Here is a 57,671-nt window from a genome sequence, read left to right as displayed (position 1 = left end):
GGCGCTTGTTGGGCTTCGGCGGCTGGTTGACATAGGGCTCGCCGCGGAACCGGATCTCGCCACCGTCCGGTCGGTAGATCCCGGCAAGCGTCTTGATCAGCGTCGATTTGCCGGCGCCGTTCTCGCCGAGAAGTGCCAGAATTTCACCGGCCTCGAGGTCGAGCGAGACTTGCGACAGGGCCCGCGTGCCGCCGAACTCCTTGGTAATGGAGCGGAACTCCAAGAGCTTTTGACCATCCATGCGCTCCTCCCAAAGCCGGCGGTTGAGGAGAAACTTATGTTATCGATAACATGATGGTCAAGAGGGTATCGACGGAACCCCGGATTTACAGGCTCGCGCCGATACTACCCCACACTTTCCGACCTCACCCTTAAATTGTTTTGCACATGGGAAACGCCGGAAACGGTGTCCGCGCAATCCTCCGCGCGCCGCTTGTCTCGCCGATTCGCAACAAAGCCGGCCGGCGTAACCTCCCCTCCTGCTAACGAGACCTCGATGTCGGAAGCGTCCAGCCACGGGTCTTCGGTCAGCCGATCGTTGACGTCCTCGGCGATCCGCGCGTCCGATCGTTGGTAACCGCGCGGTCCTTTGCCGCGGAAGCGGCCCGCCTCGCCGCGGTTCTTCCGACCGCCCGCCAATCTTCCTGGCCGGACCGGCTTCGGAAGGGCGGCACATTCTCGTAAGGGTCGAAGGAACCGAGATCCGCGATGCGGCGCGCCAGATAGCGGCTCCCGCCGCCATGAAAATCGCCTCTGCCGCGAGACGAATGTCGCAGCGCGTCTGCAACCCATGCGTCTTCGCGTTCCTCGTCGTCGCGGCGACCCCACCGCTCCTCGTCGCGGCCCCTGTCACGGAACGGTCCACTCTGTCTTCCGTAGTCACGGTAGCGCCGCGGCTCCGCGCGCGTCGAGTGCCGCCTGTGATTGCCCTGCCAATCGTCTTTCATCCACCCTCCTCCATCTTGTGTTCGAAAAGCGGCCCGCCGGGCGATCCGGCGAGCCTCGGTTCAGGCGCAAATCGCTACGCCAGGATGATCACGATCTTCAGCGACGAAGGCTCGACGATGACGATCCGGCCGTCCGCCAAGACGAAGAATAGATATCCCTCGTATCTCGGCACGATCCTGATGATGCGGGCCGGAACCGGCCTCAGCTTGACCTTGACGGTTTCGGGGACGGCAACGCCAACAGAAACGTCGAAGTCAACGTCGATTGGCTCGACCTTTTCTTCCTTGATGATCTGAGTGATCTCGGTCTTCTGTTCCACCGTCACGTCGACATCCGTGGACGAGCCGGAGGCCTGACCCTCCTGGGTCTGTTGCGATTCGCCTTCGCCCGACTGCTGCTCGGTCTCGCCCTGGGCAGGTTTCTGTTCCGTCCCGGACTGGGAAGCATCACCATCGGTCTGTTGCTGTTGGCCGGAGCTATCCTGGCCTTGCTGTTGTTCCTGCGTGTCAGATTGCTGCTGCTGTTCGGTGCCGCCCTGCTCGGCCTTCGGCTGTTGCTCGCCCGACTGGCCCTGCTGGCCCTGGCCGGTTGCCTCACCACCCTGTTGGGTTGCTCCTTCGTGTGCCTCAGGTTGCTGGCCCTGTTCGGCGCCGCCTTGCGGACATTCCGTGCCCGCCGGGCATTCTGTGGACTGACCTTGCGCTGGTTGCTCCGTCTGCGCGAGCGCCGGCCCATAGGCGACGCCCAGGCTCAAGGCAAGGGCACTCTTGATAAGAATACCTTTCATCGACTGTTCTCCAACCTAACAGTCCCTTCCGGTCGCCAACCACGATGCAAAACGTTTGTTCCCTAGAGGTTCCGCACCTGCCGTAATCCGTAGTGAGTAGGGCAGAGCATTCGTTCCCGAACCGTTGCTCCGCTGTTCGTACTTATTTTAGCCATTCATTGTGGAGGCGGCGAACCGCATCGAAGAGTCAGTTTCGACCGGTTGGAACGTACTCAGACCGAGTTGGGACGCCAGGCTGAGGCGATCGCTTCGGCATTGAAACGACGGCATGCGGGACTGTTCGTGTGCGCACTTTGCTCGGAGGCTGGCCGCTGGCAAAGCCCGCGCCGACTCGTGCGCGGGCCTTGCGCGAAGATGATTGGTCCTACACCGAGCGGGTCAGCCCGCCGTCCACCCGGATGTTCTGGCCGGTGATGTAGCCGGCGCCCTCCGAGGCGAGGAAGGCGACAGTGGCGGCGATCTCCTCGCTTGTTCCGTAACGCTTCATCGGCACGCTGTCGCGGCGGGTTTCGGTGGCCGGCAGGCTGTCGATCCAGCCCGGCAGGACGTTGTTCATGCGGATATTGTCCTTCGCGTAGCCGTCCGCATAGATCTTGGTGTAGGCGGCGAGCCCGGCGCGGAACACCGCGGAGGTCGGGAACATCTCCGAGGGTTCGAAGGCCCAGGCGGTCGAAATGTTGATGATCGCGCCCGAGCCCTGGCTCTGCATGATCGGCGTAACCAGCCGTACGGCGCGGATGACGTTCATCAGATAGGTGTCGAGACCCCTATGCCAATCGTCGTCGCTGACCTCAATGATCGGCGCGCGCGGTCCATGACCGGCGCTGTTGACGAGCACGTCGATCCGCCCCCAGGTGGAAACGGCGAGGTCGACGAGCTTCTTCAGGTCCTCGTTCGACTGGTTCGAGCCGGTAACGCCGACGCCGCCGAGTTCCTTGGCCAGCGCCTCACCCTTGCCGGAAGAGGAGAGCACCGCAAGCCTGTAGCCGTCCGCAGCGAGCCGGCGCGCCGCCGCAGCGCCCATGCCGCTGCCGCCGGCGGTGACGATCGCTACTCTTTCCTTTGCCATGTCCTCAACCTTTCTCGGGATTCCGTTCTGATTTCCGGTCGAGTTTGACATGCCGCGCTGTCCGGGTCTAAGCAGAAATACACTCTCGTGCCTGTAGGAAAACTACTGGATGGCTGGCGGACAAGGTCCCTACACATTTCCCCCACTGAACGCACTCAGGATGTTCGAGAGCTCGGCGCGGCACCTGAACTTCCGCATCGCATCAGAGGAGCTGGGCGTCACGCAAGGGGCCGTCGCCCAGCAGGTGCGGGCGCTGGAGGAACATCTGAACACCAGGCTCTTCGACCGCCGCTCGCGGGGTCTCGAACTGACCGAGGCGGGTCGGCGCTATCTGAAGCCGCTCCAGAGTGCCCTGTCGCTGATCTCGGACGCCACTGCGGAGCTGAAACCGGCAAAGACAGTCGTGACGATCAGCGTGACGCCGTCCTTTGCCGCGAAATGGCTGATCTCCCGCCTCGGCAAATTCTCCGATTCGAACGCCGAGACGGAGGTGCAGGTGCTTGCCACCAACGGGCTTGCGAATTTCCAAGGCGACGGGGTCGATCTCGCCGTCCGCCAGACGAAACCGCCCTTCGGGTCCGGGCTCACCGGCGATCTGCTGTTCCCGATGCGTTTCATCGCGGTCTGCAGCCCCGCCATCGCCGCCGCCGGTCCGATCCGGACCGCCGAGGATCTGCCGCGCCACGTGCTGCTGCACGACGCGCACGGCATGTGGCCGGTGTTCCTGGAGCGCGCCGGCATTGCGGCGGACGTCAGGTCCCTGAAGTCGCTCCGCTTTTCGCACAGCTCCCTGGCAATCGACGCGGCGATTGCCGGCCAGGGCATCGCGCTCGCCACCGAGGCGCTCGTCGCGGCCGACCTCGCCGCCGGGCGCCTTTGCCGTCCCCTCGACTTTGCCGTGACCGACGAGCTCGGCTTCTACATCGTCCATCCGCGCAGCCCGCGCAAGGCCGAGCATGTCAGATCGATGCGGGACTGGCTCCTCGCGCAAAGTCATGGCAGCCGCTACTGCATGTCTCCCTAAATCGACATCGATTTAAGGACAAAGACATGCAGCAAGCCAAAGTGCTACAGCGACCTTTGTGCGCCTGATAAGAGGCGCGGCGCTGTAGCCGTCAGGAAGTCGGACTGGGTCATTTCCGGGGTGGCACTCGCGACATTTGCGCAATTTGGATATTCCAGCGCGATCGGGCTATCAACGGGGGCGCATTATTTACCGAAGCCTAATGTTTTCAATGAAACATAGGCCCTGGTTTGATCTTGCGCGCATTGCTGACGCATTGGCGACAGATCGCTTCGGCGCCTGCCGCAGGGCCGAGATCGGACCGAAGAATGGTGGGGCCGCAGGTGAACCCTCGCGTCGGCCTGTCGGTGCGGTGTGGTCCTGGGCATTTAGATGAATACGCATTCGGTCGAGAGCCGCTTCATATTGATCGTTTCCAGCGCTCTCCTGCTGCTGATCGCGCCGCTCTTCGTGCTTTTCTTCTATCTCTCGAACGAGCGTGCCTATCGCGACGTCATCGATCACGGCCAGGTCCTGCTCAAGGCGAATTCGCTGGCGCTTGGCAAGCCGCTTTGGGATTTCGACGAGGAGAGCGTCCGGCAGATCGCCAGCACGATCCTCGCGGACCGTTCGGTGGTTTCCGTCCGTGTCTACGAGGTCGCCGGCGGGCTCGATGTCAGGCTGCCGGAGCGCTCTCGCGACAAGGACCCGCCCGGACAGGTCCTCTCCACCCCCGTCCATTATCGCTCGGTCGATGGGACCAAAACGGTCGGCAGCCTGGAGATCGCACTGCGTCAGCGCGATCTCCTCTCCGATTTCGAGTTCGACGACGCCGTCTATATCGGCATCTTTCTGTTTGCGATCGTGATCATCACGGCGGCGGCAATTCTCGGCAACCGGATGATGGTGACGCGGCCGCTGCTCCGCCTGACGCACGCCATCGAGGCGACGCGCCGGCTCGGGTCGCGCCATATGGTGGACTGGGTATCCTCTGACGAAATGGGAATGCTGGCCGCCAACTTCAACGAGATGCAGGGGCGTCTCGCCCAGGAGGAAAACGATCTCAAGCGCGCCCACCAGAAGACGACGCGCATCTACAACCTCACACCGGCGAAGCTCTACTCCATCGACGACGACGATCGTCTGACGGCGGTCAGCGACTATTGGCTGCTCGCCACCGGCTACGACCGCCAAACCGTTCTCGGCCGCCCCTTGGCCGACTTTCTCGACCCGGCGACGCGCGCCGCCTACGAAAACCGCAAGCGGCAGGCCACCGATGACGTGGAAGCCGCCACCGTCACCGTCAAGTTCAGATGCGCCGACGGGCGCCTGATCGACGTTCTGATCAAGGAGGTGCAGGCGCTGGAAGCCGGGGAAACCCTGTCGCTGGCCGTTATGACCGACGTCACAGAATTGAAGACCGCGGAAGAGCGCAACCATGTGCAGGCGATCACCGATCACCTGACAGGGCTCCTCAACCGCCCCGGCTTCGAAATGGCGCTCGACGCGGCGATCCGGCAGACGGCCGCGGACGGCGGAGAACTCGCCTGCCTGCTCATCGACCTCGACCGCTTCAAGCCGATCAACGACAATCTCGGCCACGCCGCCGGCGACGAAGTGCTGCGCCAGATCGCCGGCCGCATCCGCGCGCAGCTGCGCGGCGAGGACAAGGTCGGGCGTCTCGGCGGCGACGAATTCGTCGTGCTCATTCCCGCAGCCAAGGCGCGGAACGCCGCGCTGCAGATTTCCGAGCGCATCGCCGCCGCCTGCGCAGAGCCGGTCATCGTCGACGGCAACGCGTTGTCGCTGAGCGCCAGCATCGGCATCGCGCTCTATCCCGCCCAGGCAAGAACCGCCGCCGAACTGCTGCAGAAGTCGGACATGGCAATGTATGCGCGCAAGCACAACGGCAAGAACGGCGCGAAGCTCTTCGACCCGCTGATCGCAAGCCTGGCTCAGGAAAAGCTGAAGATCGAAACCTATATCGAAGAAGGGCTGCGGCAGGACTGGTTCGACGTCCATCTCCAGCCGATCGTCGATCTCAAAGGCGGCCAGGTCGCCGGCTTCGAGGCGCTGATGCGCCTCAATCATCCCGAGCACGGCGTCCTGCCGCCGGCCGATATCATTCGGGTCGCCGAAGAAACCGGTGCGATCCTCAGGATCGGCGAGCGCATTTTCGAAAAGGCGGTGGCCCATCTTGCCCGCCTCTCATCCGTGCCGGGCCTCGAAAACGCCTATCTGGCCGTCAACTTCTCGCCGCTGCAATTTTGTCCGAAACTGCCGGCCAGCACCTTTGCCACCTTGATGAAATGGGGGATAACCCCAACCCGCATCGTCATCGAAATCACCGAGGCGGTGCTGATGCACCACAGCCCCGACATTCGCGACGTGCTGAGCGCGCTGAACGGCGCCGGGATGAAAATTGCCCTCGACGATTTCGGCACGGGCTATTCGTCGCTCAGCTACCTCGTCCATTTCCCGGTCAACATCATCAAGATCGACCAGGCCTTCACCCGGTCGCTGACCGACGAGAGCGAAACGGTCCGCCGACGGGGCCGCAAACTCATCGCCGGCATCCACATGGTGGCGAAGGAAATGAATTGCCAGGTCGTCGCCGAGGGGATCGAGACCGACGCGCAGTTGCGCGCGCTCCTCTCCCTCAAGATCGGCTGCGGGCAAGGTTATTTCCTCGGGCGACCCCAGCCCGTCGGCGACATTTTATCCGGACTAGAACGCGAGCATCGGCCGTTGCTGGCGGTGCCAAGGACCTGACGATGAAACACCTCTTCTTCCTGATCACACTTCTCTTTCCGCTGGCCGCCCAATCGGCGGACGTGAAATTGGTGACCGAATCCTATCCGCCCTTCAACTTTCGCGAGGGCGAGGTCTACAAGGGCGCTTCCGTCGAACAGGTCAGGCTTCTCATGCAGGATGCGGGTCTCCAATACACGATGGAGATGATGCCCTGGGCCCGGGCGCTGTTCCTGGCCGAGAACCACGAGATGCACTGCGTCTTCACCACCGTCCACAACAAGGAGCGCCATGCCCGCTTCAAATGGGTGGAGCCTCTCTTGAAGAGCCGCACGGTGCTGATCCGCAAGGTCGGCTCGCCCGCCAATCCGAAGACCCTCGACGAGGCGAAAGTCTTCAAGGTCGGCACGCAGCGGGACGACTTCACCCAGACCATCCTCGAGGAAAACGGCTTTCCGCGGATCGATCTCGCCACCGACCTGGAACTGACGCTCAAGAAGCTTTTTACCGGTCGCATCGACCTGATGCCGATCTCGGAGAAATATTTCGACAAGCTGAAACGCGAGGGAGCACCCATCGAGTCGACGGTGGTGCTTGCCGAAGACATCTACTCGATCGCCTGCAACCCCTCCGTTCCGGACGAACTGATCGGCCGCATGCAGAAGGGCCTCGACAAGGTCATCGCCGATGGAACGCAGGCGCGTCTCTTCGAGAAATACGGCCTCGCGACCGACGGGCAGCAGTGAGCGGCTATCGCAGTCCACAACCCTGAGCCTGGGCCGCCGGCGACGAGGCCCTATATGATCCCCCTACAGCGCCGCGCGTCTTATCAGACGCGCCAAGGACGCTGTAGCACTTTGAAACACTGCATGTTTCCCTAAATCGTCGCCGACTTTAAGGAAACATGCAGTAGAGTCGATGCTTTCGCGGGGCCGGCAGGCACAGATGTCGCGCATTCTGATCATCATCGGCCTCATCATCGTCGCAGTCGGGGTTTTCTGGCCCTGGCTGGCGCGCATCGGCTTCGGCAGGCTGCCGGGCGATATCATGATCGTGCGCGAGAGTTTCACCATCTACATCCCGATCACCAGCGGCGTCGTCCTCAGCGTCCTGCTGACCGTGGTCCTGTGGCTCGTCAATCGGTAGTGCGGTGGCACGATCCGCCGTGGCAAAAAGGGAACGAATCCCACTTGGCCCGGTTATCTGATGGAAGTTAAGATCCTGAATCCCAAGGGAGCTTTCGATGAGCGACCCGGGCCATACGAGTCCTGTTACACCCCCTTCCGAGCCTCTAGTAGCGATTTCGTCCGGCAATCTCTCCTGGGCAGCGGTGTTGGCCGGCGTTGCCTTGGCACTGGCGCTCCAATTTCTACTCAATCTGCTCGGCGTCGGCATCGGCGCGGCAGCGTTCGATCCCGGCAGCGGTGACACACCGGGGCCTGGCACCTTCTCGATTGCGAGCGGCATCTGGTTCGCAGTTTCGGGCATCGTCTCGTCCTTTGCCGGCGGATACTTGGCCAGCCGGCTTTCGGGCGGCAGGGGCACGACGACGGGCGCCTGTCATGGGCTGACGTCCTGGGCCGTTACCACGCTGATCGTCGTTTATCTGCTGACCACCTCGGCCGGGGCGCTGCTGGGCGGGGCGTTGAGCGGCCTCTCCTCCGTCGTAGGCAGCGCAGGGGACACTGCCCCGACTGCAGCGACGACGGCAGCCCCGCCGCTAGCGACGGCAGACGACCCGCTAGCGAATATCGAACACCAGATCCGCGCGACCATCGGCGGCAATGACCCTGCGGCGAGGCGGGATGCAGCCGTCGCGTCGATCCGCGCCCTGGTCACCGGCAACGTGGCGGAGGCTGAAGACGCGCGTACCCGTGCTGCCGATGCCTTGGCGCAGGCCCAGAACATCCCCCGGGATCAGGCGCGCGCCCGCGTCGAGGACTACGAGCAGACCTACCGCACGGCCGTGGTTGATGCACGGCGGAAGGCCGCCGATGCAACGCATACTGCCGCGACCGTCGTCTCCAGCGGCGCGTTTCTCGGTTTCTTCTCGCTGCTGCTGGGTGCCGCTGCCGCCTGGGTTGGCGGCTGGTACGGGACGCGCCGCCTCGATGGGTTGTCGGACATCTCGTAATCCAAGGCGAATCGGCGCAACGTCAGACGATCGCCCGATCCCAGCCACCATAATGCTCCTCGCTGCGCGTCCCGCGTGGCAGGCTGAGGGCAATGAGGGCCAGTCCGAGCCCGGCATCCGCGAAGTTTGCAACCGCGCCGCCGCCGGAGAGCACGAACGGCGACGCCGCGACCCATGCGCCGAGCGCCCCATTGAGGAAGCGCACCGGACGCGCCACCTCCGCCATCGCGGTGACGGCGATCATGATGACGAGGCAGCCGACGACATGGTCGCTGTAATAGAGCGGCGGCGAGCTGCCGAAGATCAACGGCGTCGCCATCAGAGCCGCCCCGAGAAACACGCTCGTCACCAGCGTCCACGGAAAATTCACGCCGCTCGTGAGGAATTCCTTGATGAACTCGGATGCCGGCCGGTCGAGATCCGGCTCCGGCGACTGGTTTTCCGAAAGGGCAGGCCCGCCCATCCAGAACGTCCGCCAGAACGGTTCGCCAGCCTTTGTCGCCCGCCAGAGATACTGGACGGCCGCCAGCACCTCGTCGATCGAATAGGGGATCAGCACGACCGTAACGGCCGCCTGGACGATGCAGAGCGTGCAGAGCGCGCCGATCAGCGGGGGCTGGATGATGATGAAGGAAACGCTGACCACGCCGAGCGGGATGATCAAGAGTCCGAAGAGCAGCACCATCCACGGCATAGTGCGCCAGCGGCGCCGATCGCCGATCGCGCCCGCTAGGATGTCGAGCCCATAGGCAAAGGCGCCGAATCCGGCATCGGCGATCGGGAAGCCCTTCGAGACCCAGGATGTCACCACCGCTTCGCTGCCATTGCGGACAGAAGCCCCGCCCGGGCCGAAGAAGGGGTCCCAGAGGCTGTCGATATGCCCCATCTGATAGGCGGCGAGGTAGCGCGAGACGAACAGGCCGACAAAGGCGAGCGCCACGATCGGAATGCGTTGCGTGAAGGCGGAAGGCGAATAGCTCCAGCCAAGAGGCCGGTCGTCGTCCGCCGCCAACGCCCGCCTGCTGATGCCGGGCGTTGGCGGGATCATGACGGCGAAGACCGGAATCAGCAGGCCGGCAAGCGTGTCTATGGAGTAGGCTGCAGCACTGGTCGTCCAGAAGACCAGCGGCGCAAGCATGACCCATACGCCGAGCGCTGCCGTGATCCATTGCGCCCAGGTCCAGCGGCGATACATGCCTAGAAGCGCAAACACCACGACGAGCAAGCCCGAGACGATCTCGCTGATGCCGAGACGCGCATTGCGGATGTCGGCCGCCGCGATCTCGTGCCCGAGGGCGGGCGGTGGCGCGGCGACGACAGGATCGAAAAGGCCGAGCGTCATCGGCGAGGCGACGAGCCACAGACCCAGCGCGACATTCACCATCGGCGCCCAGAGCGTGCGCAGCCGCTGGCGCTCCACGGCGGCCTCGACCTGGCTGCTGCTGCGCTCCAGCGGCGCATCGAGCCGCCTTTTTGCCTGCTCGATCTCCGGTTCCGAAGCTGCCACGACCGATGGTTCGAGCTTGTTCTTCTCGTACCAGTCGGTCGGATCCTGCTTGAGGCGCCGGATCATCTCCGGCAAGGTGCGGGAGAGGCTGTGTTTCGGCTCCCAGCCGATCAGGTTCCGGGCGCGGGATATATCGATCTCGACATGGTCGTCGGAATTCTCGATCATCCACGGTTTGATGTCGCTCTCCTGATCGAGCACCTCCGTCTGCATCCACGACCCGGTCTTGGCGAGCCCCTTGGGCAGGACGAAGGTGCGCCAGTCCTCGCCGTGGAGAAGCCTGCCGATGCGCTTCTGCATTTCCCCGTAGGAAAGCGTTTCCTCCTCCCCGATCAGCATCACGCTCTCTGCCGGCAATTCGGCGCGGCGGTCGACGGAGCGCACGAAGGCGTCGACCAGATCGTCCTTGTGTAGATAGGGTTGGCCGGCCGCGAGATCGCCGGTGAACAGATAGGCGGTCGGCAGCCGCTCGAAGATGCGGGCGATCTGCTGGGCGATGAAGGCCGCACGGCAATCCTCGTCATAGACGCCGGCGAGCCGCAGGATCACCGTGTTGATCTGGCCGTGCTCCTTGGCGATCACCGCTTCGGTTTCCGCCTTCGACCGTGGATAGGCCCAGGCCGGTTCGAGCGGCGAGTCCTCGTTGATCCGCACGCCCTTTTGCGGGCTCGGCGCATGCACCAGCAAAGTGCTGGAAAAGATGAACTGCTCGGTCTCCAGGCCTTTGAGTGCAGTGAGAAGCCGGCGCGTGCCCTGGACATTGACTGCGTCATATTTCGGGTCGTCCTTGCCGGTCGTGTCGTAGTAAGCGGCGAGATGGATCACCGAGGCGACGCGGCCGCCGCTTCGCTTGCCCACTTCCGCCACCGCCCACCCGACGCTGTCGTCGGAGGTCAAGTCGATCTCGATCGTCTCAAGGCGGTCCGACGAGCCTTTCGGTGCAGCCACGTCCAAGCCGATGACGTGGTAGCGGTCCTTGAGGCCGCCGGCGATCGCCTGTCCGAGAAACCCGCTCGAGCCGGTGATGAGGACGGTCGGTCGATCTGTATCGTTCGGCATTCTTGAAACCTTCGCGGGAGTTTTGCTGCAAACGTCCCTTTGAAGGGGAAGGTTCCGAAGGGCCGCACTGCGCACTGCGGGAACAACAGCGGCTATCGGGTCTTTGTTGCCGGTGAATTCCGCCCTGCCTTCCCGAGCCAACGCCTCCCGCAGCAGTTCGCTCGACCACGCAGTACTATCAATGAAATTGCCCAGATCGGCTGGCAAGACGTGTTCTGCCGCAGCTTTACGGCGGAACGAAAAGGATCGTTCACTACCTTGCCAAAGTACTCGTCTGGCTCGGCCATGACGTAACGCTGTTTGCACGGAGGTGACTGGCTGACCCGCGCCGTGCCGATATCCTGCTGCAAGGTCGTACCCGTCACCGACTTCCTTCCCCCATCACAGCTCGAGGAAATCCGACGCGGTGCGCAGGCGTTCGACACCCGCATTTCCACTTCGCGGCTCGTGACCCACAGTACGAGCCGAGGGGCATCCCGACAGTCCTGGACGGACCCAAGACCATCGGGGCGGCCCCGGCGGGCGTTCCGATCAGTAGGACTTCTGCAGGTGCGACGACGAGCCCACCTGTTGGCCGCTCTTCTCCGCCTGCCGCAGCGCCCGGTACTCGGCCATCGCCGCGAGCCCGGCGTCGCGCAGCAGCGCCACGTCGTGCGGGCCGGCGATGACGCGATAGCCGCTGTCGATCAGTTCGGCGACGGAGGCGCCGGCATTCGGCACGGTGCCCATGATCTTGCCTGAAGCGAGGATCGCCTTCTCGGCGCGTTGAACCAGTTCGCGCACCTCCGGATGGCCGGTCTGCTCGAGGCGGCCGATCGAACCGGCGAGATCGTTGACGCCGATGAAGATGATGTCGGCGCCCTCGGTTGCCGCGATCGCCTCGGCATTGTCGACGGCCGTAAAGGACTCGATCTGCACGGCGATCAGCATGTTCTCATTGGCCTTGTGAATATAGCCGGGCTCAAGCCCGAAGGTCGAAGCGCGCACGACCCCCGCCGCATAGCCGCGGATGCCGTCCGGCGGGTAGCGGCAGGCCCTGACTGCGGCGAGCGCCGCTTCCGCCGTATCGACCGAGGGGATCATCACCGATTGCACGCCGGCGTCCAGCACCCGCTTCAGAAAGACATGGTCGTTCCAAGGGACCCGCACCAGCGCCGGCGAGGGCGTCGTCTCGATGGCGCGCAACGTGTCGATGATCTCGCTGGTCTCGCCGACACCATGCTCATGGTCGACGAGCAGGAAGTCGAAGCCGGCATGGCCGAGAATTTCCGCATTGGTCGGCGAGCCGCCGCCGACCCAGCATCCGAACGCGACGTGACCGGCGGCAAGGTGAGCCTTCAGGCGGTTTTGTGTGTACATGGACAGTCAGCCTCGAATTTGACGGGGAAAGGGGCCGGGAGCGCCTTCACGCTCCCGGCCGGTGTGGATGGCCTCAATTTGCGGCGCGGACCTTTTCGATCGTCTCGTTGAGCGCCTTGACGAGCTCCGGGTTGGCGGAAGCCGCGAATTTATCGGCAACCGGCTTGGTCTTCTCGCGGAAGCGGGCGATTTCCTCGGGCGGCAGCTTGGTGACCGTCATGCCGGAGGCGGCAAGCGCGTCGACCGCCTTCTGGTCGGCATCGCGCGACAGCTGGCGCTGGAAGGTGGCCGCCTCGGTTGCGGCGGCCTGCAGCAGGTCCTTCTCCTCCTGGTCGAGCTTCTCCCAGAGTGGCTTCGAGAACAGCAGCACCATCGGATTATAGGTGTGGCGCGTCAGCGTGATGTATTTCTGCACCTCGTTGAGCTTGGCGGTCAGGATGCTCGGGGCCGGGTTTTCCTGGCCGTCGACCGTGCCGGTTTCGAGCGCCGTATAGACCTCCGGGAACGGCATCGGCACCGCATTGGCGCCGAGCGCCTGGAACATTTCCAGGTAGATCGGCGACTGGACGACGCGGATCTTCAGGCCCTCGATGTCGTCGACCTTCTCGACGGGGCGGCGGCTGTTGGTGAGGTTGCGGAAGCCGAGCTCCCAATAGGCGAGCACGACGAGATTCTTGTCGTCGAGTTGCTTGGCGAAGGTCTTGCCGACCTCGCCGTCCATCACCGCGTCGGCTTCCTTGGTCGATTCGAACAGGAACGGCAGGTCGAGCACGGCGAAGTCGGGCGCAAGGCTCGCCATCAGGCCGGCATTCATGACGGACATCTGCAGGAGGCCGCCCTGCAGCGCTGTCACCGACTGAAGGTCGCCGCCGAGCATGCCGGCCGGGAACACCTTGACGTCGATCTTGCCGCCGCTCTTTTCCTTGACGATCTCGGCGAACTTGCGCTGGCCGATGACGAGCGGCGAGCCTTCGGCGCCGGCGCTGGCGAAGCGGATCGTCTGCTCGTTGATCTCGGCGCTTGCCGAGAGCGGCGCGACGGTTGCCAGCATCAGACCGGTTATCACTGCCATCAAAGTCTTACGCATGTCGTTTCCTCCTTGATACGATGCGATTTTTTCTAAAATCAGCGCCCCAGCCAGGCGGCTGGCCAGGTGACGAGTTCGGGAATGGCGATCATCAGCCCCAGCACGATGAGCTGGGCGACCATGAAGGGCGTGACGCCGCGGATCACCGTTTCCATGTTGAGACGGGAGACGCCGGCGACGACGTTCAGCACGGTGCCGACCGGCGGCGTGATGAGACCGATGGAATTGTTGATGATGAACAGCACGCCGAAATAGATCGGGTCGATGCCGGCTGCCTGCACCACCGGCACCAGCACCGGCGCGAGGATCAGGATGGTCGGCGCCATGTCCATCGCCGTACCGACGATGACGACGAGGATCATGATCGCCAGCATCAGGAGCTTCGGGCTGTCCATGAAGGGCGACAGGAGTTCGATCACCTGCCCCGGCAGGTCGGCGATGGTGATCAGCCAGGCGGAGACGAGCGCGGCCGCGACCAGGAAGATGACGACGCTCGTTACCTTGGCGGAAGAGACGAAGACAGCGTAGAGCTGGGAAAGGCTCAATTCGCGGTAGACGCAGGTGGCGACGAGGATCGAATAGACCGCGGCAACGACGGCGGCCTCGGTCGGCGTGAACAGGCCGAATTTCAGCCCGAAGATAATGATCACCGGCAGTCCCAGCGCCCAGAGGCTTTCGCGCAGCGCCTTCAGCCGCTCCGCCCTGGTTGCGCGCGGCCTGAGTTCGATCTCTTCCTTGCGCACCATCAGCCACCAGGCGACGGCAAGCCCCATGCCGATCATTAGGCCCGGCGCAATGCCGGCCATGAAGAGCTTCGAGATCGACAGGTTGGCGGTGACGCCGAAGAGGATGAAGGCGATCGACGGCGGGATGATCGGGCCGATGACCGAGGCCGAGGCGACGAGGCCGGCGGAGCGCGCCTTGTCATGACCGGCCTTGACCATCATCGGCACCAGCAGTGCGCCGAGGGCTGCCGCGTCGGCGACCGCAGAGCCGGAAAGCGCCGAGAGAACGCAAGCCGCGATGATTGCCACGTAGCCGAGCCCGCCGCGCACATGTCCGACGAGCGTCAGCGCCAGCGACACGATCCGCTTCGACAGCCCGCCGGCATTCATCACCTCGCCCGCCAGCATGAAGAAGGGAACGGCGAGCAGCGTGAAGCTGTCGGTACCGCCGACGAGGTTCTGCGCCAGGATCTGCGGATCGAACATGGCGAGCTGCACCATCAGCGCCACGCCGCAGATCAGCAGCGCATAGGCGATGGGCATGCCGATCGCCATGGCGGCGAGAAGGGCTGTGATGAAGACCAGAATTGTCATCGCGGACCAACCTTTGCCACTGTGCTCAAGGGAGAACTCACCCCACGGTCGCGGCTGCAATTTTCGGAAGCGCCGGTGCGGCGTATTGAGACGGCTCGGGCAACAAACTCAGCGCGGCGGCGCGCTGCCGGGTGGCATCTGCTGGATATCGAAATCCTCTTCCGACTCCCTGACGCCGATCAGCTCTTCGTCGCTGATCCGCCCACTCAGCGACCGCAGCAGCGAGATACAGAACCACGCGGCCGCGAAACCCGTGAAGATCAGCACCGGCGCGAAGAACCAGGCCTGGGAAATGCCCATGACCGGCGTCGTCATGCCGAGATTGATGCCGAACTGCTGCCAGGTGCCGGAGAAGATCAGCCAGGTCGTGTAGAGCATCAGCAGGTTGGAGAGGACGAAGCAGAAGAGCCGGCCCTTGCGCGACAGGCGCCGGATGAGCGTATCGACGCCGAGATGCGCCTGCTCGAACAACGTCACCGCGGCGCCGAGAAAGACCACCCACACGAACAGCAGGCGCGACAGCTCCTCCGACACGGAAATGCCGGTGTTGAAGGCATAGCGCAGCACGACATTGCCGAAGACCAGAACCAGCATGGCCGCAAGGCAAGCGGCAAGCAGGAACTGCATGGGGCTCAGCAGGAATTTGCGGATCGCGATCAAGATAGCTCCTCCTCCGATAAAGACTATCCCGGTCCTGCGCCTCGGCACATGACCGCCTCCGGAAAGCCAATCAGAATGTAAGCGCTTACATAGCACTTTCATGCGGTGTGTCAAACGGAAAGTAAAAGGGTTGGAAAAGCGCATGTAACCGTATACATATCTAATCGATTGAGGAGAGATCGATTCCAAATGGGACGTGGAGGAAGAGAGCGGAACGGACAGGCGGGGGCCCGCGCCCTCGACGTGGCGGCGCTCGCCGGCGTTTCGACCGCCACGGTGTCGCGCGCCTTCAATGCGCCGGAAAAAGTTGCCCCGGAAATTCGCGAAAAGGTGCTGAAGGCCGCGGCCGAACTGGGCTGGATGCCGCACCCGGCCGGCGCGGCGCTCGCCAGCCGCCGCACCTGGCTTGCCGGCGCCCTCATTCCGACGCTCGACAACGACGTCTTCGCTTCGCAGGTCGGCGCCTTGCAGACGCGTTTGTCCGCGGAAGGCGTCACGGTGCTGATTGGCTGTTCGAACTACGATGCCGATCAGGCCGCCAACCAGGTCCGCACGATGCTGGCGCGCGGCGTCGAAGCGCTGGCGGTCGTCGGCGAGTCACACCGTCCCGGCCTGTTCGAGACGATCGCGGCGCGTGGTGTCCCCTATGTCGTCACCTATTCGCACCGGCCCGGCTCCCCTCACCCGAGCGTCGGCTTCGACAATGCCGCCGCCTTTCGCCGGATCGCCCGCCACCTGCTTGATCTCGGCCATCGCGATTTCGGGCTGATCCACCAGCCGTCGATCGACAACGATCGCGTCGTGGCGCGGATCGAAGGCCTGCGCGCAACTCTTGCTGAAGAAGGCGTGGCGTTGAGGCCGCAGCATGTGCGCGAGGGGCCGGCGAGCATCGCCTTCGGCCGGCAAAGCCTGCGCTCGATCATGGAAGCCCCAGGGCCGCGCCCGACGGCGGTCGTCTGTGGCAACGACGCGCTGGCGATCGGCGCGCTCATCGAGGCGCGGGCGCTCGGCATTCGCGTGCCGGAAGACCTCTCCATCACCGGTTTCGATGATGTGGCGATGGCGGAACAGACCGACCCGCCGCTGACCACCATGCGCGTCGACAATGCCGAAATCGGACAACGGGCCGCCGACTATCTGCTGGCCTGCCTTGCCGGACGGCAGCCCCCACCGCCGCCGCCGCTCGAAAGCCGCCTGATCCTCAGGGCATCGACCGGTGCGGCCGCCCGTTCCGCCGCCTGACCCTTTCCTCGCAACACGGATGATCGCCATGACCGACGCTACACGCTATTTCGATGCCGTCGATGTCGCCCGACGCTTTGCGACTGCAAAGGATCGCATCGCTGCCGCCGAATTGCCGTTACCCGAGACCATTGCCGAGGCGACCGCCGTGCAGGCCGCATTCGTCGCGCCCCAAGACGCGACTGCGGCGGGATACAAGGTGGCCCGCTCGCCCGAAGGCGTCGGCGTCGCCGGGCGCCTCTCCCCGATCGCGATCGCCGCGTCGGATGCGCCGCCTGCCGTCTTTCACTGGCGCGAGGGCCTGCGCGTCGAGGCGGAGATCGGCGTCCGTCTCGCCTCGAGCCTGCCGCCGCGTCAAAACGGCTACAGCCGCGACGCGGTGATCGCCGCCATCGGCGCCGTCCACCTCGGGGTCGAGGTTCTCGACAGCCGCGTCGCGGAAGGCGGCAAGGCACCGTTCCTTCTCTTCCTCGCCGACCGTCTCGGCAATGCCGGTTATGCGCTCGGGCCTGAACTGCCGCGCGACCTTCTCCATGGCGCGGAGGGACGGCCCCTCGACGTGAGCCTCGGCGGAGCCACTCTCTTTTCAGGCGAAGCCCATCACCCGGCGGGTGACGTGCTCGCCTGGCTGGTCGGCTGGGCCAATGAAAGGCAAAGGGCTGAAGACACGCTCGCTGCCGGAGGGATCGTCACCACCGGCAGCCTCTGCGGTGCCCTCGATGTCGCTTCACCCGGCCGCCTCGACGTGAAGCTCGATGGCAGGTGGAACCTGTCGGTCCGGTTCGAATAGAGCCGAAGCCGTTCGAAGCGTAGCGGCGAAAATCGGGCGCGGATGAAGATACCCCCCTCTGCCCTGCCGGGCAGAGGGGGGCGACCTTGAGCGATCCCCGACCTCAGAACCCCTGCCATTGCTTCGCCAGCGCCGCCTCAGGCGACCATCTGGCGCGCGCTCGAAGCGGCCGGCATCCGATTTGACGCCCTCCCCGCGCCGATGTCGAACTGGCGCAGCAGTTGGAACAGCGCGTCGGCCTCCTTGGCGAGACCGTGGGCGGCGGCCGTCGCTTCCTCGACCATGGCCGCGTTCTTCTGCGTCCCCTGATCCATGGTGCTGACGGCGGTGCTAACTTCCTTCAACCCCATCGCCTGCTCCTTCGAGGCTTCGACGATGGCTCCGACATTGCCGTTGACCTGTTGGACCTGCTCGACGATTTCCTGCAATGCCTTGCCGGTTTCGCCGACGAGGGCGACGCCGTTCCTGACGTGGTCGTTCGAGGTATTGATCAGTTCCTTGATCTCCTTGGCGGCCTTGGCGGACCGCTGCGCCAGTTCACGCACCTCCTGGGCCACCACGGCGAAGCCCTTGCCGGCCTCGCCGGCGCGCGCCGCTTCGACGCCGGCGTTGAGGGCGAGAAGGTTGGTCTGGAACGCGATCTCGTCGATGACGCCGATGATATTGGCGATCTCGACGGCGGAGGTTTCGATCTTGCCCATGGCGTCGACCGCATCGCGCACGACGCGTCCGGATCGCTCCGCATTGTCCTTCGTCTTGCGAACGAGCTGCCCGGCCTCCTGGGCGCGATTGCTGGAGTCGGCAACCGTGGTAGTGATCTCTTCGAGGGCGGCGGCGGTCTCCTCGACCGAGGCGGCCTGCTGCTCCGTGCGCTTGGCGAGATCGTCGGAGGCCGACCGTATCTCCTGCGCGCCTCCTGCGATGGCGCTGGCATTTTCGGCGACCGCCTGCATCGCCTCGCGCAGCCGTTCGACCGCGGCGTTGAAATCGAGCCGCACCTTGTCAAGCGAGGGGATAAACGGCGTGTCGATCCTTTGGGTCAAGTCGCCGTCGGCCAGTTTTTGCAGGGCGGCGGCAAGCTGATGGACGGCCTGACCCGTCTGATCGGCCAAGGCATTGCGTTGCTTCGCATCCTCTTCGAGGCGCTGGCGCTCCGAAATCGCCCTAGCAGCATCCTGATCCGCCTCGCGCTCCGCCTTCGCGGAGATCGCATCCCGAAGCGCCGCGACCGCGCGGGCCAGCATACCGATCTCATCGCGGCGCGCTTCGAGGCGCCGGTCGCCCGTCAAGTCGCCTTCAGCCATCGCCTTCAGCGACAGCTGAAGCTTGGAGAGCGGGCCGATGATCGAGCGCGCCGTCAGCGCGGCAGCGACGATCGAAAGCAGGGCAGCGACGCCGAGCGCCGAGAATGCCAGAGATTCGAACCCGTTCGCGGCACCGCGCACCTGGCTTCCGATCGATTTGTTCAGGGCTTCCTGATGGTCGATGAACTTGTTGATGGCGCCGAGCCAGGCGTCGAAGAGCGGGCGGGCCTGCTCGAGCAGGATCTTGCGCGCCGCCTCGCCATTGCCCTTTTCCTGCAGAGCGATGATGTCCGCAACGAGCGGATTGGTCTTCGCCTGGATGGCGGCGATTTCGGCGAGGATGGCTCTTTCCTGATCGCTCGCGCCGGAAGCGATCATGTCGGCCATGCGCTTCTCGTTTTCGGCGTAGGTGGAAGCGAGTTTCGCGATCATGGCGACCGCGGTATTGTGGTCCTCCGCGGAGGTCACCAGCGTGACGTCGCGAATGGCGATCGCCCGATCATGGACGCTGCCGCGATAGTTGATCGCAAAGCGTTGCTTGGCACTGTTCACGTCGTTGATGGTGACGAGGTCGCCGTTGATCTCTTCCACCTGGACGGCGGAATAGATGGTCAAGCCGACCATCATGAGAAGCAGGAAGCCGAAGCCTGTGGCCAGGCGCGCGGCGATCCCGAAGCTATTGAAGTGGCTCATCGATGTTTCCTTGTCCTTTGACACATTGCCGCTGTCCCGCGGCCTCATTCCGCTTGCATGCCCTCAGAATCAACGAATCAAGGGAGGCGCGCAGGCGCATGCCGAGCCCGCGTCGAAAACCTTCCTGTGCAGTGAAAAACCAGTGCCCGCGGGGGCGACTTCAGCGCCGTGCGTCTCTTCAGACGCACAAAGGTCGCTGTAGCGCTTTGAACTGCTGCATGTTTTTGTCCTTAATCGGCTCCGATTAAGGAAACATGCAGTAGCGCCTCGGGGCCCACCCGCCCTCATGGCGGATCAAGAGAGCGTCACACCGCTCCGTTCTGCCTCAAGAAATGGCACTTCTTGGTTTCGAAATGGTGAATAATTCCACTTGCTATAATAGTTATTTCTAAAATTCCTGACGGGCGATCACGCCGCCTGGCCTGCCGCCAGCATGCGGACAAGCATCAACCCGGCAAGCAACGCGAGGAGCGAAAAGACCACGGAGCACGCGGCGTAGATTGCCGCGGCCATCCACTCGCCGCGCTCATAGAGGCTGATCGCGTCGAGCGAGAAGGCGGAAAAGGTCGTGAAGCCGCCGAGCACGCCGGTCGCCAGGAACAGCCGCACCTCCTGGGGCAGCTGGCCGTGCAAGGTGAGGTATTCGGCAAGCAGCCCCATCGCGAAGGAGCCGGCGACGTTGATCGCCAGGGTACCGAAGGGGAAGGCGACACCCAGCAGCTGAGCAGCGAACTGATTGACGCCGTGGCGCATCGCGCCGCCCATTCCGGCACCGAGGAATACCAGCAGATAGGCCATTATTGTACTTCTTCCCTGTTGCGACGCGGAGGCTCGGACCATAGGGCGACAAGCCGCCGCCGACAATCGCCACAAGCCGCGCGGCGGCGCGTTGCGGGCCTTTCCGCTGGGCAGGGCTTCCATTGGCGCGCGGTACCGTTTCAGGACGGAGCACTGTCTATCCACTTTCTGCACCGGCCTGTCCACATTCCGCCGCGATCTAAGCGGCCTGCATTGTATTTAAGCGTTTCTTTACTCAAGACCGCTTGAGTGATGATTGCGATAGTAATCGTCACTGCAACCGACGGACGGTGTTCGACAAGGTATCTGGTGGCGGTTCATAGAGGCGATCGGCCACGTGCGTTCGCTCCAGCGGGATGAGCCCGTCGGATTTCCAAAAGACCGCATGATTTCGACGACAGACTGGCCGCGCTCCGTACCGAGCGCGGATGGGAAGCTGTGTGCTCGAACGGCGGTGGCCCTCGACGAGTGTGAAGAGTTCTGGGCTCTACGATTTGGGATGGGAGATCGCCTTCCTTCCCCTCGCCGTACCCCTTCCCGTCCCGACGGGGAGCAGGGGCAGCGGCGCCTGATCACCTCGTCTTCCCGATCGCGGGGAGAGAACCAGGGTCAGGGCGGACGCCCTCAAACCCATCAATACTCGCATCCGGAGTCATACGTGTCGAATATCGCTGTTTTTCCACCCAGAACGACCAAGGAGCGCGTCCGCGTCGCCGACCTGGAAAACGCCAGGGCTCGCATGCTCCGTGTTGCCGCGGAACTTGACCGCATCCTGGCCGCCTTGTCGCAGCACAGCTTGAAGCCTGCCTGCGAACAACGGCCAAGAACCGGTACCTGACCGAAGCATGGCGGGGCAACAGAGGTGGGAGCGGGACGGGCTGACGAGATGATTGGAAAACCGCTGAGCAAGCCTCGGCAATCGGTCGAGCAGTACATTCGGTCGATCGGGCGACACTACCTCAATGCCGTCATCGTGATGACGCTGCTGATCACCGCGACCTATCTGACCATGCTGGTCGCTCTTGACCGCCATTCGCTGCAGCAGAAGATCAGCTTCCTGACCAGCAACCAGTTCATCCGCTTCCAGCAGCTCGCCAACCAGACGCGGGCGCTGATGCGGGCTTCAGCCGATCCCACCCTGCCGCAATACATCATCATTCCCATGAGCGATGATATCCATCGGGCCATCGGCGATATCCGCGCGATCAAGGCTGAATTGCACGATCTGGATCGGAGCATCAGCGGCAACCTCCTGGAGCGGCTCAACCCGCGCGACGAGCTTACGGTGCAACTGCGTCGCGAACTCAATGCCCGGCTGGAGGACTTTCTCGGGCGGGCGACGCGGATTGCCGAGGCCAGCGCCGAGGACCGCCGGCAGCGCTACTCCTTCTGGGGCCCGATCGACTTCGCCGTCGCTACCGACAGCATGCTGACGCGCCAGTTCGCCGACCTGATCCGCCATGCGCATGACCGCAGCCATGTCAGCATCGACAACGCCAAGCTGATCAGCACGGGTCTGCTGGCGCTGATCGCCGCCACCGTCATTCTGGCGAGCACCTTTCTGTTCAGCCCGCTCCTGAAGAAGCTGCGCAACGAGCATCGCCAGACCATGGCTTTCGAGAAACGGCTGACACTTCTCGCCCACACCGACGCCCTGACCGGTCTCAACAACCGCTCTTCCTTCAACCTGGCCCTCGGCAATCTCTTCGGCGAGCTGGAGCGGAGCGGCGCCGGCTTCTCCATGCTGCTTGTCGACCTCGACCGCTTCAAGAGCATCAATGACGGCCTCGGTCATCCGGCCGGCGATGCGGTGCTGCGCCACGTCGCCCGCGCCCTTCAAAGGACGCTGCGCGCCAGCGACGTCATCGCCCGGCTCGGCGGGGACGAGTTCGCCGTGCTCCTGCCCGGAATCCGCGATGCGTCGACGCTCGAATCGATTACCGAGCGGGCGATCGAGGCGATCGCCGCCGACATCCCCTTCGACGGACGCAACCTGCAGGTCTCCGCCAGCATCGGCGGCGCGATCGTGCCGGATCACGCCGCGGACGAGGCCGGCTTGATGCGCATTGTCGACCTCGCGCTCTACACGGCGAAGGGCGGCCGCAACACCACCGTGATATTCGACGAAGCGGCGCTGGCGCGGCGGCTCGAAGAGAACCAGCTCTCGCTTGCCCTCGTCCTTGCAGCCGACCGCAACGAATTCGTCGTGCACTACCAGCCGAAGGTCGACCTTCCGACCGGCGCGCATCTGGGCTTCGAGGCGCTGGTGCGCTGGCAGCATCCCGAGCTCGGCTTGCTTGCCCCCGGCCGCTTCCTGCCCTTGATGGAAGGAACGCAGCTCATCCGCGGCATGACCCGCGCCGTGATCGCGACCGTCGGGCGCGATCTCAGGGCCTGGAAGAAGGCCGGGCTGGCTCCCGGCCCAGTATCGATCAACCTCCCCGAGATCCTGCTCGTCGGCCAGGAAGGTTACGAGTTTTTCGCCAGCGCGGTTCGGGAGAACGGCCTCGAATGGCGCGATTTCGCGGTGGAGATCACCGAGGACGTCTTTCTCAATCGCTCGGCCAATCAGATCTTGGCGACGGTGGCCCGTTTCCGCCAGCACGGCCTTTCGATCTCGCTCGACGACTTCGGCACCGGCTTCGCCTCACTCGTGCATCTGCGCGATTTCCCCTTCGACGAACTGAAGATCGACCGGAGCTTTGTCGACGGCATCGGCAAGGACGCCCGCAGCGAGCAGATCATCCGGGCCATGATCCACCTCGCCCAGAGCCTCGGCAAACGCTGCGTCGCCGAGGGCATCGAGACGGAAGGACAGCGACGCTTCCTGACGGACGCCGGTTGCGACGTCGGCCAGGGATACCATTTCGCCAGGCCCGAGCCGGCCGCCCTTGCAGGCAAGCGGCTGCCGCAGCAGGCGGCCGCGATCGACCGGCGCGTGGCGGCCGGGGTTTCGGCAGCGTCGCGGCGGCGGCTCGCGCTGCGATAACCGTTTCAAGAATGGAGGACGTGATGAGAAGAACAATCAAGAGAGCCTGCCTGGCGGCGGCCCTGCTCGCGGCCAGTTCACATCCACCTTTGGCCGCCGATCACCGCGGCGCCGTCGATGTCCTGCATTTCTGGATCTCGCGCAGCGAGTCGGCGGCACTTGACGTGTTGCGAAAGGCATGGGCCGAGGCCGGCCATGAGTGGATCGACCTGCCGGCGGAAAACAAGGTGGCGGTGCAGAGAATCGTCAGCGATCGGATCGCCAACGGCTATGCGCCCGCCGTCATGCAGTGGAATGCCAACGAAGGGTCCCGCGAGCTGCCGGAAATGGGGATCGTGCTCGACATCGAAGAGGTCGCGACGGCGGACGATTGGCGTCGCGTCTTGCCGGCAACCGTGCTCGATCGCATCACCTACAAGGACACGGTGTTCTTCGCGCCGACCAACATCCACGCGGAGAACTGGCTGTGGACCAGCGAGGCCATCTTTCGCGAGGTCGGCCTGGAGGCGCCTGAAACCTGGGACGAGATTTTCGCCGCCGCCGACAGGATCAGGGAAGCCGGCCATCTGCCCATAGCGCTCGGCGACGGCCCCTGGGAGATCTCCCTGATCTTCAACGGCATCCTCTATTCCAAGCTCGGTGCCGAGGGCTACACCCGGATCATCCGCGGCGATCCGGCGCTGGTCAGAGATCCGCGCGTGGCCGAGGCGCTCGACATGCTGCGGCGTCTGTCCCGCTATGCGGAACCGGCCGCAGCGCGGGAGCGCACGACCTGGGCGGACGCCACCGCCGCAGTCGGCAGCGGCAAGGCGGGCATGCAGTTCATGGGCGACTGGGCAAAGGGCGAGCTGGTGGCGCGCGGCTACGCCGTCGACAAGGATTTCGGCTGCAGCCTGATGCCGGGCACGGAGATCGCCTATTTCATGGTCATCGACGCCTTCGCCTTTCCGCTGACCAACCGCGAAGACGCCGCCGAGGCGCAGCGCGCCTTCGCGCGGATGGTGCTCGATCGCGAAAATCAGGTCGCCTTCAGCCGTCTCAAGGGCTCTCTGCCGGTCCGCACCGACGTCGATCCGAGCGGCCTCGACCGATGCGGCCGGCTCGGTCTGCAAAAGATCGTCCAGAAAAGCGGCGTCAGCGCCCAGTCGATGGCCATGCCGACGCAGATGTCGGAAGGCTGGATCGGCGTACTGGCCGCGTTCTTCAACGACGAAAGCATGTCCGTAGAGACCGCCCAGCAGCGCCTCTACGATATCGTCAACCGCCAATGAGCGGGAGGAAATCGATCATCACCGAGAGGCCCATGGATCGATCCCGCGGTTTACGGCTTAGCCGAGTCGCGCGCGCTGGTCGACAGCAGCCGTTCGCACGTCACCGCCGCCTGGGTGCGGCTGACGACGCCGAGCTTCTTGAGATCGCCGAGACATGCACCTTGACGGTCTGCTCGGCGATCTCCATCTCGCCGGCGATCTGCTTGTTGAGCTTGCCCTCGATGATCTTCGTCAGGATGCGCAATTGCTGCGACGACAGCGAGGCGAGGCGGGCGCTCATCGCCGCATCCGGATCGGCGGTCTCGGCCCCGAAGCGCGGCGGCGTCCATGTCTCGCCCTCCAGGATGGCGCCGATCGCGCTCGCCATTTCGGGCAAGTCGAGCGACTTCGGAATATAGCCGGAGGCACCGAAGGTGATCGCCTTCTGGATCGTCGCTGCGTCCTGCCTGGCCGAAACGATCGCCACCGGAAGAGTCGGAAAATGGGCATGCAGGAGGAACAGGCCGGCGAAACCATCCGTGCCGGGCATGGTCAGGTCGAGAAGGACGAGATCCACCTCCCGCCAATCGCTCGACAGCACCTCGAGAACCTCGTCGACCGACCGGCAGGCGATCAGATCGAGGTCCGGCAGCGCCGTGACGAGAGCGCTGCGCAAGGCTGCCTGAACCATCGGGTGGTCATCCGCGATGACGATGCGCGTGCTCATGTTCCTCTTCCTCCCCCTCCAGTCCGGCGCCCTTGATCAGGGCGACGGCATCCAGATATCGTCTCAAGGCGGCCGGTTTCACCGGCTTCGCCATGACCTCGCAGCCCAGCGCCTTCGCCTTGGCGCCGACCTCCTCGCCGCGGTCCGCGGTGATCACCAGGCCCCTCACCTCCCCGCCCCAGTGTTTGCGCAGCCCGCCCAGCACCTCTACGCCGGTCGTGCCGTCGAGATGATAGTCGACAAGCACCAGATCTGGCACCCGGCCGTCGCAATTGGCAAGCGCCGTCACGTCGTCGCTCGCGACAATCGGCCGATGTCCCCAGCGAGAGAGCAAGGCTGACAAACCCGCGCGTATCGCCTCGTCATTATCGACGCAGAGCACGGTGAGCGCAGTGTGGCTCGCCACTAAAGGCGTTGCGGTCCTTTCGGCAGCGGTGGCCGTGGCGCCTCCTGCCGCGCGCGGCACGGTGACGACGAAGCATGTACCGTGGCCCGGGCGGGAGCGCACTTCCAGGGGCAGATCGAGCAAGCGGCAGATGCGCTCGACGATTGCCAGTCCGAGGCCGCTCCCCTTCTCCCGCTCCTCGCCCGTATCGAGCCGGCGAAACTCCTCGAAAATCTCCTTCTGGCGCTCCGGCGCGATGCCGATGCCCGTGTCGCGGACCTCGATACGCAACCCGTCCTTGCGCCGCCGGCACCCGAGCGAAACTCTTCCCCTTGGCGTGTAGCGTATGGCGTTCGAGAGCAGGTTTTGCAGCACGCGACGCAGGAGCTGCGGGTCGGTACGGACCGAAAGCGTCGAGGCAACAACCTTGAGCGTCAGGCCGCGCTGGCGCGCCATGGCGGAGAATTCCAACTCGAGCTGGGCGAGAAGCGAGCCGACCGAAAAATCGACGGGCTGCGCCCGGACCGCGCCGGAATCATAGGACGAGATGTCCAGGAGCTCGTCGAGCAGCCGCTCCGTCGATGAAAGTGCCGCTGCCGCATTCTTCGCGAGCGCCCGCTCCTCGGTCCGCAGGTCCTTTGCGGCGTCGTCGGGCTTCAGACGCAGGCTCTCGTCGAGCGCCGCCAGATAGAGCCGCGCCGCGTTCAACGGCTGGAGCAGGTCGTGGCTCGCCGCGGCGAGAAAGCGGGTCTTGCCGATATTGGCGCGCTCCGCCTCGGCCTTGGCCTGCTCGAGCGCCTGCGTCCGCTCCTGGACGCGCCGCTCCAGTTCCTCATTGGCGCGGCGCAGCCCCGCCGCTGCCCGATGCCGCTCGGTCACATCCGTATAGGTCGAGATGTAGCCGCCCTCCGCCATGCGGTCATAGGCGATCTCCAGCACCATGCCGTCCGGCCGCTTGCGCTCGTAGACATAGGGCCAGGACTGCTTGGCGAGATCGCGGTTGACGAGCAGTGCCTTGAGGTCCTCGGCGTCGTATTCGCCTCGCTCGCGGTTGAAGTCGACGAGGTCGGCGAGCGGCAGGCCGACGCGGATCAAATCCCGCGGCAGGTCGAGCAGGGTCAGGAAGCGGGCGTTCCACGCCTCGATGGCGAGGTTGGCGTCGAAGACGCAAATTCCCTGCGGCACGCTTTCGAGCGCCCCTTGCAGGAGCTTGCGGTTGAAATGCAGCGCCTGCGATGCCTCGTCGAGCATCCCCACGGCTGCCTTGCGCGACAGCGAGCGGCTTTCGAGCGCCGCGGCCATCACCACACGGGCCGACGCCGCGCCGAGTGCGCCGGCAATCAGGTTCTCCGTGAACCGCATCGCTTCCGTGTCGGCAAGTCCATCATTCCGTGAGCGGCGCTGTTCGACGAAGTCTTCGAAGGCGGAAGCGCTGCGCTCGGCGCCGACGAAACGAGCCGCGAACGTCTTCAGGTCGTCGAGGCGCGTGACGAGCGGCAAGGAGGCGAGCGGCGGCGGCCGCGCCGGGGTCCCTTCGGCGAAGGCCTCCGCCTGGAGGCGCTCGAGCGGCGAACGATCGGCCAGCAAGGACACGGCTGCAAAGACCAAGAGATTGGCGCCAAGGCTCCAAAGCGTCGCATGCGAAATCGGATCGAGGCCGGCAACCCCGAACAGCGATTGTGGCCTGAGCCAGGCGAGCCCGAAGGGCCCGTTGGCGACCAGGGCGTCGACGGCGGGCACGAGCGGCGCAATCGAGGGAAGCAGCAGCGTGTAGATCCAGAAGGCGAAGCCGGTGGAGATGCCTGCCACTGCCCCCGCGCCCTTGGCGCGCCGCCACAGCAAGCCTCCGAGAAAGGCGGGGCCGAACTGGGCGATCGCAACGAAGGAAAGGAGCCCGATGACGGTCAGCGGATAGGCCTGGTCGACCAGACGGTTCATCATGTAGGCGAGCAGCAGGATGCCTGCGACCGAGACCCGCCGCACTAGAAGCAGCGCCGAAGGCGACGGCCAGATCGCGCCGCTGCGCCCGACCAGACGCGAGCGCAGCAGCAAGGGGACGATGACGTCGTTGCAGAGCATCGTGCTCAGCGCCACCGAGGCGACGATCACCATGCCCGTCGCCGCCGAGAATCCGCCGAGGAAGGCGATCAGCGCCATCAGGGGCGCGCCTGTTTAAAGGCGTTTAATTTATTCGGCTCACTATTCTTGGAGCCTCCATACGACACGATCGGCAAGATGAAAAGACTTCAATACAACTATTAGTGATTGCAAATTTTCGAATAAATGCAGCTATACTGCGTTTTATGGTTGAAATCGTCATGCCTCGCGCCGTGGCACAACGCTGGACCGGCTTGCCGTGTCGACGAGCATCCGGCGTTCAGCAAACCGTTTGATCGTCAGCATCACGGGCGCTGCCCTATACAACTTTTTAGTGTGCTCCGGCCGCGACGCAAAATCGACAGGGCAATTTCCTTCAAGAACCGGGGCAGGCTTTGTCCATACGTTCCGGGTGACCGAGACCACGCTTGAGGAAGACACGTGACACGCTGCGCATTCATCATCGACCAGGATTTGCCGCGAGGCCTGATCGCCAACACCGCCGCCATACTCGCCATGACCCTTGGCAAGGAGCGGCCGGATCTGATCGGCCATGCCGTCCTCGACGCCGACGGCAACCGCCACCAGGGCATCACCACCATCGTCATGCCGATCCTGATGTCGGACACCGACGGTTTGATGGAGCTCCGCAAACGGGCGGCATCGCAGGCGACATCGGGAATTGAAGTGATCGACGTGACCGAGGCGGCGCAGCGCGCCAAGAGCTATGACGCCTACGAGCTCGGCATCGGCGAAATGCGGCACGATCATCTGCGCTATCTCGGCCTTTGCCTTCACGGCCCCGCCAGGCTGGTCCGGTCGCTGACCGGCGACCTGCCGCTAATGAAATAGGTGGCCGATGTCGCTCGCACTATATCTGTCGATGAGCTCCTTTGCGCTAGTCGCCTCGATTTCGCCGGGACCGGTCAACATCGTCGCCCTTGCCACCGGCCTGCGCCATGGCTTCCGCGTCAGCATGGGCCATGTGACCGGTGCCACCGTCGGCTTCACGGCGCTTTTGTTGCTGAGCGGGCTCGGCCTTGCCGAACTCCTGTTGCGCTGGCCGGCGGCGTCGAAGCTCATCGGCGCGGCCGGCGTCGCCTTCCTGATCTATCTCGCCTGAAACCTCTGGAGGGACGACGGGCGGTTTGCGGACGGCAAGGCGCCGCGGCTGCCCTCGGCTCTTTCCGGTGCCGCGCAACAATGGCTCAATCCGAAAGCCTGGCTCGCCGCGATCGCCGGCATGGGGGCCTTCGGCATGGGCAGCGGGCCGCTCCGGATCTGGCTGTTCGCGGCGCTCTATTTCGTCATCTGCTATGCTTCGATCGCCGCCTGGGCCTATGCCGGGGCGCGCCTGCGCCATTGCCTCGACGATGCAGGCCGCGTGCGCGCCTTCAACCGGGCCATGGCGGCGCTCATCGCACTCAGTGCCGTCTATCTCGCCTTCGAGGGCTGATCACGGTTGCGGTTCTGCGGCGGCCGCATAGCCGCTCGCCGGGCGGGCATATTGGCGCGGCGTCGCCGCCACATGCTGCTTGAAGACCCGCTGGAAATGGGCCTGGTCGGCAAAGCCGGCCGATAGCGCCACGTCGACGATCGGCCGGCCGCGACGCAACTCGCCCTGCCCGTACTGGATGCGGCGGTTGAGCTGGTAGGCATGGGGCGTCATGCCATGGCGCGCCCGGAAGGCCCTGACGAGATAGGACGGCGACAGGCCCGAGACGTCGGCGATCTCCGTCAGCCGCAGGCGGCGCGTGCAATGCTCAGTGATGAAGTCGGCGGCTCGATCGATGTGGGGCGTTGCCATCGCCAATGGCACCTCAATTTTCTCGAGGCGCTTGTCGAGGTCGCCGAAGAAGGCGGCCGCCGCGCATTCCTTGGCGAGCACCTCGACCTCCGCGTCGAAGAGCACATCGAACATTCGGTCGAGGCTGCGATAGAGGTGGGGATCGGTGCTCGCCACGGCAGCATAGGGGGTGAAGTCCGCCACCTGCTGTATCTCCGTCAACCATGCCATGTCCACATAGAGCATCCGATAGCTCCACGGCACGTCGCAAAGCGGGTTGCAGGCATGGGCGTCCTCGGGGTTCATCAGAACGACCGTGCCCGCCGCAACGTCGTGGCGGTGGCGGCCGTTGCGGTAGCTGCTGCGGCCGTTGGTGACCGCGCCGATCGAAAAGGTCCGGTGACTGTGGAGGCCGTAACAGACGGCGCGCCCGTCGGCGACCTGGCGCGCCTCCAGGAAGGGGAGTGCCGGATCGCGCCAGAAGGCGTGTGCATCGACGGGCCGGTGAGCCATGCTGGCCTCGCATTGCGAAGAGGGACGGTTTCGGTGAGCAAACGTCATAGGACAGTTCCACGCCACAGACAAATGGCCTCGCGCCGGCTCGTTTTCCGCCCGGACGGAAGGCCTCAACGTCGTCGCGGCTGGCAAGAACGCGCGGTGCCGAGGCCGAAACAACCTGCGCACGACCGCCGATTCGGCGGTCCCCAAAGATCATGCGCAAGCGGAATAACCTGCAAAAACCGCACATTGCGGGATTCCTTGTATTGGAACCGATTTCAGGATAAAATTACAACAGCAATTCAAGGCGTTACGGTAACCGTGCGATCCCAAACGACCGGAGCTGGAACGTGTGTTGCACGAGAGTGGTGACGCTTTGATCAAGCTTCATACGTGGAGGTTGTCATGCCAAACACTCTCATGGCAGGAAGAAGAAGTCAGGATTGGGCCAATCTGGTCCTGGCAGTCTGCCTGTTCCTCTCTCCCTGGGTCATCGGCTTCGCATCGGATACGACGGCGACCTGGAACGCCTGGATCGCCGCGATCGTGCTCGGCGCCCTGGCGGTCGCGACCCTTTCGGCCTTCGCCGAATGGGAGGAATGGGCCAATATGGTGATCGGCCTGTGGTTGATCGTGTCTCCCTGGATGCTCGGCTTCATGGCGAATGTGAACGCGATGTGGACTCACGTCATCCTCGGCGTGCTCATCGCCGCAATCGCCGCCTGGGCAGTCTGGGACTATCGTCACCACATGCACGCCTAGAGCAATTTCTAGGAAAAGTGGATAACGGTACTCCGTCCGGAATTGCGCAATCCAAGGAGTTGATCATTTCGCCGTTTCAAACGGCGAAATGATCGAAAGCACCACGGCTTCGATTTGAACCGAAGCCGTGGTCCCTGATCTCCCGCCTTGCGGATCACGGGAAGGCGGGAGCACCTTTGCTTCACCCGCCGACGGCGAGCCGCCCGTCCTGGACCCACTCCATGTCGGCGACGCCGAGTTCCCGCCGTTCGCGCTCGGTCTCGATCGCCAGATCGAGGACCTTCTGCAGGTCGGCGGCATGGCGGAAGTTGGGCTCGACCAACTGCCCGGCTTGAACCGCAGCGACGAAGCGCTCGTAGTTGGTCGGAACGGTGCCCGCATCGATCTCCCGCCAGATCGCCTTTTCGACATCGGGCCCGAGGCAGGCCCGGAGGCTTGAGCCATCCGGCGTGTGGATCACCTCAAGCGCCCCCTTGTCGCCATGCAGCCTCAACCGCAGTTCGTTGAGATGGCCGGTCGCCCAGCGGCTTGCATGAATGACGCCCATGGCGCCGCTGTCGAATTCAACGGTCATCGCGAAACTGTCATTGGCATCGAGGTCGTATTCGCCGATCCGGTTGCCGGGCACCTTGTCGAAGGTCTTCAGCCGCGCGAACACCCGCTCGACCGAACTGCCGGCCCCGTAGCCGGCAAAATCGAGGATATGGATGCCGACATCGCCGAGTACGCCGTTCGAGCCGTGCCGGGTAGAAAGGCGCCACAGCCATTGCGACTCGCTTGCCCAATCGCCCCAGGCCTTCGACACCAGCCAGCTCTGCAGGTAGGAGGCTTCCAGATGCCTGACCTCGCCGATCGCCCCGGCAAGCACCAGTTCGCGGGCCTTCTGAAGCGGCGCCACGTTGCGGTAGGTGAGGTTGACCATGGCGACGAGGCCGGAGCGCTCGGCCGCCGCGGCCATTTCCGCGGCCTTTTCATAGTTCTCCGCCAGCGGCTTCTCGCAGAGCACGTGCTTGCCGGCGGCAAGCAGCGCCAGCGTCGTCGGATGATGCGCCTTGTCGGGGGTGACGTTGGTTGCGGCATCGAATTGCCCCCAGGCGATCGCCTCCTCGAGCGAGGTGAAGATGTGCTCGATGCCGTGCTGGGCGGCAAAGGCTCTGGCGCGGTTTGGATCGACATCAACGGCGCCGACCATTTCGACGCTGTCTATCTTGGCGAAGGCGTTTGCATGGCTGTTTGCCATGCCGCCGGTTCCGAGTATCAGCAGACGCATCGGCAGCCTCCTCATCTGTAGCCAGCTTCACCGGCGCCGTGCAGTTTCGGGCCGCGCTCGACGATCGGCTCCAGCGCACTTTCCACCGGCACGTTCGGCGCCTCGTGGATCGCCTTGTAGGACCCTTGAGGGTTGCAGGCCCATTTTACCGAATTGCGCAGCACGCGCTGCACCGTTTCATCGTGGTAGGTGGGATAGGTCTCGTGGCCGGGACGGAAATAGAAGATGTTGCCGGCGCCGCGCCGCCATGTCAGCCCCGAGCGGAACACCTCGCCGCCGGCAAACCAGGAGATGAACACCGTCTCCAGCGGCTCCGGCACGGAGAACTGCTCGCCATACATTTCCTCATACTCCAGGACGAAATTGTCGCTGAGCCCTTCGGCGATCGGATGGCGCGGGTTGACCACCCAGACGCGCTCGCGCTCGCCCGCCTCGCGCCATTTAAGCGCGCAGGGCGTGCCCATCAGCCGCTTGAAGACTTTGGAGAAATGGCCGGAATGCAGCACGATCAGCCCCATGCCCTCCCAGACCCGCTTGGCGACCCGCTCGACGATCGCGTCGTCGACGGCTCCATGGTCCTTGTGACCCCACCACAGAAGCACGTCGGCCGAAGCCAGCCGCTCTTCGCTGAGCCCATGTTCCGGCTCCTGCAGCGTCGCCGTCGTCGCCTTGATCGCCGGATCGGTGTTCAGCGCCGCGGCAATGGTGTTGTGCATGCCGTCCGGATAGATCTCCCGCACGACGGCATTGGTCTGCTCGTGGATGTTCTCACCCCATACGATGGTGTTGATAGACAAGGTCGTTCTCCTGCTGATTGGGGCATCCGCCGCGGGGTGCCCGCTGTTCGTGAATTGAATCAGTCGACCGGGGTCGGGCTGGGATTTCGCCCTACCCGGTCTAACGTCTGGCCTTCGGAAATGATCCGATTTCGATATGACCTAGGCGGCACCTCGCATGATGTGGCGTCCGATCGACCGTCCCGCTGCGTCGAAACTGTGGATCTGGCCGGCCTCCGGCAAGATCCGCACCGTCTCGCCGGGCTGATGCCGCGACGTGCCGTTCTCCCGGACGATCACCGGCTCGCCGGCGCCGATGTCGAGATAGATGTAGCTATCGGAACCGAGCATCTCGGAATGGATGACCGTTCCGGCCCATTGCCCGTCCTCGGCGATCTCCAGGTGCTCGGCCCGGATGCCGATCGTCTCGGCTTCGTAGAGCGCGGCGAAGGGGCCGGAGAGGAAATTCATCTTCGGTGAGCCGATGAACCCGGCAACAAAGACCGAGTTCGGATTTTCGTAGAGCTCCAGCGGCGTGCCGATCTGTTCGACGCGCCCGTCACGGAGCACGCAGATGCGATCGGCAAGCGTCATCGCCTCGACCTGATCATGGGTGACATAGATCATCGTCGTCTTGTGCATGCTGCGATGAAGCCTGGCGATCTCGATGCGGGTCGCGACGCGCAAGGCCGCATCGAGGTTGGAAAGCGGCTCGTCGAACAGGAAGACCTTCGGATCGCGCACGATCGCCCGACCGATCGCGACGCGCTGCCGCTGGCCGCCGGATAGCTGGCGCGGCAGGCGCTCGAGATAGGGCGTGAGCTGCAGCATCTCCGCCGCCGCCTCGACCCGCTTTCGGCACTGCTCCTTGTCCTTGCCGGCAAGCTGCATCCCGAAAGCCATGTTCTCGAACACCGTCATGTGCGGATAGAGCGCATAGGATTGGAACACCATCGCGATGCCGCGTTTCGACGGCACGAGATGATTGACGACCTCGCCGTCGAAGGCCAGCGTGCCGGAGCTGATTTCCTCGAGACCGGCGATCAGTCTTAAAAGCGTCGATTTCCCGCAACCGGACGGACCGACGAAAACCATGAACTCGCCCGCCCTTATGTCCATGCTGACGCCCTTGATGACGTCGAATGCGCCGAAGGATTTGCGGATGTCGCGCAATTGCAGCTCTGCCATGTTCGTCTCCTAAATCTCTAGCCTTTGACGCCGCCGGCCGTCAGGCCGGAAATGATCCGCCGCTGGAAGATCAGCACCAGCACCACCAGCGGTACCGTGACGATCACCGATGCGGCCATGATGTTGCCCCAGGGGATTTCGAAATTGCTGCTGCCCGAAAGCAGCGCGATCGCCACCGGCACGGTGCGCTGCACATCCGACGAGGTGAAGGTCAGCGCGAACAGGAATTCGTTCCAGGCGGCGATGAAGGCGAGCAGGCCGGTCGTGACCAAAGCCGGCCACATCAGCGGCATGAACACCCGCGTGATGATCACCCAGGGCGAGGCGCCGTCGACGATCGCCGCCTCCTCGATCTCCACCGGCAGGTCGCGCATGAAGGTGGTCAGCACCCAGACCGTGAAGGGCAGGGTGAAGATCATGTAGGAAAAGATCAGCGCCAGCGGTGTGTTGAAGATGCCGATGCCGCGGATGAGCTCGAAAAGGCCGGCGAGAACGGCGATCTGCGGGAACATCGACACCGACAGGATGGTGAGCAGCAACAGCGACCGGCCACGGAACCGCACCCGGCCGAGCGCATAGGCCGCGGTGACCGCAAACAGCAACGAGATGGCGACGACCAGCGTCGCCACCAGCAGCGAATTGCCGAGGTTCCTGAGGAAGCTGCCCGCCGACACGACACTTATATAGTTGGCGAGCGACAGTTCGCTTGGCCAATAGTCGACGCGGAACAAGGCGGTGCCGGATTTGAGGCTCGTCAGGATCGCATAGTAGAAGGGAAAGACGGCAATCAGAATGATCGTTGCGACGAGCAGATAGAAAGCGGTGCGCTTTGCGAGCGTTGCAGCCATCAGCGTTCCCCCCCTTCGAAGTTGACGCGCCCGAACCACATGTAGAGGACGGTGATCGAGGCGATGATCAGGAACAGCATCGTCGAGGCGGCGGCGCCGTAGGCGAACTTGTCGAAATCGAAGAGGTTCTCGCGGGCCAGCACCGACATCGTCTTGGTCTGCGCGTTATTGGGGGTCAGCACATAGATGAGGTCGAAGATGCGCAGCGCGTCGAGCATGCGGAAGATCACCGCGACCATCAGCGCCGGCCGGATGAGCGGCAGGGTCACGCGCCAGAAGACCCGGATCGGATGGACCCCGTCGATCTTCGCCGCCTCGTAGATGTCGATCGGCACCATCTGCAGTCCGGCGAGGATCAGGAGCGCCATGAACGGCGTCGTCTTCCAGACGTCGACGATGAGCACGGCGACCATCGCGGTATCGGGACTGGCGGTCCAGGCGATCTTCTGGCTGATCAGCCCGAGCCCGACGAATATCTCGTTCAGGATGCCGAACTGGTCGTTGAGCATCCAGGCCCACATCTTGGCCGAGACGATCGTCGGGATCGCCCAGGGAATGAGGATTGCCGCCCGCACCAGGCCGCGGCCGGGAAAATGGGCGTTCAGCACCAGGGCGACGACCAGGCCCAGCGCCGTCTCGATGCTGACGGAAATCACGGTGAATTTCAGCGTGTTCCAGACGGCGTTCCACCAGGCGGGATCGGCGAGCAGGCCCTTGTAGATGGTCCGGCCGCTCTTCAGCGTGATCCAGGAAAGATAGTTTTGAAAGCCGACGAACTCGGCGCCGCCAAGGTTCGTCAGCGAAGCATCGGTGAAGCTGAAGTAGATGGTCCGGACGAGCGGCCAGCCCGCGACGAGCGCCAGCACCATGAGGGTCGGCGCCAGGAACACCCAGGCCGAGCGGACGCGCTGGGCCTTGAGGTCCGAATTGATATGGCTCGGATGCGCAAGCGCGGCGCGTGCATCCGCGACTGTGAGATCGGTCATGAGCTTTGGTCCCCTTTGCCGTTCGGCTTTCGCCGCAGGGTTTTGAGAGGGGGATGGCGGCCGGAGTGGGCCGCCATCCCCGGCGACAGCTGCAAGGCGGGGAGAGAGGTGCACATTATCCAGCGCCACCCCGCCCGGGGGAGGTTACCAGCTGTCGCCTTTGAGCTCGGTCAGCTCAACTTCCAGGAGTTCGAGATTCTCGGCGGCGGTTCCGTCGCCCGAGAGCGTGTTATGGACGGCGCTCCAGAGCTTCGAGGAGACCTCGTTGTACTTGACCTTGGTCACCGCGGAAGGGCGCGGCACGGCGCTTTGGAAGATCGGCTTCCAGTTCGGCATGAAGGGCTGCGCGGCGGCGATCTCGGCATCGTCGTAAAGGGCGGCGATCGTCGGCAGTTGCGACAGCTGCAGCGCGCGAGCTTTCTGCACGTCCTTCGACGAGAGGAACTTGACAAGCTCGATCGCCGCTTCCTGTTCGTCGGAATATTTCGACACCGCCAGGTTCCAGCCGCCGAGCGCAGATGAGGGCTTGTCGCCGTCGGTGGCGGTCGGCAGCGGCATCACGTCGAACTTGCCCTTGACGGCGCTGTCGTCGCCGTTTCCGAGCGCATAGGCATAGGGCCAGTTGCGCATGAAGACGGCATTGCCGGTCTGCCAGACGCCGCGCGATTCCTCCTCCTGGTAGGCAAGCACGCCCTCCGGCGCGATCGTGCCGATCCAGCTCTTGGCCCGCTCGATGGCCGCGGCCGCCTTTTCGTTGTTGACCGAGATCGTCCCATCCGGCTCGACGATCTGTCCGCCGCCGGACGACTTGATCCATTCGAGCGCGTTGCAGGTCAGCCCCTCATAGGCGTTGCCCTGGAAGACGAAGCCCCAGAGATCGGCCTTTCCGGCGGCGTGCTCCTTCTCCTGGATCTCCTTGGCGGTCGCCGCCAGCTCGTCCCAGGTCTTCGGCGGCGTCTTGCCGTATTTCTCCAGGAGGTCCTTGCGATAGTAGAGCGCCGGCGCGTCGGTGAAGATCGGCAGCGCCACCAGCTTGCCGTTGACGGTCTGCGACTGGATGATCGACGGGAAGTGCGCGCCGACCACGTCTTTCGCGGCCGCGGTCAAGTCGACGAACTGGTCGGCGAGCTGCGGCGCCCAGATGACGTCCGTCTGGTAGACGTCGACGTCCTTGTTTCCGGCCGCCAGCCACAGCCGGTACTGGCTGAACTGCTCGCTGCTCGACGACGGCATGGTGACGAGACTGACCTTGTGGCCGGTCTTCTTTTCGAAGGCGTCGAGCTGCTCGCGCATGAAATGCACATTCTTGCCGGTGGTGTTGGCCGCAAGCGAAAGCTCCGCGGCGGCGGCGGCAAGATCGGCAGCGCCGAGAGCGGCGCAAAAAGTCAAGGTCTTCAGCAGAAGTGTCATGATCGATGGCTCCTCCAAATCCTCCACCGCTCGAAAGCTCCTCAGCAAATTCGAAAACGGTTTGGCTGGAAAAAAGTGTCAGAAGCCTCAAATGTTGTCAATATGCCGCCGCTCGCAAATCTTCGGACGCAAATAATATACGAATAATGTCGTATATTCAATGTTTTATGCTGTTTGCAACTCTTCTGCGAGTTTTCTTGGTCGGAATTTCACAATGCGTGTCGCGCCGAACAAATTTAAAACGATTTGGCTAATCGCGGAGCGCAAAGCAGGCTCCGTTCCGCGCCGGATGCGGCGTCCAGCGATCGGTTGTCCCTTGCGGTAAAGGCGTATATTCCTGATCGGGGAACGGGCTAAGGGAATAGATAGGCCGCATGAAGCTCAAGGAGTTCGCCCGCCAACTGGGCCTTTCGCCGACGACGGTCAGCCGAGCGCTGAGCGGCTACCCGGAGGTGAGCGAGAAGACCCGCCAACGGGTGGCCGAAGAGGCCGTTCGGCTCGGCTATCGCCCCAACATCAATGCGGTACGTCTGGTCACCGGCCGCGCCGGTGCGATCGGCGTCGTCATGGGCCGCAGCGGGGAATTTCAGTTCGCCGAATTCATGAGCGGCATGGCCGAGCGGCTCGATGGCGAGGACATCGACATTCTCGTCAGCCCGACGGCGGACCGGGGTTTGACCGACGAGATTCCGCTCTACAGCCGGCTCGTTGCCAGTGGCCGGGTCGATGCGGTCATCGTTCATTCGCCGGAGCCGAATGACGAGCGCATCGCCTTTCTTCGTGAGCTCGGCTTTCCCTTCCTCGTGCATGGCCGCTCCGAGACCGACGTGACGCATGCCTGGCTCGACATTGACAACGAGGGGGCCCTCCGCCGCGCCACCGCGCATCTGCTCGACCTCGGCCACCGGCGCATCGCGATGATCAACGGTCGAGCCGGCCGGACCTTCTCGCTGCATCGCGACAAGGGCTATCGCGACGCCCTCGAGGAGCGGGGCATCGCCTTCGATCCGCGCCTTGTCGCCCACGGCCACTTCACCGACGAACTCGGCTTCCGCTTCGCCCGGTCCTTCCTCGAGCAATCGCCGCGGCCGACGGCCTTCGTGGCCGGCTCGATGATGACGGCTCTGGGAATCTACCGGGCGGTGCGTTCCCGCGGGCTGGTCGTCGGGAAGGACATCTCGGTGATCGCCCATGACGACGTCTTTCCGTATCTGACGGCCGACAACATGGTGCCGTCGCTGTCGGCGACCCGCTCATCCATCCGCGCGGCCGGGGCACGGGCGGCAGACCTCGTGCTGCAGCTCCTGGGCGGGCGGGCGGCCGAAGAGATCCACGAGCTCTGGCCCGTCGAACTCATCCTGCGCGAGTCGACCGCTCCCCCGCCACAGGCCGAATCGCGCCCCTGACGACTGCAGGATTTCAAAGTGCTACAGCGACTTTCGCGCGTCCACTTGGACGCGCGGCGCTGTAAAGCTCGAACGGACGGAAGATCGATGCAACGGAGAGAAATCGCAATCATTGGCGGCGGCCCGGCCGGCCTGATGGCGGCCGAGACCCTGTCCGAGGCGGGCCATGCCGTGACGATCTACGAGGCGATGCCGACCGCTGCCCGCAAGTTCCTGCTGGCCGGCAAGTCCGGCCTCAACATCACCCATTCCGAGGACTATCGGGATTTTGCCACCCGCTTCGGCGCGGCCTCCGATCGCCTGCGCCCGGCGCTGGACGGCTTCACGCCCGACGAGGTGCGGGCCTGGGCGGCAGGGCTCGGCACCGATACCTTCGTCGGCACCTCCGGCCGCGTCTTCCCCAAGGCGATGAAGGCCTCGCCGCTGCTGCGCGCCTGGCTGCGCCGGCTGGAGGCGCAAGGCGTCACGCTGCTCACCCGGCATCGCTGGGTCGGCTTTGCCGAGGACGGCTATCTTTTTGAGACGCCGGAGGGGCGCAAGATCGTCCGCTGCGACGCCGCGCTGCTGGCGCTTGGCGGCGCAAGCTGGCCGCGTCTCGGCTCCGACGCCGCCTGGGTGCCGTGGCTCACCGCCAGGGGCGTGAAGGTCCGTGCGTTTCGCCCCGCCAATTGCGGCTTCGATGTCGCTTGGAGCGAGACGTTCCGGGATCGCTTCGCCGGAGAACCCTTGAAATCCGTCATCGCCTCGTCCGAGGCCGGCGCCCTCCCCGGCGAATTCGTGGTGAGCCGCCACGGCATCGAAGGCAGCCTCGTCTACGCCCACGCCGCTACCCTGCGCGACCGGCTGGAACGGGATGGTAAAGCTACGCTTACGCTCGACCTCGCGCCGGGTCGGACCGCGGAACGCCTGAGGCGCGATCTCGCCCGGCAGGACGGCAAGGCAAGCTTTTCCAATCGCCTCAGAAAGGGCGCCGGTGTCGAGGGCGTGAAGGCAGCGCTGTTGCGCGAACTCGCGCCGGAGATGTCGAAGGCCGATCCGGAAAGGCTTGCGGCCACGGTCAAGTCTTTGCCCATCCCACTCTTACGGCCGCGGCCGATCGCCGAGGCGATCTCCTCGGCGGGTGGCATCGGCCTCGACCAGATCGACGGCAACTCCATGCTGAAGGCGTTTCCCGGGCTTTTCGTCGCCGGCGAGATGCTCGACTGGGAGGCTCCGACCGGCGGCTACCTGCTGACCGCCTGTTTCGCGACGGGACGCGCCGCAGCGGGCGGCATCACGGCCTGGCTGGCGCGCAACTGAGCCGGCTTTGAACCGACTCACTGTTCGTGAGCCGAAAGCTCATCGCATTTTCATTCATGAATTCCATTCACAGGCGTTTCGACGAGACTGCGGCTTATCGCAACTGCCCTGCGCCAGCATATTGCACCGCGAAAGACGAACCCTCGTTCAACGCCTCTTCAAGCCGCCGTTCAGCTCGAACGGCGGGCGGAAACGTATTTGCCATGCCTCTCGCCATCTTCGCCCTGACGATCGCGGCTTACGCGATCGGCACCACCGAATTCGTCATCGTCGGCCTGCTGCCAACGGTCGCGGCCGACCTCGACATCACCCTGCCGCTCGCCGGCCTTATCGTCAGCGTCTATGCGCTCGGCGTCACCTTCGGCGCTCCCATCCTCACCGCGCTTACCGGCCGGATCGAGCGCAAGCCGCTGCTCCTCGGCCTGATGGGGCTGTTCATCGCCGGCAACACGGCCGCGGCGCTCTCGCCGAGCTATGAAGTGCTGCTCGTCGCCCGTGTGCTCTCGGCCTTCGCCCACGGCGTGTTCTTCTCGGTCGGCTCGACGATCGCCGCCGATCTCGTGCCGGAAAATCGACGCGCTTCGGCAATCGCCATGATGTTCATGGGGCTGACCGTCGCGATCGTCACCGGCGTGCCGATCGGCACCCATATCGGCCAGATCTTCGGTTGGCGCACGACCTTCTGGGCGGTGGCGGGGCTCGGCGTGATCGCCTTCGCCGGCATCGCCGCGCTGTTGCCGAAGACCCTCCCCAGGGCCGCTCCAGCAGGCCTTCTCGACCAACTGCGCGTGCTCGGTTCCGGTCGCCTGCTGATCGTCTTTGCCATGACCGCGCTCGGCTATGGCGGCACTTTCGTCGCCTTCACCTACCTCGCCCCGATCCTTCAGGAGATCACCGGCTTCTCGGCCGAAAGCGTCAGCCTGATCCTGGTGCTCTACGGTCTCGCCATCGCCGTCGGCAATGTGGCCGGCGGACGGGTCGCCAACACCAATCCAGTGAAGGCGCTGGTCGGCCTCTTCCTCCTCCAGGCGCTGGTGCTCCTCGTCTTTTCCTTCACGGCGACCTCGCCGCTGCCGACGCTTGTCACGCTGGCCGCGCTCGGCTTCCTCTCCTTCGCCAATGTTCCGGGACTGCAGCTCTATGTCGTCCAGCTTGCCAAGGCGCACCGCCCCGGCGCCGTCGACGTCGCCTCGGCGTTGAACATCGCCGCCTTCAATCTCGGTATCGCGCTCGGCGCCTGGCTCGGCGGCACGGTGGTCGATTCCGCTCTCGGGCTCGGCGCAACGCCCTGGGTCGGAGCGATCCTCGTGTCCCTTGCGCTGCTCTTGACCCTTTGGAGCGGTGCACTGGATCGGCGCTCGACCGCCGCCTTGCAAGCCGCCTGACCCCTATGGATCAGGATGCCGGCGGGCCGAACGAAATGGGCCGGCCCGTCGGCGGAGGTCCCCGCGCCGTTCAGTCGTCGATGCGGAAGCCGACCTTCATGACCACCTGGTAATGAGCCACCTCGCCGTTGACGATCTGCCCGCGAATCTGATCCACCTCGAACCAGTCGAGGTTCCGCATGGTTTTCGAAGCCCGCGAAATCGCCGTTTCGATGGCTTCGTCGATCGATTTCGGGGAAGTTCCGATCAGTTCGACTTTCTTGTAGACGTGCGCGCTCACCGTATCCTCCTCAAGGGGTTTTCCGATCTGGTATTTCGGTCATCGTGTTGCGCCAGCGGCATGCGTCGCCGCTGCCTCGACGATCATGCCTTCGTTGCGTCCCTGCCGCCAGCAAAAGCTCAAAACTTTGATCGACCGCGCCGGCAAAACGCAGCGGCAGGGCAAAAATCCGTTCACGCCGCCCCCGGCGCGGGCTATAGCGGGTTTCTCCCAATGCCTCCCTGGAGCTCGCCATGGCCGATACCGTCACCGATCGTTTCCTGCGCTACGTCGTCATCGACACTCAGTCGGACCCGAGGTCGGCGGCGCAGCCCTCCACTGAAAAACAGAAGACGCTTGGCCGCCTGCTGGTCGAAGAACTGCTGACGATCGGCCTTTCCGACGCCCATCTCGACGAGCACGGCTACGTCTATGCGACCATTCCGTCCAACGTCGACAAGCCGGTGCCGGTGATCTGCCTGTGCTCGCATATGGACACGGCGCCCGACTTCACCGGCACGGACGTCAAGCCACAGATCGTTCGCAACTATGCCGGCGGCGACATCCGGCTTCCGGGCGATCGGCATCAGGTGATCCGCGTCGCCGACAATCCGGCGCTTGCCGACCAGATCGGCAACGACATCATCACGACCGACGGCACGACGCTGCTCGGCGCCGACGACAAGGCCGGTCTCGCCGAGATCGTCACGGCCGCCCAGTTCCTCGTCGATAATCCGGACATCCCGCACGGAACGATCAGGCTGCTCTTCACGACCGACGAGGAGATCGGCCGCGGCGTCGACAAGGTGGACCTTCAAAAGCTCGGTGCGGAATTCGCCTATACGGTCGACGGCGAGACGGCCGGCCATATCGAGGACGAAACTTTTTCGGCCGACAGCGTCGACATCACCATCCACGGCGTCGCCATCCATCCGGGCTTCGCCAAGGACAAGATGGAAAACGCCATCAAGATCGCCGCGGCGATCGTCGATCGACTGCCGAAGGACTTGGCGCCGGAGACGACGGCCGGCCGCGAGGGCTTCGTCCATCCGACCGGCCTCTCCGGTTCGATGGAGAAGGCGACCTTAAGCTTCATCGTCCGCGACTTCGAAGAGGCTGGCCTCGCCACCAAGGAAGCGATGCTCGACGAGTTGGCGCGACGCGTCATCGACGACTATCCCGGCTCCAGCTACAGCTTCGAGGTCAAGCAGCAGTACCGCAACATGAAGGCGATCCTCGATCGCCACCCGGAGATCGTCGAGAATGCCATCGAGGCGATCCGGCGCGCCGGCATGACGCCGGTTCGCGGCAGCATCCGGGGCGGCACCGACGGATCGCGGCTGTCCTTCATGGGCCTGCCCGCCGCCAACCTCTTCGCCGGCGGCCACGCCTTCCACTCGCCGCTCGAATGGGTGAGCCGCCAGGACATGGAGCGGGCGGTGAAGACCATCGTCGAACTGGCAAAGGTCTGGGCGGAGCAGAGCTAGAACGGCTCAGCTCGTTGCGAAGTCGGGTGCACTGTTTCCGGGACTGACGAACTCCACTGCCGGGCCGCCGGGCGCCGGTCATCACGCCACCAGCGGGCGCCGATGCCGTCGGCTACGGATGCAACCACACGCCTTTTGTGATGTTGTCGACTTTTCTTCTCCTCGCGCAAGGCGAGGCGATCCGCTTTCGCGCCTTCCCGCCAGATCCCGAACGCCGGACATCCGTGATTTTACACACCGTCAATCATGTGATTTGTTGTCAGGAACCTCCCCAGCGGAAACGCACTTGTGTCAAAATTCGTGTCTCTGCCTGCCGCTCAAGCGACATTGCGCGACAACCTTTTAAGCGGAGGGAACCGACGATGACCGGGAGAAAGTCATGTGCCGAAACATAAGAACTCTGTTCAATTTCGATCCGCCAGCGACGGACCAGGAGATTCACGACGCAGCGCTGCAGTTCGTGCGCAAACTGGCCGGAACGACCAAGCCCGCGAAGCGCAATGAAGTGGCGTTCGAGCGCGCGGTCAGTTCGATCGCCGCATGCGCCCGCGAACTGCTCGATTCGCTGGAGACTTCGCATCCGCCACGCAACCGTGAGCAAGAAGCCGCAAAGGCGCGGGCCCGAATGGAGATCCGCTTCCCGTAATCTCCTAAAGCGCGTCGCGTTCAAACGTGTTCACGCAGCGCGCTTTAGGTCTTTGTTTTTGTTGCATGGCGTCATCCCGAAACCGCTGCACACTTTCGGGCGACATGCATTAGGCGGTCAGGTCGTCGCGGGCTCCTCTGCCTCTTTCGGCGAGCGAACGGTCACCACACAAAGTTCTGTCAAAAGTTGCACCGTCAAAGGGACTCGACCTCTAGGTTTTTCTCTGATTTTATCTTCAGCTAATATTCTGCGTGGAGGTGGACAGAGGATGGTCTACGATTGGGACGGAAGGCGGACACGCCGCCTTCAAATGCTGAGGCTCTTGGGCGCTTTGGCGATACCTGCCCTCCTTTTCGGTTCGGCAATTGCCGCAGTGGAGTGGATCGACAGGGGCGCGTCGGACGTCAGGGCCAATCGCGTTCGATAAGCAGCCAATGCGCGCCGGTTCAATGAGGACAAAAACGGAACTCGGATTCCTGCTGCGACCAGTCGCGGCCCTATCAACGGCTGCATCTCTGATCTCATAGTACCGGTAAAGCGACACTTTTCGGTTGTGTCGGACGTACTCTTGATGAACAGCGAACGAGAAAAAGACGGCGCCGATGTCTGTATCGTCGACCGAGTCGCAAACTGGAACCGTCACACACCGGTCAAGTCACCGGGAGCGGGAGTTTCTTGGTGCGTCCGCCGTCGATCACATAGACGAGACGGCACTACGCATGCTCCGGTTGTTGCCGCATGGCCTTGATTTCGTACTTGAGGCACTCTGCGCGACCTGGCGCGAGTGCGTGTCGCTGCGCCGTCGCACCGACGTTCCGATCATCTTCGATGAGCTCGCAACTGACGACGCATCGATCGTGCAGCTCGTCGCAGAGGATGCGGCAGAAGGAATCGGCCTTAAGATCTCCAAGAACGGCGGCCTGACTAGAGGACGCCGGCACCGTGATATCCGCGTCGCTGCAGGCCATACGGTCAGTGTTCAGGAAACGACCGGATCGGACATCGCGTTTGCTGCAATCGTGCACCTGGGCCACACCGTTCCTGAAAGATACCTGCGGTGCGTGCTTGAAAGCCGAGACATCGTCTCGCTCAAAAAGGGCCGACGGTCCCTTCGACGTCCTTGAAGGACGCATCGTCGCGCCAGCTACGCCGGGACTGGGCGTGGTGCCCCGGCTGGAAGTTCTGGGCGAACCAGTCGCCAGCTACGACTGACACCAGCCGGGCTGAGACGTCCGGAGACCCTTCAATGGGATCGACACAATCCGCGACGGTGCCGCTGGCAGGCACAGCGCCCAGGACGTCTGATCGACCTGCCCGCAACGAGCGGGCTCGCGGCCTTTCTGCCGACAAGGCCGGGATCTCTCCTCGATGCCGCCGATGTGATCGGGACGTTGAAAATCGTGCTGCTTGGAAAAAGCGAAAAGCGTTTACCCTGCTTATGTTTTTTTGAAGAGGCGTACCGAAATCGCGAAATCAGACCTTCCTCTCTGATCAAACCGTAGATAGCGTCTCTGCGTAGCTTCCATCTCTGGGCTACGTCCCGCATCCAACGAAGGCAACTGGATGCGGACTTGCCCCGCCATAGTGCGGGGCTTTTTCGTGGCGAGCGAAGTTTAGTCTCAGGTCGGGCTAAAGCGGGATGAGGAAAAGTGTGCGCGGTTTTCCGCCCGCATCCCGCTCTAACCTTTTAGAATCGAGAAGATGGGCACGCGGCAGTCAGGTCCACGGAGCCGGCGAACTGACGGCCAGGGAGTGACGGTTCTCTAAACGGTCACAGCCAGCACCGCGCAGCAGTCGCCCGCTTTGATCAGCCCGGGATAGTGGCGGGCCGCGAGAAGGCCTTTCATCCTGGCCCTGACCTCGAATGGCTTCGCGCCTGTCCGACCGACGGGCAAGATCCGCGCAATCACCGCATCCTGTTCGACCGTCTCGCCGAGATCGACGAGGAACTCGACAAGCCCACCGTCCTCCGCGAAAGCGAAGCAGTCGCCGCTCGGCATGTCCAACCATTCGGTCGGTTGCGCCTCGATTTCGCCCGCGATGATGCCTGCGTGCCTCAGCACGTTTTCCACCCCGCGCTTGGCGATTGCCGCGGTCAGTGCCGTCGCCGATCCGCCACCGCCAAGCTCGGTAGTGATGAAGATCTTGCCCATCTCCTCAGCCGCCGTGTCGTACATTCCGACCGCGTCGATCTCCAGCATCTTCATCGAATAGGGCGCTCCAAAAGCCCGGACGAATTCGAAGGCTTTTGCCTCCTGCGCCTTGTCGGGGAGGATGTGGGCGGCGCAGAACGGCAGGAAATCGAGTGTCCTTCCGCCGGAATGAAAGTCGAGCACGATGTCGGCCAGCGGCAGTAGGACACGCAGGAAATAGTCCGCAATCTTCTCGGTCACGGTTCCGTCAGGCTTGCCGGGGAAGCTGCGGTTCATATTGCCCTTGTCGATCGGCGACGTGCGCGTGCCGGCGAGGAAGGCCGGATAATTCATCGCCGGAACGATGATCACCCGGCCGCGAACCTCGGCAGGATCGAGCTTCAGCGCCAGGTCGAAAAGCGCGATCGGCCCCTCGTATTCGTCGCCATGATTGCCGCCCGTCAGGAGGGCCGTCGGGCCCTCCCCATTCTTGACGACGGTGATTGGAATCATCACCGAGCCCCAGGCCGAATCGTTGCGACTATAGGGCAGGCGCAGAAAGCCGTGCTGGACGCCATCGGCTTCGAAGTCGACCGTGGCGCTGATCGGCGACGGCCGCAGATGCTGCTCCCTCATCGCCTCAGTCCTTGACCATCAGCTTGCGCGGCACGGAGGCCAGGCATTCCACGCCGGTTTCGGTGATCAGAATGCTCTCGGTCGTCTCGAAGCCCATGTCCTCGAGCCAGAGCCCTGTCATGAAATGGAACGTCATGCCGGGCTTCAGTTCAGTGATGTCGCCGGGGCGCAGGCTCATGGTGCGTTCGCCCCAGTCCGGCGGATAGGAAAGACCGATCGGATAGCCGGTGCGATTGTCCTTGACGATGCCGTATTTCTTCAGGACGGCGAAGAAGGCATTGGCGATGTCCTCGCAGGTATTGCCGGGCCTGGCGACGGCAAGGCCGGCCTCCATGCCCTCGAGCGTCGCTTTCTCTGCATCGAGAAAAGCCTGGGTCGGCTTGCCCAGGAACACCGTACGCGACAGCGGCAGGTGATAGCGGTTGTAGCAGCCGGCGATCTCGAAGAAGGTCCCCTCGCCCCGCTTCATCGGCCGGTCGTCCCAGGTAAGATGCGGCGCGGACGCCTCGACGCCGGATGGCAGCAGCGGCACGATCGACGGATAGTCGCCGCCGATGCCGTCGATGCCGCGCGTGCCGGCATCATAGATCTCGGCGACCAGATCGCATTTGCGCATGCCGACCTCGATCTTGTCGAAAATGCGCTGGTGCATGGCTTCGACGATCCGTGCGGCATTGCGCATATATTTGATTTCCGTCTCGCTCTTGACGGCGCGCTGCCAGTTGACGAGCGCGGTTGCGTCGACGAAGCGCGCATTCGGCAGGTGCTTGTGCAGCGAGGCGAAGGCTGCCGCCGAGAACCAGTAGTTATCCATCTCGACGCCGATCCGGAGCGCCCCCCAGCCGCGGTCGGCAAGGATGCCCGAAAGATAATCCATCGGGTGACGCTCGGTCGACTGCACGTAGTGATCGGGATAGCCGATGATGTCCTCATGGCTGAGATAGGCGGTGAGCTTGGCGCCGTTGGCATCCTGGCCGCGGCCGAACCAGATCGGCTCGCCGGAAGGCGGCACGATCACCGCCTGATGCACATAGAAGGACCAGCCGTCATAGCCGGTGAGCCAGGCCATGTTGGATGGATCGCTGACGATCAGCAGCTCGACGCCTTTCGCCTCCATCGCCTGACGGGTCTTCTTGAGGCGCGCTTCATATTCCCCAAGGGAGAATTTGAGGTTGGGTTGGGTCATGGTTCTTCCCTCGTTTTTCCGGCCCTGCCGGTCTCAACTCTCGAAAGTGGTTCCGGCGTTCGCCGCGTTGGCCCGCGCGAATGCGAGGGTCGCGATGGCGGTGTCCTGGATGCCGGTTCCGGTCAGGTCGGCGATGGTGATCTCGCCGGCGCTCGTGCGTCCCGCCCTCAGCCCGGCGATCACCTGGCCGAGTTCGGCGAACTCGGCATCGAGCCCCACGACACCGGCGGCGATCGCGTGATGCAACTCGCCGAGACGACGCGTCTGTTTCAGGCTGTCGGCCACATAGGTGGCGCCGGCAATCGCCTGCGGGTCGAGTTCGTTCTTGTGCTCGGCGTCCGAGCCCATGGCGGTGACATGCTGGCCCGGCTGCAGCCATTCGGCCTTCAGGATCGGCGTCTCCGAGGGCGTGGTGGTAATGATGATGTCGGCACCGGTGACGGCTGCCTTCGGATCGATTGTCGCTTTCACCGGAAAGCCCAGCTTCTCCGCAAGTGCGCTTGCCGTCGCCTCGGCCTTTTCCCCGTCGCGCGCCCACAGCCGCGCCTCTCGGATCGGACGGACGAGGGTTAGCGCTTCGAGCTGCAGCCTTGCCTGCATGCCGGCGCCGAAGATTGCAGCGACGGAAGATTTCTCCCGCGACAGATGTTTGGCTGCGACTGCCCCGGCCGCCGCCGTCCGCACGTCGGTCAGGTAGCCATTGTCGATGAGCAGCGCCTGAACCAGCCCCGTGCGGCTCGACAGCAGTACCATCATGCCATTGGTGCTCGGCAGGCCGATCTTCGGATTGTCGAAGAAGCCGGGGCTGATCTTGATCGCGAAGCCGTCGAGGCCCGGCACATAGGCGGTCTTGACGTCGACCTCGCCGCGATGCTCGGGAATATCGAGCCTCAGGATCGGCGGCATCGCCACCGCCCTGGTGGCGAGTGCGTGGAAGGCATTCTCGACGCAGGCAACCGCCTCGCGATCAAGCGGCACGATGCGGCGCAGCTCCGCCTCGGTGAGAATCGTCATCCGTGCCATGCCGCCTCCTCGCGAAACGGATCGGTTTCGCCGTTCATCACCCGCAGATGCAGGCCCATGTCGACATTGCGGCCGGAGACAATGACCACGATCGGGCCGCCGGTGATCTTGATCTTGCCGGCGAGAAGCGCCGCGATGCCGACGGCACCGGCACCTTCCACCACTTCGCGCTCTTGCGTGTAGGCGTGGCGCATGCCGGCGGCGATCTCCGCCTCCGTCAGGAGGATAATGTCGTCGACGAGCTCGCTGCACATGCGGAACGTCAAGTGATTGTCGAGCCCGATACCGCCGCCGAGCGAATCCGCAAGGCTTTGATGTTCTTCGACGAGCACCGGCCTGCCGGCGGCGACGCTCGCCTGCATTGCCGCGCCGCGCTCCATCGTCAGCCCGATCACCCGCGTCGCCGGCTGGCGCGCCTTGACCGCTGCGGCAACCCCGGCCGCCAGCCCGCCACCCGAAACCGGCACGAGCAGCGCGGTGAGATCTGGCATCTGCTCGACAATCTCCAGGCCCAGCGTACCCTGCCCTGCGACGACGGCCGCATGGTCGAAGGGCGGCACCATGACGAGGCCATTTTCCGCGACGAGCCGCTCAACCTCCTCCTGCGCCTCGTCCTGGGAGTTGCCGGTGATCCGCACATCGGCGCCAAGGCGGCGGATCTCCGAGACCTTGTTCTCCGGCACTAGGCGCGACATGCAGATCGTCGCGACCGAGCCCTCAGCCTTTGCCGCATGGGCAAGCGCCCGGCCATGATTGCCGGTCGAGGCCGCGATCACGCCGCGCGCCCGCTCTTCGGCGGAAAGGGATAGCACCGCGTTGGTCGCGCCGCGCAGCTTGAAGCTGCCGGTTGTCTGGTGATGCTCGAGCTTCAAGCAAACAGGCACGCCACAGAGTTTGCTGAGTGATGCTGACCCGACGAGCGGCGTCCTCAAGACGCAGCCGGAAATGCGCCGCGCCGCGGCCTCTATGTCCTCGATGGTCACGGGGAGCTTACTTCTCACGGCCACTCCCCTTCCAGAGGCAGCGCCATCAATCGACCGAGTTCCGGCCGTGCCGACGTGTCGCCGCAAAGGCGCAGGCAGGCCCAGGCGGTGGCATAATTGCTGCTGACGACGGGCTTGCCGATCGCGGCTTCAATTTCGGCAATCACGCCCGCCGCGCGCACGGCCGTGCAGGAAATGAACAGCGCGCCCGACTCCGGTCCCATTGCCTCTTTTGCAAAGGCCACGATCTCCGCCGGCGCGATCCGCGCCATCTCCCGGTCGTCGGTGAGCCCCAGGCAAGTGAACCGGTCGATCTCGAAGCCGAGTGCGGCGAAGTAATCCGCCATCGGCCGGCTCGTTTCGACCGTATAGGGGGTGAGCACGGAAATGCGCCTGGCCCCCAGTGTCCCCAAGCCTTTGACAGCGGCTGCCGTCGGCGTCACCACGGCGGCCCCCGGCTTGGCGGCCTTGATCGCGGCCGCTACTTCCTCGTCACCGATGACGACGGAGGCCGAAGTGCAGGAATACATGACGACATCGAGCGCTTCGTCCGGCAGGATCAAGGCTGCGGCGACGGTGAGCGAAGGCTGCATTGCCCGGAGGTTCTCCGGCGTCACCGGATTGGCATAGGGGATGCGGGCGACATAGACACCGATCGCGTCAGACGCCACCAGTCGCTGGAAATCCACCTCCGTCGTATGATCGGTGGCCAGGATGACGAGGCCGATGCGCTTTTCGAGCGGCCGGTCGTCGAGACGCGGCGCGCGCCGCGCCAGGGAGAGAGCGACAGGTTTTTCCATCAGCGTTCGTCCACCCGTGCGTAGCGCTCTTCCAGCCAGCGCAGGAAGAAAACCGAGATCAGGCTCATGATCAGGAAGAACACGCCGACCAATGTCATCGGCTCGATATAGCGATAGTTGCTGTTGGCGATGCTTTTTGCCTGGTTCATAAGTTCGAGCACCGTGATTGCCGAAAGCAGCGGCGTCTCCTTGAACATGGCGATCAGGTAATTGGCGAGCGCCGGGATCATCGGCGGGATCGCCTGCGGCAGGATCACATGGATCCAGGTCTGGCGCGCCGTCAGGTTCGTCGCCTTGGCTGCCTCCCATTGGCCGCGCGGCACGTTCTCGATGCCGGCGCGATAGACCTCGGCGGCATAGGTGCCGTAGTGGATGCCGAGACCTATGACGCCGGCGACAAGCGCCGGCAGGCGGATGCCGATGTCCGGCAGCACGTAGAAGATGAAATAGAGCTGCACCAGCAGGGGCGTGCCGCGGATGAATTCCACAGCAAAGCTGGTGGCGCGCGCGATTGGCCTCGGCGCCACCATGCGCAGGATGGCGAAGACGAGCCCGACGGCCGCGGCAACGGCGGCGCCGAGAATGGTGGCCAGAATGGTGATCTGCAGCCCTTCAAGGAGGGTCGGCATGATCTGGTGGACGAATTCCCAATCCCATTCCATGGTCAAACCCTCACGCCATCTAGTCCACGGCTCACCCGGCGTTCCAGCCAGCGCATGCCGAGCGAGATGACCCAGGCCATGACGAAATAGAGCACCAGGATGGTCGCGAACGGGATCAGAGTGCTGCCCGTTTGCGCCCGCACCACCTGCGCCTGGAAGGTCATGTCCGTAAGCGAAATCAGCGAGACGACGGCCGTCCCTTTGAGAAGCTCGATCGCGTTGTTGCCGAAGGTCGGCAGCATCAAAGGCAGCGCCTGCGGCAGGATGATGTGGCGCATCGCCTGGTAGCGCGAGAGATTGAGCGCGATGCAGGCTTCGCGCTGCTCGCGACCGATCGCCTTCACCGCACCCCTGACCACTTCCGCGCCATAAGCGCCGACATTCAGGCCGAGCGCCAGCACGCCGGCCTGAAGCGGCGTCAACGTGATGCCGGCAAAAGGCAGGACGAAATAGACCCAGAAGAGCTGGACGAAAATCGAGGTGCCGCGGAAAAATTCGATATAGGTGGTGGCAAGCGCACGCACCGCCGTGAAACGGCTGACGCGCCCGAGCCCCGCCGCAAAGGCGACCACGACGGCAAGCGCCGAGCCCATCAGCGTGAGCTGGACGGTTACCCAGGCACCCTCAAGGATCAATCCGATATAGCCGGACCAGTCGATCATCGTTCAATTATTCCAATCGAATTCGCTTCCGCGCCGCGTCATTCCTCCTCTCCGCCGATGCGGAGAGGAGGTTCAATGAAGAGGAGAGGCTCGAGCCTATTTCGCGGCGCAGAGCTTCTCGCGCGTCGTCGACATCGCGGCCTTGGCCGAGAAGCCGTAGGGCTCGATGATCTTGGCGAACTCGCCGGACTCCTTCATCTTGGCGAGCTCGACGTCGAAGGCATCGCGCAGCACCTCGTCGCCTTTCCGGAAGGCAGCGCCGTCGCAGTAGACCGGCGCACCCTCGACCGGCGCGACCACCTCGATGTTCGGGTCATTCGCCTTCGATACCAGATCGTTGATCGACAGCACCGGCAGCGAATAGACGTCGATGCGGCCGTCCTGCAGCATCTTCATGCCGCTCTGGCCGTCCGGCACGACGATGACGCGATCACGCGGCACGCCGGCTTCGAGCGCCAGCTTCTCTTCGGTGCCGCCGCCGGGGGCGCCGATCTTGGCATCCGGATTGTCGGCAATGTCCTTATAGCTCTGCAGCTTGAGCGGATTGCCCTTCTTCAGCGCAAAGGCCTCGGCATCGCAGAGGATCGGCTGGGAATAGGCGACCGCCGCGCAGCGCTCCGGCTTCATGAAGAGGCCGGCGGTGATTGCATCATGACGTCCCGCCTGCAGGCCCGGGATCATCGCACCGTATTCCGAGATGGAGGCGACAACGTCGGCAACGCCGAGACGCTTGAAGATTTCGCGGGCGACATCCGGTGCGGCGCCGGAAACCTTGCCGTCGGCACCCACCGCCGTAAAGGGCGGTTCGTTGGCGATGGCGATGCGCGCGAAGCCCTGTTCCTTCAGCTCCTCGAGCTTGTTCTCATCCGCCGCGGCGGGAGCAGCCACCGCAACTGCCATCAATGCCGTTGCACCTGCCGCCATTGCCATCCAGTCTTTCAGTTTCATCGTTCCCAACCTCCTCTGTTGTTCTCTTGCTGTTGTTGTGTGAGGCAATGTCGGCCCTACGGCCTTAGACGCGGTGCCCTGCCGCTATGATCTTGCGCAGAAAGGTCTGCGTGCGTTCCTGTTTCGGATGCCGAAAGATATCCGCGGGCTTGCCCTCCTCGACGATCTTGCCGCGGTCGAAGAAGAGCACCCGATCGGCGAAGTCATGGGCGAAGCCCATTTCGTGGGTGACGAGCAGCATCGTCATGTCGGTCTCGGCGGCAAGCTTGCGCATGACGTTCAGGACTTCCTCGACGAGTTCGGGATCAAGCGCCGAGGTCACCTCGTCGAACAGCATGATCTTCGGCGAAAGCGCCAGCGCCCGGGCGATCGCGACACGCTGCTTCTGCCCGCCGGAAAGCTGCGCCGGCATGCTCTTGGCCTTGTCGGCCAAGCCGACCATGTCGAGCAGCTCCATCGCCCGCTTTTCCGCCGCGGCGCGCGCGATGCCCTTCGTCAGCATCGGCGCCAGCGTCACATTGTCGAGCACGCATTTGTGGGGAAACAGGTTGAAGTGCTGGAAGACCATGCCGATCTTCTCGCGCATCTTGTGAAGATGCCGTTCGTCGGCAGCAATAAGGCTGCCGGCCTTCTTCATGTGGTAGAGCTGCTCGCCGTCGACCTGAATGAAGCCGTCGCTGATCGTCTCCAGCGTCATCAGGATGCGCAGGATCGTCGTCTTTCCCGAGCCGGAGGGGCCGATCAGAGCAAGCTTCTCGCCCGGCAGGACCTCCATCGACAATCCGTCGAGCACGGTCAGCGGACCGTACCTCTTGACGATGTTGTCGATGCGGATGATCGGCTCGGACATTCGCGTCTCTCCCTATGAGACCCTTAATGTCCTAACGATGATCCGGTTCCAAAATCATGTCAATGTGAATAATAATATCATGACAATTATTGCCAGAAGCGCCCGGAATCTGTGCATTCGTCTCAGATCGCCAGCAGCAAGGCCTCGGGATCGCCGAGCGCCAGCGAGGCGACGATGCCGAGACCGGTCTTCAATTCCTGTTCGCTCGTCGAGCCGAGCGATATCCGGACGGCCGGACGCCAGCCGCTGTCGGCGGTGCGGAAGGACGCCCCCGGCGCGATCGCAACGCCGCGCAGCCGCGCCTGGGAGACAAAAGCGTCCTCCGAATGGCCCTCCGGCAGCGGCAGCCAGACATGCAGGCTCTGGGGATGGGCGCGGTGCGCCAGCCTGCCAAAGGTCTCGGTGGCAATCGCGTGGCGTGCGGCAAGCGCGCGGCGCTGCCAGTTGACGAGTTCCATCGCCGTGCCGTCACTCACCCAATGCGTTGCGATCTCGGCGATGGACGGCGTCGCCATCCAGTTCGAGACGAGGTGCCGATTGGCGACCGCTGCGACGTAACGGTCCGGCGCGGCGAGGTAGCCGATCCGCAAGCCCGGCACGGTGATCTTGGTGAAGCTGGTGACATAAAGGGTGCGCTCCGGCGCCAGTGCCGCGACCGGCGGCAGACGCTCCTCCACCAAGGGGCCAAGAATGTCGTTCTCGATGATGGCGAGGTCATGCCGGCGCGCCACCTCCGCAAGCGCGGCCCGCCGCTCGGCACTCATCAGCGTCGCCGTCGGATTGATGACCGAGGGCTGCAGGAAGATCGCGCGGATGACGCCCTTGCGGCAGGCATCGTCGAGCGCCTCCGGAACCATGCCGTCATCATCGATTGGAATGCCCTGTAGATGGATGCCGAGATAGGTTGAGAGCGGCACCAGCGTATGATGGCTGATCGCTTCCGTCGCAATCGTAGAACCCGGCGGAGCGACGCTCATCAGCGCCACGGTCATGGCCGAGGTCGCGCCATTGGTGAGATTGATGTTGAGCGGCGAGACGTCGAGCCCGCAGCGCGAAAGCCATTCGGCCGCGACGCCGCGGTGGCGCGGGAACACCATATTCGGCCGGAAGGAAAGCGCCGAACTTGCCGGCAGGTTCTCGGCAAGCCAGGCAAAGCCCTGCCGCATCTTGTCGAGATGGATCTGCTCGCAGACGGGCTTCAAGATCGACAGGTCGATCAGCTCGCCGAGCCGCTCCGGCAGATAGGGCGGATCCGGTTCGCGCGGCCGCGTCTGCACGAAACTGCCGCGCCCGACCTCGCCGGAGATCAGACCGCGCCGTATGAGCTCGTCATAGGCGCGGCTCACCGTCTGCACCGAAAGCTTCAGGTCGTCGGCAAGCCTGCGGTGCGTCGGCAGCCGCGTTCCGTTCTGAAGCCGTCCCTCCTGAATGGCGCGGGCGAATTGATCGGCCAGCGAGAGATAGGCCGGGCGGCGCAGGAGACTTATGTCGGGCATCCAATTTGTCATGATTTGAACAGTGATCAAAATCAGCTCAATTGACAATGCAAAAGTGAGAACCCAATGTCTTTTCCCGGACTTCGACACGACCAGGGATCGATGGAAGGACCCCGCATGAAACTCGACGCGATCGATATACGTATCCTCGAGGCGATCCAGGCCGACGGACGCATCACCAAGCTGGCGCTTGCCGAAAAGGCCGGCCTGTCGCCGACGCCCTGCTGGATGCGGCTGCGGAAGCTGGAAAAGGCAGGGATTGTCACTGGCTATCACGCGCGGATCGCGCTGCGCCGGGTAGCGGCGGTTGCGAGCGTGATGATGGAGGTGACGCTCGGCAACCATCGGCAAGCCGATTTCGACCGTTTCGAACGCGCCATCGGCTCGATCCCGGAAATCGTCGCCTGCTGGTCGGTCGGCGGCGGGGTCGACTATATCCTCAAGGTCGTGACCGCCGACATCGATGCCTATCAGCGGCTGATCGACGAGTTGCTCGGGCGCGAACTCGGCATCGACCGCTATTTCACCTACATCGTTACCAAGACGGTCAAGGAGGAAACCGTCCTGCCGCTCGGCTCGCTGTTATCGCCGGTGGATTAGAAACAATGACCAAGTAAAAAGTCGACGCACCTCTCCTCGCGCGCGGTCGTTTTAGCTCGCGAGAGGCGTTGGCCCGGGTTTGTTAACTGTCGCCATCGTCCACCGACAGAATTTCATGCCGTTTCAATTCGTCGATAGCCTCGATCGCTTCGGCCGCCGACCAGCCCGCAGAAACAGCTATCTGCACCAGCTTGGTTTCTACCTGTTGCTCGAGCTCCATGTACAAAGGCTCTAACGCTTCCTGCACGGTCAGGATGTGTTCACCAGCCATCACGACAGGGTGCTGGGGCAATGATGCGGTCATGGCACAATTCTCCCTCCTTCACGCGGACGTGCTTTTGCACAACGTGCCGATCGAGCTTCTGTTCCACGCGCGCGGCCTTCGATATTCAGGAAAGTCGGATGCCCCCTTCGCGAGAAGGGCGGAACACCGCACGCACTGTTCCTACCCACCCCAGACAATCTCTCTCGGGGAAGCCTTTCTTTTGGTCCAAGTCTCTCCGGGCGGGTGGCGGAATGGACAATCTCTCGCGGCAACAGTGTCAATCTCTTCGCAACGAACGAGGAGACTTGGACATGACCGCAATCTTTGCGCGCACCGCCTTCCACGAAGCCTTGAAGCAGTTGAGCGACCGGCAATTGCTGCGGGAACTCGCCTATGTCGGCGGCCGCTGGATCGCCGGGCGCGACGGCAAGTGTCTAGAAGTGAGCGATCCGGCGAGTGGCACCGCCCTCGCCTTCGTCGCTTCGCTCGATGCGGACCAGACGTCCGAAGCGATCGATGCGGCGGAGAAAGCATTCAGATCCTGGCGCGATATGGCGCCGCAAAAACGCGCTGCAATCCTGCGCAGGTGGCACGACCTGATGCTTGCCGCCAAGGAAGATCTCGCCTTGCTGATGACCCTGGAACAAGGCAAGCCGCTCGCCGAGTCGCGCGGCGAAATCGACTACGCGGCTTCCTTCATCGAGTGGTATGCCGAGGAGGGCAAGCGCCTCAATGCCGAGAGCGTCACGAGCCACCTTGCCGGCGCCGAGATGATCGTTCGCCGCGAGGCGCTCGGCGTCGTCGGCATCGTCACGCCGTGGAACTTCCCTTCGGCGATGATCACCCGCAAGGCGGCCGCCGCACTCGCCGCCGGCTGCACGGTGGTCGCACACCCCTCCTCCGAGACGCCGCTTTCCGCTCTGGCGCTTGCCGAGCTCGGCGAGCGCGCAGGCCTGCCCGCCGGTGTGTTCAACGTCGTCACCGGGAGTGCCACCGCAATCGTCGGCCGCATGTGCGAAGATGTGCGGGTCCGCGCCATGAGCTTCACCGGTTCCACCGAAATCGGCCGCCTGATCGCGTCCCGATGCGCACCGACGATGAAGCGGCTGGTGATGGAACTCGGCGGTCACGCGCCGCTGGTCGTCTTTGCCGATGCCAACGTCGAGAAAGCCGCCGATATTGCGATTGCCGCTAAGTTCGCGACCTCCGGCCAGGACTGCCTCGCCGCCAACCGGATCTATGTCGAGCGGCCGATCCTCAAAGCCTTCCAGGAGACGTTTGCCGCGCGGATCGCGCGCCTGAAGGTCGGAGCCGGGCTCGAGGCCGCCACGGATATCGGCCCGCTGATGCATGAACGCGCTGTTGCCAAGGTCGAGGAGCAGGTTGCCGACGCGCTGAAGCGCGGCGCCAGGCTCGCTAGTCGGCCCTGAACAACGGCTAAATCATTGATCTTCTGGCGGTCGG

General features: G+C 63.9%; 49 protein-coding genes and 5 pseudogenes (1 of these 54 running past the window's edge). 20 read left to right on the top strand and 34 right to left on the bottom strand.

Going from position 1 to position 57,671, the window contains the following annotated elements; genetic code table 11:
* The 5 genes from N181_RS17990 to N181_RS17975 all read right to left on the bottom strand — a co-directional run.
* Window positions 1-241 carry the 5' end (the start) of a sugar ABC transporter ATP-binding protein gene (locus N181_RS17990; RefSeq protein WP_037432988.1) on the bottom strand. It extends 1,256 nt beyond the left edge of the window, so the window shows 241 of its 1,497 coding nt (coding positions 1-241); it begins with the start codon at window positions 239-241; the stop codon falls past the left edge of the window.
* 104 nt (window positions 242-345) lie between these two features.
* On the bottom strand, window positions 346-639 hold the full coding sequence (locus N181_RS35215) for a BON domain-containing protein (protein ID WP_086021522.1): 294 nt from the start codon (window positions 637-639) through the stop codon (window positions 346-348).
* A complete protein-coding gene (locus N181_RS17985; protein ID WP_245376639.1) occupies window positions 528-947 on the bottom strand; it encodes a hypothetical protein in 420 nt (139 codons plus the stop codon). The genes N181_RS35215 and N181_RS17985 overlap by 112 nt, the downstream gene beginning before the upstream one ends.
* A gap of 74 nt (window positions 948-1,021) precedes the next feature.
* Complete coding sequence (locus N181_RS17980) at window positions 1,022-1,735, bottom strand: DUF1236 domain-containing protein (protein WP_037432986.1); 714 nt, start codon at window positions 1,733-1,735, stop codon at window positions 1,022-1,024.
* 364 nt (window positions 1,736-2,099) lie between these two features.
* Window positions 2,100-2,804 carry an SDR family oxidoreductase gene (locus N181_RS17975; RefSeq protein WP_037432984.1) on the bottom strand — a complete coding sequence of 235 codons (705 nt, stop codon included), beginning with the start codon at window positions 2,802-2,804 and terminating at the stop codon, window positions 2,100-2,102.
* 109 nt (window positions 2,805-2,913) lie between these two features.
* Between N181_RS17975 and N181_RS17970 the strand changes: the two genes are divergently transcribed.
* The 5 genes from N181_RS17970 (at window position 2,914) to N181_RS17950 (ending at window position 8,692) form a co-directional block, all read left to right on the top strand.
* The gene (locus tag N181_RS17970) at window positions 2,914-3,828 is read left to right on the top strand and encodes a LysR substrate-binding domain-containing protein (RefSeq protein ID WP_037432982.1); all 915 of its coding nucleotides are present in this window, start codon (window positions 2,914-2,916) and stop codon (window positions 3,826-3,828) included.
* A gap of 372 nt (window positions 3,829-4,200) precedes the next feature.
* Window positions 4,201-6,579, top strand: a complete 2,379-nt coding sequence (locus tag N181_RS17965; protein WP_060563639.1) for a putative bifunctional diguanylate cyclase/phosphodiesterase — start codon at window positions 4,201-4,203, stop codon at window positions 6,577-6,579.
* Between the two features lie 2 nt (window positions 6,580-6,581).
* Complete coding sequence (locus N181_RS17960) at window positions 6,582-7,304, top strand: substrate-binding periplasmic protein (protein ID WP_037432968.1); 723 nt, start codon at window positions 6,582-6,584, stop codon at window positions 7,302-7,304.
* Window positions 7,305-7,503: 199 nt separating this feature from the next.
* Window positions 7,504-7,704, top strand: a complete 201-nt coding sequence (locus N181_RS17955; RefSeq protein ID WP_037432972.1) for a DUF2905 domain-containing protein — start codon at window positions 7,504-7,506, stop codon at window positions 7,702-7,704.
* Window positions 7,705-7,801: 97 nt separating this feature from the next.
* Window positions 7,802-8,692, top strand: coding sequence for a hypothetical protein (locus N181_RS17950; RefSeq protein ID WP_037436001.1), 891 nt, complete (start codon window positions 7,802-7,804; stop codon window positions 8,690-8,692).
* A 22-nt stretch (window positions 8,693-8,714) separates the two neighbouring features.
* On the opposite strand, the gene N181_RS17945 is transcribed toward N181_RS17950, so the two are convergent.
* From N181_RS17945 to N181_RS17925, 5 genes are all read right to left on the bottom strand, one after another.
* Window positions 8,715-11,258 carry an NAD-dependent epimerase/dehydratase family protein gene (locus N181_RS17945; RefSeq protein WP_037432959.1) on the bottom strand — a complete coding sequence of 848 codons (2,544 nt, stop codon included), beginning with the start codon at window positions 11,256-11,258 and terminating at the stop codon, window positions 8,715-8,717.
* 531 nt (window positions 11,259-11,789) lie between these two features.
* Window positions 11,790-12,617, bottom strand: a complete 828-nt coding sequence (locus N181_RS17940; RefSeq protein WP_037432955.1) for an HpcH/HpaI aldolase family protein — start codon at window positions 12,615-12,617, stop codon at window positions 11,790-11,792.
* 73 nt (window positions 12,618-12,690) lie between these two features.
* On the bottom strand, window positions 12,691-13,704 hold the full coding sequence (locus N181_RS17935) for a TRAP transporter substrate-binding protein (protein ID WP_037432954.1): 1,014 nt from the start codon (window positions 13,702-13,704) through the stop codon (window positions 12,691-12,693).
* A 38-nt stretch (window positions 13,705-13,742) separates the two neighbouring features.
* Window positions 13,743-15,023, bottom strand: coding sequence for a TRAP transporter large permease subunit (locus tag N181_RS17930; protein WP_037432952.1), 1,281 nt, complete (start codon window positions 15,021-15,023; stop codon window positions 13,743-13,745).
* Between the two features lie 108 nt (window positions 15,024-15,131).
* On the bottom strand, window positions 15,132-15,683 hold the full coding sequence (locus tag N181_RS17925; protein WP_162129720.1) for a TRAP transporter small permease: 552 nt from the start codon (window positions 15,681-15,683) through the stop codon (window positions 15,132-15,134).
* Window positions 15,684-15,872: 189 nt separating this feature from the next.
* Between N181_RS17925 and N181_RS17920 the strand changes: the two genes are divergently transcribed.
* Window positions 15,873-16,925, top strand: coding sequence for a LacI family DNA-binding transcriptional regulator (locus tag N181_RS17920; protein WP_037432950.1), 1,053 nt, complete (start codon window positions 15,873-15,875; stop codon window positions 16,923-16,925).
* Window positions 16,926-16,953: 28 nt separating this feature from the next.
* The gene (locus N181_RS17915) at window positions 16,954-17,715 is read left to right on the top strand and encodes a hydratase (RefSeq protein WP_162267714.1); all 762 of its coding nucleotides are present in this window, start codon (window positions 16,954-16,956) and stop codon (window positions 17,713-17,715) included.
* 137 nt (window positions 17,716-17,852) lie between these two features.
* Here the strand turns inward: N181_RS17915 and N181_RS17910 are convergent, their stop codons facing one another.
* Both N181_RS17910 and crcB read right to left on the bottom strand, forming a co-directional pair.
* Entirely contained in the window at window positions 17,853-19,712 is a 1,860-nt protein-coding gene (locus tag N181_RS17910) for a methyl-accepting chemotaxis protein (protein ID WP_037432943.1), read from the bottom strand.
* A 408-nt stretch (window positions 19,713-20,120) separates the two neighbouring features.
* Entirely contained in the window at window positions 20,121-20,510 is a 390-nt protein-coding gene (gene crcB, locus N181_RS17905; protein ID WP_037432939.1) for a fluoride efflux transporter CrcB, read from the bottom strand.
* Between the two features lie 886 nt (window positions 20,511-21,396).
* On the opposite strand from crcB, the gene N181_RS17900 reads away from it, so the two are divergent.
* Window positions 21,397-23,499 (top strand): putative bifunctional diguanylate cyclase/phosphodiesterase, encoded by a 2,103-nt coding sequence (locus N181_RS17900; protein ID WP_060563635.1) that lies wholly within the window; start codon window positions 21,397-21,399, stop codon window positions 23,497-23,499.
* A 23-nt stretch (window positions 23,500-23,522) separates the two neighbouring features.
* Window positions 23,523-24,770 carry an ABC transporter substrate-binding protein gene (locus N181_RS17895; RefSeq protein ID WP_037432936.1) on the top strand — a complete coding sequence of 416 codons (1,248 nt, stop codon included), beginning with the start codon at window positions 23,523-23,525 and terminating at the stop codon, window positions 24,768-24,770.
* Between the two features lie 50 nt (window positions 24,771-24,820).
* Here N181_RS17895 and N181_RS17890 read toward each other — a convergent pair.
* Both N181_RS17890 and N181_RS17885 read right to left on the bottom strand, forming a co-directional pair.
* A pseudogene (locus N181_RS17890) lies at window positions 24,821-25,476 on the bottom strand (response regulator).
* A pseudogene (locus N181_RS17885) lies at window positions 25,448-28,027 on the bottom strand (hybrid sensor histidine kinase/response regulator); the annotation flags it as partial. The pseudogenes N181_RS17885 and N181_RS17890, both read right to left, overlap by 29 nt.
* A 372-nt stretch (window positions 28,028-28,399) precedes the next feature.
* Here N181_RS17885 and N181_RS17880 point away from each other — a divergent pair.
* Window positions 28,400-28,810 carry a DUF2000 domain-containing protein gene (locus tag N181_RS17880; RefSeq protein ID WP_037432838.1) on the top strand — a complete coding sequence of 137 codons (411 nt, stop codon included), beginning with the start codon at window positions 28,400-28,402 and terminating at the stop codon, window positions 28,808-28,810.
* A gap of 7 nt (window positions 28,811-28,817) precedes the next feature.
* Window positions 28,818-29,414: pseudogene (locus N181_RS17875) on the top strand (LysE family translocator).
* Here the strand turns inward: N181_RS17875 and N181_RS17870 are convergent.
* Entirely contained in the window at window positions 29,415-30,257 is an 843-nt protein-coding gene (locus N181_RS17870; RefSeq protein WP_037432835.1) for an AraC family transcriptional regulator, read from the bottom strand.
* Window positions 30,258-30,647: 390 nt separating this feature from the next.
* On the opposite strand from N181_RS17870, the gene N181_RS17865 reads away from it, so the two are divergent.
* Window positions 30,648-31,004, top strand: coding sequence for an SPW repeat protein (locus N181_RS17865; protein ID WP_037401238.1), 357 nt, complete (start codon window positions 30,648-30,650; stop codon window positions 31,002-31,004).
* A 181-nt stretch (window positions 31,005-31,185) separates the two neighbouring features.
* Here N181_RS17865 and N181_RS17860 read toward each other — a convergent pair whose 3' ends face one another.
* The 6 genes from N181_RS17860 to N181_RS17835 form a co-directional block, all read right to left on the bottom strand.
* A complete protein-coding gene (locus N181_RS17860; RefSeq protein WP_037401241.1) occupies window positions 31,186-32,274 on the bottom strand; it encodes a Gfo/Idh/MocA family protein in 1,089 nt (362 codons plus the stop codon).
* Between the two features lie 11 nt (window positions 32,275-32,285).
* Window positions 32,286-33,071 carry a ThuA domain-containing protein gene (locus N181_RS17855; protein ID WP_037401244.1) on the bottom strand — a complete coding sequence of 262 codons (786 nt, stop codon included), beginning with the start codon at window positions 33,069-33,071 and terminating at the stop codon, window positions 32,286-32,288.
* 141 nt (window positions 33,072-33,212) lie between these two features.
* Window positions 33,213-34,238, bottom strand: a complete 1,026-nt coding sequence (locus tag N181_RS17850) for an ABC transporter ATP-binding protein (RefSeq protein WP_037432832.1) — start codon at window positions 34,236-34,238, stop codon at window positions 33,213-33,215.
* A gap of 17 nt (window positions 34,239-34,255) precedes the next feature.
* Complete coding sequence (locus N181_RS17845; protein WP_037432830.1) at window positions 34,256-35,086, bottom strand: carbohydrate ABC transporter permease; 831 nt, start codon at window positions 35,084-35,086, stop codon at window positions 34,256-34,258.
* A complete protein-coding gene (locus tag N181_RS17840; RefSeq protein WP_037401253.1) occupies window positions 35,086-36,072 on the bottom strand; it encodes a carbohydrate ABC transporter permease in 987 nt (328 codons plus the stop codon). Before N181_RS17840 ends, N181_RS17845 begins: the two co-directional genes overlap by 1 nt.
* 144 nt (window positions 36,073-36,216) lie before the next feature.
* A complete protein-coding gene (locus N181_RS17835; protein ID WP_060563633.1) occupies window positions 36,217-37,482 on the bottom strand; it encodes an ABC transporter substrate-binding protein in 1,266 nt (421 codons plus the stop codon).
* Between the two features lie 374 nt (window positions 37,483-37,856).
* On the opposite strand from N181_RS17835, the gene N181_RS17830 reads away from it, so the two are divergent.
* The 3 genes from N181_RS17830 (at window position 37,857) to N181_RS17820 (ending at window position 41,572) form a co-directional block, all read left to right on the top strand.
* Window positions 37,857-38,888, top strand: a complete 1,032-nt coding sequence (locus N181_RS17830) for a substrate-binding domain-containing protein (protein ID WP_037432827.1) — start codon at window positions 37,857-37,859, stop codon at window positions 38,886-38,888.
* An 87-nt stretch (window positions 38,889-38,975) separates the two neighbouring features.
* Window positions 38,976-40,187 carry a BaiN/RdsA family NAD(P)/FAD-dependent oxidoreductase gene (locus N181_RS17825; RefSeq protein WP_037401262.1) on the top strand — a complete coding sequence of 404 codons (1,212 nt, stop codon included), beginning with the start codon at window positions 38,976-38,978 and terminating at the stop codon, window positions 40,185-40,187.
* Between the two features lie 203 nt (window positions 40,188-40,390).
* Entirely contained in the window at window positions 40,391-41,572 is a 1,182-nt protein-coding gene (locus N181_RS17820) for an MFS transporter (protein ID WP_037401265.1), read from the top strand.
* A 70-nt stretch (window positions 41,573-41,642) separates the two neighbouring features.
* Here the strand turns inward: N181_RS17820 and N181_RS17815 are convergent, their stop codons facing one another.
* Both N181_RS17815 and N181_RS33240 read right to left on the bottom strand, forming a co-directional pair.
* Window positions 41,643-41,852: a dodecin gene (locus tag N181_RS17815; RefSeq protein ID WP_014331061.1), complete on the bottom strand. Its 210-nt coding sequence runs from the start codon at window positions 41,850-41,852 to the stop codon at window positions 41,643-41,645.
* Between the two features lie 10 nt (window positions 41,853-41,862).
* Window positions 41,863-42,102, bottom strand: a complete 240-nt coding sequence (locus N181_RS33240; RefSeq protein WP_141322154.1) for a hypothetical protein — start codon at window positions 42,100-42,102, stop codon at window positions 41,863-41,865.
* On the opposite strand from N181_RS33240, the gene pepT reads away from it, so the two are divergent.
* From pepT to N181_RS17800, 3 genes and pseudogenes are all read left to right on the top strand, one after another.
* Window positions 42,086-43,318 (top strand): peptidase T, encoded by a 1,233-nt coding sequence (pepT, locus tag N181_RS17810; RefSeq protein ID WP_037401270.1) that lies wholly within the window; start codon window positions 42,086-42,088, stop codon window positions 43,316-43,318. The two genes, N181_RS33240 and pepT, sit on opposite strands and share 17 nt — an antisense overlap.
* A gap of 379 nt (window positions 43,319-43,697) precedes the next feature.
* Window positions 43,698-43,964: a DUF2277 domain-containing protein gene (locus N181_RS17805; RefSeq protein ID WP_037401272.1), complete on the top strand. Its 267-nt coding sequence runs from the start codon at window positions 43,698-43,700 to the stop codon at window positions 43,962-43,964.
* A 704-nt stretch (window positions 43,965-44,668) separates the two neighbouring features.
* A pseudogene (locus N181_RS17800) lies at window positions 44,669-45,176 on the top strand (enolase C-terminal domain-like protein); the annotation flags it as partial.
* Window positions 45,177-45,727: 551 nt separating this feature from the next.
* On the opposite strand, the gene doeB reads toward N181_RS17800, so the two are convergent.
* From doeB to ehuR, 10 genes are all read right to left on the bottom strand, one after another.
* Window positions 45,728-46,732 carry a N(2)-acetyl-L-2,4-diaminobutanoate deacetylase DoeB gene (doeB, locus tag N181_RS17795; RefSeq protein WP_037432823.1) on the bottom strand — a complete coding sequence of 335 codons (1,005 nt, stop codon included), beginning with the start codon at window positions 46,730-46,732 and terminating at the stop codon, window positions 45,728-45,730.
* Window positions 46,733-46,736: 4 nt separating this feature from the next.
* Window positions 46,737-47,918 (bottom strand): ectoine hydrolase DoeA, encoded by a 1,182-nt coding sequence (gene doeA, locus N181_RS17790; RefSeq protein WP_037401278.1) that lies wholly within the window; start codon window positions 47,916-47,918, stop codon window positions 46,737-46,739.
* A gap of 33 nt (window positions 47,919-47,951) precedes the next feature.
* On the bottom strand, window positions 47,952-48,941 hold the full coding sequence (gene eutC / locus N181_RS17785) for an ectoine utilization protein EutC (RefSeq protein ID WP_037401281.1): 990 nt from the start codon (window positions 48,939-48,941) through the stop codon (window positions 47,952-47,954).
* Window positions 48,929-49,942, bottom strand: a complete 1,014-nt coding sequence (gene eutB / locus N181_RS17780) for a hydroxyectoine utilization dehydratase EutB (protein WP_037401316.1) — start codon at window positions 49,940-49,942, stop codon at window positions 48,929-48,931. Before eutB ends, eutC begins: the two co-directional genes overlap by 13 nt.
* Window positions 49,939-50,724: an ectoine utilization protein EutA gene (eutA, locus tag N181_RS17775; RefSeq protein ID WP_037401284.1), complete on the bottom strand. Its 786-nt coding sequence runs from the start codon at window positions 50,722-50,724 to the stop codon at window positions 49,939-49,941. The genes eutB and eutA overlap by 4 nt, the downstream gene beginning before the upstream one ends.
* The gene (ehuD, locus tag N181_RS17770; protein ID WP_037401287.1) at window positions 50,724-51,386 is read right to left on the bottom strand and encodes an ectoine/hydroxyectoine ABC transporter permease subunit EhuD; all 663 of its coding nucleotides are present in this window, start codon (window positions 51,384-51,386) and stop codon (window positions 50,724-50,726) included. The genes eutA and ehuD overlap by 1 nt, the downstream gene beginning before the upstream one ends.
* A gap of 2 nt (window positions 51,387-51,388) precedes the next feature.
* Entirely contained in the window at window positions 51,389-52,048 is a 660-nt protein-coding gene (gene ehuC, locus N181_RS17765) for an ectoine/hydroxyectoine ABC transporter permease subunit EhuC (protein ID WP_037401290.1), read from the bottom strand.
* A 96-nt stretch (window positions 52,049-52,144) separates the two neighbouring features.
* Window positions 52,145-52,996 (bottom strand): ectoine/hydroxyectoine ABC transporter substrate-binding protein EhuB, encoded by an 852-nt coding sequence (gene ehuB, locus N181_RS17760; protein ID WP_060563631.1) that lies wholly within the window; start codon window positions 52,994-52,996, stop codon window positions 52,145-52,147.
* Between the two features lie 64 nt (window positions 52,997-53,060).
* A complete protein-coding gene (gene ehuA, locus N181_RS17755; RefSeq protein ID WP_037401294.1) occupies window positions 53,061-53,846 on the bottom strand; it encodes an ectoine/hydroxyectoine ABC transporter ATP-binding protein EhuA in 786 nt (261 codons plus the stop codon).
* Between the two features lie 122 nt (window positions 53,847-53,968).
* Entirely contained in the window at window positions 53,969-55,354 is a 1,386-nt protein-coding gene (gene ehuR / locus N181_RS17750; RefSeq protein WP_050984168.1) for a MocR-like ectoine utilization transcription factor EhuR, read from the bottom strand.
* Between the two features lie 105 nt (window positions 55,355-55,459).
* Between ehuR and N181_RS17745 the strand changes: the two genes are divergently transcribed.
* Window positions 55,460-55,942, top strand: a complete 483-nt coding sequence (locus tag N181_RS17745; protein WP_037401300.1) for an Lrp/AsnC family transcriptional regulator — start codon at window positions 55,460-55,462, stop codon at window positions 55,940-55,942.
* 82 nt (window positions 55,943-56,024) lie between these two features.
* On the opposite strand, the gene N181_RS17740 is transcribed toward N181_RS17745, so the two are convergent.
* Window positions 56,025-56,246, bottom strand: coding sequence for a hypothetical protein (locus tag N181_RS17740; protein ID WP_037432814.1), 222 nt, complete (start codon window positions 56,244-56,246; stop codon window positions 56,025-56,027).
* 272 nt (window positions 56,247-56,518) lie between these two features.
* Here N181_RS17740 and N181_RS17735 point away from each other — a divergent pair.
* A pseudogene (locus N181_RS17735) lies at window positions 56,519-57,628 on the top strand (aldehyde dehydrogenase family protein); the annotation flags it as partial.
* Between the last annotated feature and the right edge of the window lie 43 nt (window positions 57,629-57,671).

This window comes from Sinorhizobium fredii USDA 205, from assembly GCF_001461695.1.
GTDB classification, from domain to species: domain Bacteria; phylum Pseudomonadota; class Alphaproteobacteria; order Rhizobiales; family Rhizobiaceae; genus Sinorhizobium; species Sinorhizobium fredii.
The sequence above is the reverse complement of the archived record's forward strand: the minus strand, read 5'-3'. Positions and strand labels throughout refer to the sequence as shown.

Coding starts and splice junctions, on each gene's coding strand:
- N181_RS17985 (WP_245376639.1), bottom strand. CDS start 947: ATGAAAGACGATTGGCAGGGCAATCACAGGCGGCACTCGACGCGCGCG.
- N181_RS17980 (WP_037432986.1), bottom strand. CDS start 1,735: ATGAAAGGTATTCTTATCAAGAGTGCCCTTGCCTTGAGCCTGGGCGTC.
- N181_RS17975 (WP_037432984.1), bottom strand. CDS start 2,804: ATGGCAAAGGAAAGAGTAGCGATCGTCACCGCCGGCGGCAGCGGCATG.
- N181_RS17970 (WP_037432982.1), top strand. CDS start 2,914: ATGGCTGGCGGACAAGGTCCCTACACATTTCCCCCACTGAACGCACTC.
- N181_RS17965 (WP_060563639.1), top strand. CDS start 4,201: ATGAATACGCATTCGGTCGAGAGCCGCTTCATATTGATCGTTTCCAGC.
- N181_RS17960 (WP_037432968.1), top strand. CDS start 6,582: ATGAAACACCTCTTCTTCCTGATCACACTTCTCTTTCCGCTGGCCGCC.
- N181_RS17955 (WP_037432972.1), top strand. CDS start 7,504: ATGTCGCGCATTCTGATCATCATCGGCCTCATCATCGTCGCAGTCGGG.
- N181_RS17950 (WP_037436001.1), top strand. CDS start 7,802: ATGAGCGACCCGGGCCATACGAGTCCTGTTACACCCCCTTCCGAGCCT.
- N181_RS17945 (WP_037432959.1), bottom strand. CDS start 11,258: ATGCCGAACGATACAGATCGACCGACCGTCCTCATCACCGGCTCGAGC.
- N181_RS17940 (WP_037432955.1), bottom strand. CDS start 12,617: ATGTACACACAAAACCGCCTGAAGGCTCACCTTGCCGCCGGTCACGTC.
- N181_RS17935 (WP_037432954.1), bottom strand. CDS start 13,704: ATGCGTAAGACTTTGATGGCAGTGATAACCGGTCTGATGCTGGCAACC.
- N181_RS17930 (WP_037432952.1), bottom strand. CDS start 15,023: ATGACAATTCTGGTCTTCATCACAGCCCTTCTCGCCGCCATGGCGATC.
- N181_RS17920 (WP_037432950.1), top strand. CDS start 15,873: ATGGGACGTGGAGGAAGAGAGCGGAACGGACAGGCGGGGGCCCGCGCC.
- N181_RS17915 (WP_162267714.1), top strand. CDS start 16,954: ATGACCGACGCTACACGCTATTTCGATGCCGTCGATGTCGCCCGACGC.
- N181_RS17910 (WP_037432943.1), bottom strand. CDS start 19,712: ATGAGCCACTTCAATAGCTTCGGGATCGCCGCGCGCCTGGCCACAGGC.
- crcB (WP_037432939.1), bottom strand. CDS start 20,510: ATGGCCTATCTGCTGGTATTCCTCGGTGCCGGAATGGGCGGCGCGATG.
- N181_RS17900 (WP_060563635.1), top strand. CDS start 21,397: ATGATTGGAAAACCGCTGAGCAAGCCTCGGCAATCGGTCGAGCAGTAC.
- N181_RS17895 (WP_037432936.1), top strand. CDS start 23,523: ATGAGAAGAACAATCAAGAGAGCCTGCCTGGCGGCGGCCCTGCTCGCG.
- N181_RS17870 (WP_037432835.1), bottom strand. CDS start 30,257: ATGGCTCACCGGCCCGTCGATGCACACGCCTTCTGGCGCGATCCGGCA.
- N181_RS17865 (WP_037401238.1), top strand. CDS start 30,648: ATGCCAAACACTCTCATGGCAGGAAGAAGAAGTCAGGATTGGGCCAAT.
- N181_RS17860 (WP_037401241.1), bottom strand. CDS start 32,274: ATGCGTCTGCTGATACTCGGAACCGGCGGCATGGCAAACAGCCATGCA.
- N181_RS17850 (WP_037432832.1), bottom strand. CDS start 34,238: ATGGCAGAGCTGCAATTGCGCGACATCCGCAAATCCTTCGGCGCATTC.
- N181_RS17845 (WP_037432830.1), bottom strand. CDS start 35,086: ATGGCTGCAACGCTCGCAAAGCGCACCGCTTTCTATCTGCTCGTCGCA.
- N181_RS17840 (WP_037401253.1), bottom strand. CDS start 36,072: ATGACCGATCTCACAGTCGCGGATGCACGCGCCGCGCTTGCGCATCCG.
- N181_RS17835 (WP_060563633.1), bottom strand. CDS start 37,482: ATGACACTTCTGCTGAAGACCTTGACTTTTTGCGCCGCTCTCGGCGCT.
- N181_RS17830 (WP_037432827.1), top strand. CDS start 37,857: ATGAAGCTCAAGGAGTTCGCCCGCCAACTGGGCCTTTCGCCGACGACG.
- N181_RS17825 (WP_037401262.1), top strand. CDS start 38,976: ATGCAACGGAGAGAAATCGCAATCATTGGCGGCGGCCCGGCCGGCCTG.
- N181_RS17820 (WP_037401265.1), top strand. CDS start 40,391: ATGCCTCTCGCCATCTTCGCCCTGACGATCGCGGCTTACGCGATCGGC.
- pepT (WP_037401270.1), top strand. CDS start 42,086: ATGGCCGATACCGTCACCGATCGTTTCCTGCGCTACGTCGTCATCGAC.
- N181_RS17805 (WP_037401272.1), top strand. CDS start 43,698: ATGTGCCGAAACATAAGAACTCTGTTCAATTTCGATCCGCCAGCGACG.
- doeB (WP_037432823.1), bottom strand. CDS start 46,732: ATGAGGGAGCAGCATCTGCGGCCGTCGCCGATCAGCGCCACGGTCGAC.
- doeA (WP_037401278.1), bottom strand. CDS start 47,918: ATGACCCAACCCAACCTCAAATTCTCCCTTGGGGAATATGAAGCGCGC.
- eutC (WP_037401281.1), bottom strand. CDS start 48,941: ATGGCACGGATGACGATTCTCACCGAGGCGGAGCTGCGCCGCATCGTG.
- eutA (WP_037401284.1), bottom strand. CDS start 50,724: ATGGAAAAACCTGTCGCTCTCTCCCTGGCGCGGCGCGCGCCGCGTCTC.
- ehuD (WP_037401287.1), bottom strand. CDS start 51,386: ATGGAATGGGATTGGGAATTCGTCCACCAGATCATGCCGACCCTCCTT.
- ehuC (WP_037401290.1), bottom strand. CDS start 52,048: ATGATCGACTGGTCCGGCTATATCGGATTGATCCTTGAGGGTGCCTGG.
- ehuB (WP_060563631.1), bottom strand. CDS start 52,996: ATGAAACTGAAAGACTGGATGGCAATGGCGGCAGGTGCAACGGCATTG.
- ehuA (WP_037401294.1), bottom strand. CDS start 53,846: ATGTCCGAGCCGATCATCCGCATCGACAACATCGTCAAGAGGTACGGT.
- ehuR (WP_050984168.1), bottom strand. CDS start 55,354: ATGACAAATTGGATGCCCGACATAAGTCTCCTGCGCCGCCCGGCCTAT.
- N181_RS17745 (WP_037401300.1), top strand. CDS start 55,460: ATGAAACTCGACGCGATCGATATACGTATCCTCGAGGCGATCCAGGCC.
- N181_RS17740 (WP_037432814.1), bottom strand. CDS start 56,246: ATGACCGCATCATTGCCCCAGCACCCTGTCGTGATGGCTGGTGAACAC.